Annotated in this window: 52 protein-coding genes and 5 tRNA genes (2 of these 57 running past the window's edge); 41 read left to right on the top strand and 16 right to left on the bottom strand. The window is 33.4% G+C overall.

All coding sequences use genetic code 11. The annotated features are described in order from the left end of the window. From P5P89_RS02580 to P5P89_RS02490, 19 genes are all read left to right on the top strand, one after another. Positions 1–805 carry the 3' portion of an RNA ligase gene (locus P5P89_RS02580; protein WP_278010611.1) on the top strand. The gene continues 212 nt to the left of window position 1, outside the view, so 805 of the gene's 1017 nt are visible here — the last part of the coding sequence; the start codon falls outside the window, past its left edge; it ends in the stop codon at positions 803–805. Between the two features lie 70 nt (positions 806–875). After that, complete coding sequence (locus tag P5P89_RS02575; RefSeq protein ID WP_278010610.1) at positions 876–2153, top strand: class I SAM-dependent methyltransferase; 1278 nt, start codon at positions 876–878, stop codon at positions 2151–2153. 4 nt (positions 2154–2157) lie between these two features. Further along, the gene (locus P5P89_RS02570) at positions 2158–3342 is read left to right on the top strand and encodes a DNA ligase-like domain-containing protein (protein WP_278010609.1); all 1185 of its coding nucleotides are present in this window, start codon (positions 2158–2160) and stop codon (positions 3340–3342) included. A 13-nt stretch (positions 3343–3355) separates the two neighbouring features. After that, positions 3356–4255 carry a phosphatase domain-containing protein gene (locus P5P89_RS02565; RefSeq protein WP_278010608.1) on the top strand — a complete coding sequence of 300 codons (900 nt, stop codon included), beginning with the start codon at positions 3356–3358 and terminating at the stop codon, positions 4253–4255. 414 nt (positions 4256–4669) lie between these two features. After that, positions 4670–5470 (top strand): TatD family hydrolase, encoded by an 801-nt coding sequence (locus tag P5P89_RS02560; RefSeq protein ID WP_278010607.1) that lies wholly within the window; start codon positions 4670–4672, stop codon positions 5468–5470. A 247-nt stretch (positions 5471–5717) separates the two neighbouring features. Next, positions 5718–6125: a hypothetical protein gene (locus P5P89_RS02555; RefSeq protein ID WP_278010606.1), complete on the top strand. Its 408-nt coding sequence runs from the start codon at positions 5718–5720 to the stop codon at positions 6123–6125. Positions 6126–6268: 143 nt separating this feature from the next. Beyond that, a complete protein-coding gene (locus P5P89_RS02550) occupies positions 6269–7864 on the top strand; it encodes an AAA family ATPase (RefSeq protein ID WP_278010605.1) in 1596 nt (531 codons plus the stop codon). Beyond that, positions 7851–8225 carry a hypothetical protein gene (locus P5P89_RS02545; RefSeq protein ID WP_278010604.1) on the top strand — a complete coding sequence of 125 codons (375 nt, stop codon included), beginning with the start codon at positions 7851–7853 and terminating at the stop codon, positions 8223–8225. Before P5P89_RS02550 ends, P5P89_RS02545 begins: the two co-directional genes overlap by 14 nt. 353 nt (positions 8226–8578) lie before the next feature. Next, the gene (locus P5P89_RS02540) at positions 8579–9037 is read left to right on the top strand and encodes a hypothetical protein (protein WP_278010603.1); all 459 of its coding nucleotides are present in this window, start codon (positions 8579–8581) and stop codon (positions 9035–9037) included. Positions 9038–9380: 343 nt separating this feature from the next. Then, positions 9381–9530, top strand: coding sequence for a hypothetical protein (locus tag P5P89_RS02535; RefSeq protein WP_278010602.1), 150 nt, complete (start codon positions 9381–9383; stop codon positions 9528–9530). A gap of 554 nt (positions 9531–10084) precedes the next feature. Next, positions 10085–10405 carry a hypothetical protein gene (locus P5P89_RS02530; RefSeq protein ID WP_278010601.1) on the top strand — a complete coding sequence of 107 codons (321 nt, stop codon included), beginning with the start codon at positions 10085–10087 and terminating at the stop codon, positions 10403–10405. Positions 10406–10521: 116 nt separating this feature from the next. After that, entirely contained in the window at positions 10522–15594 is a 5073-nt protein-coding gene (locus tag P5P89_RS02525) for a DUF4132 domain-containing protein (protein ID WP_278010600.1), read from the top strand. Between the two features lie 827 nt (positions 15595–16421). Further along, positions 16422–16494, top strand: a tRNA-Asn gene (locus P5P89_RS02520). Positions 16495–16518: 24 nt separating this feature from the next. After that, positions 16519–16591: transfer RNA gene (locus P5P89_RS02515), tRNA-Asp, on the top strand. 47 nt (positions 16592–16638) lie between these two features. Next, a tRNA-His gene (locus P5P89_RS02510) sits at positions 16639–16711 on the top strand. A gap of 5 nt (positions 16712–16716) precedes the next feature. Further along, positions 16717–16788 (top strand) — tRNA-Pro (locus tag P5P89_RS02505). Between the two features lie 124 nt (positions 16789–16912). Next, positions 16913–16985, top strand: a tRNA-Leu gene (locus P5P89_RS02500). Between the two features lie 769 nt (positions 16986–17754). After that, on the top strand, positions 17755–18852 hold the full coding sequence (locus tag P5P89_RS02495) for a slipin family protein (protein ID WP_278010599.1): 1098 nt from the start codon (positions 17755–17757) through the stop codon (positions 18850–18852). 61 nt (positions 18853–18913) lie between these two features. After that, positions 18914–19459: a 3'-5' exonuclease gene (locus tag P5P89_RS02490; protein WP_278010598.1), complete on the top strand. Its 546-nt coding sequence runs from the start codon at positions 18914–18916 to the stop codon at positions 19457–19459. 64 nt (positions 19460–19523) lie between these two features. Here the strand turns inward: P5P89_RS02490 and P5P89_RS02485 are convergent, their stop codons facing one another. Continuing rightward, the gene (locus P5P89_RS02485; RefSeq protein ID WP_278010597.1) at positions 19524–21302 is read right to left on the bottom strand and encodes an AMP-dependent synthetase/ligase; all 1779 of its coding nucleotides are present in this window, start codon (positions 21300–21302) and stop codon (positions 19524–19526) included. A 149-nt stretch (positions 21303–21451) separates the two neighbouring features. Then, on the bottom strand, positions 21452–21895 hold the full coding sequence (locus P5P89_RS02480) for a hypothetical protein (RefSeq protein ID WP_278010596.1): 444 nt from the start codon (positions 21893–21895) through the stop codon (positions 21452–21454). Between the two features lie 243 nt (positions 21896–22138). Here P5P89_RS02480 and P5P89_RS02475 point away from each other — a divergent pair, with 243 nt between their 5' ends. From P5P89_RS02475 to P5P89_RS02450, 6 genes are all read left to right on the top strand, one after another. Further along, the gene (locus P5P89_RS02475; RefSeq protein WP_278010595.1) at positions 22139–22867 is read left to right on the top strand and encodes a toxin-antitoxin system YwqK family antitoxin; all 729 of its coding nucleotides are present in this window, start codon (positions 22139–22141) and stop codon (positions 22865–22867) included. Between the two features lie 207 nt (positions 22868–23074). After that, positions 23075–24262: a tRNA 2-thiouridine(34) synthase MnmA gene (gene mnmA, locus P5P89_RS02470; protein WP_278010594.1), complete on the top strand. Its 1188-nt coding sequence runs from the start codon at positions 23075–23077 to the stop codon at positions 24260–24262. Positions 24263–24303: 41 nt separating this feature from the next. Then, the gene (locus P5P89_RS02465; protein ID WP_278010593.1) at positions 24304–25908 is read left to right on the top strand and encodes a S8 family serine peptidase; all 1605 of its coding nucleotides are present in this window, start codon (positions 24304–24306) and stop codon (positions 25906–25908) included. 6 nt (positions 25909–25914) lie between these two features. Further along, positions 25915–26859, top strand: coding sequence for an NAD(P)H-dependent flavin oxidoreductase (locus P5P89_RS02460; protein WP_278010592.1), 945 nt, complete (start codon positions 25915–25917; stop codon positions 26857–26859). A gap of 16 nt (positions 26860–26875) precedes the next feature. Further along, positions 26876–27286 (top strand): hypothetical protein, encoded by a 411-nt coding sequence (locus P5P89_RS02455; RefSeq protein WP_278010591.1) that lies wholly within the window; start codon positions 26876–26878, stop codon positions 27284–27286. Between the two features lie 38 nt (positions 27287–27324). Continuing rightward, a complete protein-coding gene (locus P5P89_RS02450; RefSeq protein WP_278010590.1) occupies positions 27325–28248 on the top strand; it encodes an ATP synthase subunit B family protein in 924 nt (307 codons plus the stop codon). A gap of 49 nt (positions 28249–28297) precedes the next feature. Here P5P89_RS02450 and P5P89_RS02445 read toward each other — a convergent pair whose 3' ends face one another. After that, on the bottom strand, positions 28298–28735 hold the full coding sequence (locus tag P5P89_RS02445; protein WP_278010589.1) for a DUF4268 domain-containing protein: 438 nt from the start codon (positions 28733–28735) through the stop codon (positions 28298–28300). Positions 28736–28826: 91 nt separating this feature from the next. On the opposite strand from P5P89_RS02445, the gene P5P89_RS02440 reads away from it, so the two are divergent. Both P5P89_RS02440 and P5P89_RS02435 read left to right on the top strand, forming a co-directional pair. After that, positions 28827–29477, top strand: a complete 651-nt coding sequence (locus P5P89_RS02440) for an NUDIX hydrolase (RefSeq protein WP_278010588.1) — start codon at positions 28827–28829, stop codon at positions 29475–29477. Between the two features lie 126 nt (positions 29478–29603). Beyond that, a complete protein-coding gene (locus P5P89_RS02435) occupies positions 29604–30434 on the top strand; it encodes a lysophospholipid acyltransferase family protein (protein WP_278010587.1) in 831 nt (276 codons plus the stop codon). A 33-nt stretch (positions 30435–30467) separates the two neighbouring features. Here the strand turns inward: P5P89_RS02435 and P5P89_RS02430 are convergent, their stop codons facing one another. The 3 genes from P5P89_RS02430 to P5P89_RS02420 are packed head-to-tail and all read right to left on the bottom strand — an operon-like array spanning position 30468 to position 32708. After that, positions 30468–31100 (bottom strand): hypothetical protein, encoded by a 633-nt coding sequence (locus P5P89_RS02430; protein WP_278010586.1) that lies wholly within the window; start codon positions 31098–31100, stop codon positions 30468–30470. Positions 31101–31109: 9 nt separating this feature from the next. Beyond that, a complete protein-coding gene (locus tag P5P89_RS02425; protein ID WP_223682629.1) occupies positions 31110–31604 on the bottom strand; it encodes an RNA polymerase sigma factor in 495 nt (164 codons plus the stop codon). 42 nt (positions 31605–31646) lie between these two features. After that, positions 31647–32708 carry a DUF3810 domain-containing protein gene (locus P5P89_RS02420; RefSeq protein ID WP_278010585.1) on the bottom strand — a complete coding sequence of 354 codons (1062 nt, stop codon included), beginning with the start codon at positions 32706–32708 and terminating at the stop codon, positions 31647–31649. Between the two features lie 109 nt (positions 32709–32817). Here P5P89_RS02420 and P5P89_RS02415 point away from each other — a divergent pair, with 109 nt between their 5' ends. Then, positions 32818–34278, top strand: coding sequence for an aminoacyl-histidine dipeptidase (locus P5P89_RS02415; RefSeq protein ID WP_278010584.1), 1461 nt, complete (start codon positions 32818–32820; stop codon positions 34276–34278). Positions 34279–34403: 125 nt separating this feature from the next. Here the strand turns inward: P5P89_RS02415 and P5P89_RS02410 are convergent, their stop codons facing one another. The 4 genes from P5P89_RS02410 to P5P89_RS02395 form a co-directional block, all read right to left on the bottom strand. Then, positions 34404–35177: a carboxypeptidase-like regulatory domain-containing protein gene (locus tag P5P89_RS02410; RefSeq protein WP_278010583.1), complete on the bottom strand. Its 774-nt coding sequence runs from the start codon at positions 35175–35177 to the stop codon at positions 34404–34406. Positions 35178–35349: 172 nt separating this feature from the next. Beyond that, positions 35350–37248, bottom strand: coding sequence for a DEAD/DEAH box helicase (locus P5P89_RS02405; protein ID WP_278010582.1), 1899 nt, complete (start codon positions 37246–37248; stop codon positions 35350–35352). 194 nt (positions 37249–37442) lie between these two features. Beyond that, on the bottom strand, positions 37443–38021 hold the full coding sequence (locus tag P5P89_RS02400) for a non-canonical purine NTP diphosphatase (protein ID WP_278010581.1): 579 nt from the start codon (positions 38019–38021) through the stop codon (positions 37443–37445). Beyond that, complete coding sequence (locus P5P89_RS02395) at positions 38018–38275, bottom strand: ribosomal maturation YjgA family protein (RefSeq protein ID WP_278010580.1); 258 nt, start codon at positions 38273–38275, stop codon at positions 38018–38020. Before P5P89_RS02395 ends, P5P89_RS02400 begins: the two co-directional genes overlap by 4 nt. A gap of 266 nt (positions 38276–38541) precedes the next feature. Between P5P89_RS02395 and P5P89_RS02390 the strand changes: the two genes are divergently transcribed. The 3 genes from P5P89_RS02390 to P5P89_RS02380 all read left to right on the top strand — a co-directional run bounded on the left by P5P89_RS02390 (position 38542) and on the right by P5P89_RS02380 (position 40078). Further along, complete coding sequence (locus P5P89_RS02390) at positions 38542–38991, top strand: NanQ anomerase/TabA/YiaL family protein (protein WP_278010579.1); 450 nt, start codon at positions 38542–38544, stop codon at positions 38989–38991. 5 nt (positions 38992–38996) lie between these two features. Continuing rightward, a complete protein-coding gene (locus P5P89_RS02385; RefSeq protein ID WP_278010578.1) occupies positions 38997–39413 on the top strand; it encodes a hypothetical protein in 417 nt (138 codons plus the stop codon). Positions 39414–39643: 230 nt separating this feature from the next. Continuing rightward, positions 39644–40078 (top strand): hypothetical protein, encoded by a 435-nt coding sequence (locus P5P89_RS02380; RefSeq protein ID WP_278010577.1) that lies wholly within the window; start codon positions 39644–39646, stop codon positions 40076–40078. 66 nt (positions 40079–40144) lie between these two features. Here P5P89_RS02380 and P5P89_RS02375 read toward each other — a convergent pair whose 3' ends face one another. Together P5P89_RS02375 and P5P89_RS02370 are read right to left on the bottom strand one after the other, a co-directional pair. After that, on the bottom strand, positions 40145–41659 hold the full coding sequence (locus P5P89_RS02375; RefSeq protein WP_278010576.1) for an FMN-binding glutamate synthase family protein: 1515 nt from the start codon (positions 41657–41659) through the stop codon (positions 40145–40147). A gap of 35 nt (positions 41660–41694) precedes the next feature. Beyond that, entirely contained in the window at positions 41695–42477 is a 783-nt protein-coding gene (locus P5P89_RS02370) for an NYN domain-containing protein (RefSeq protein WP_278010575.1), read from the bottom strand. 203 nt (positions 42478–42680) lie between these two features. Here P5P89_RS02370 and P5P89_RS02365 point away from each other — a divergent pair, with 203 nt between their 5' ends. The 9 genes from P5P89_RS02365 (at position 42681) to P5P89_RS02325 (ending at position 52129) form a co-directional block, all read left to right on the top strand. Continuing rightward, positions 42681–43130, top strand: coding sequence for an RrF2 family transcriptional regulator (locus tag P5P89_RS02365; RefSeq protein WP_163394196.1), 450 nt, complete (start codon positions 42681–42683; stop codon positions 43128–43130). Between the two features lie 80 nt (positions 43131–43210). Continuing rightward, positions 43211–43672 carry an azurin gene (gene azu, locus P5P89_RS02360; RefSeq protein WP_278010574.1) on the top strand — a complete coding sequence of 154 codons (462 nt, stop codon included), beginning with the start codon at positions 43211–43213 and terminating at the stop codon, positions 43670–43672. Positions 43673–43803: 131 nt separating this feature from the next. Then, positions 43804–45996, top strand: coding sequence for a nitric-oxide reductase large subunit (locus P5P89_RS02355; RefSeq protein WP_278010573.1), 2193 nt, complete (start codon positions 43804–43806; stop codon positions 45994–45996). Positions 45997–46011: 15 nt separating this feature from the next. Then, on the top strand, positions 46012–46743 hold the full coding sequence (ric, locus tag P5P89_RS02350) for an iron-sulfur cluster repair di-iron protein (protein WP_278010572.1): 732 nt from the start codon (positions 46012–46014) through the stop codon (positions 46741–46743). A gap of 174 nt (positions 46744–46917) precedes the next feature. Further along, a complete protein-coding gene (locus P5P89_RS02345) occupies positions 46918–48132 on the top strand; it encodes a hypothetical protein (RefSeq protein WP_278010571.1) in 1215 nt (404 codons plus the stop codon). Positions 48133–48288: 156 nt separating this feature from the next. Beyond that, a complete protein-coding gene (capB, locus tag P5P89_RS02340; protein ID WP_278010570.1) occupies positions 48289–49548 on the top strand; it encodes a cysteate-C-fatty acyltransferase in 1260 nt (419 codons plus the stop codon). Between the two features lie 117 nt (positions 49549–49665). Further along, positions 49666–50142 (top strand): hypothetical protein, encoded by a 477-nt coding sequence (locus P5P89_RS02335; RefSeq protein WP_278010569.1) that lies wholly within the window; start codon positions 49666–49668, stop codon positions 50140–50142. Positions 50143–50337: 195 nt separating this feature from the next. After that, positions 50338–50802, top strand: coding sequence for a GNAT family N-acetyltransferase (locus P5P89_RS02330; RefSeq protein ID WP_278010568.1), 465 nt, complete (start codon positions 50338–50340; stop codon positions 50800–50802). 67 nt (positions 50803–50869) lie between these two features. Further along, on the top strand, positions 50870–52129 hold the full coding sequence (locus P5P89_RS02325) for an MFS transporter (protein WP_278010567.1): 1260 nt from the start codon (positions 50870–50872) through the stop codon (positions 52127–52129). 168 nt (positions 52130–52297) lie between these two features. Here the strand turns inward: P5P89_RS02325 and P5P89_RS02320 are convergent, their stop codons facing one another. Next, positions 52298–52672: a hypothetical protein gene (locus P5P89_RS02320; RefSeq protein WP_223683395.1), complete on the bottom strand. Its 375-nt coding sequence runs from the start codon at positions 52670–52672 to the stop codon at positions 52298–52300. Positions 52673–52719: 47 nt separating this feature from the next. Continuing rightward, positions 52720–53616: a Ppx/GppA phosphatase family protein gene (locus P5P89_RS02315; protein WP_278011976.1), complete on the bottom strand. Its 897-nt coding sequence runs from the start codon at positions 53614–53616 to the stop codon at positions 52720–52722. Positions 53617–54322: 706 nt separating this feature from the next. Here P5P89_RS02315 and P5P89_RS02310 point away from each other — a divergent pair. Then, complete coding sequence (locus tag P5P89_RS02310) at positions 54323–54955, top strand: response regulator transcription factor (protein ID WP_278010566.1); 633 nt, start codon at positions 54323–54325, stop codon at positions 54953–54955. A 38-nt stretch (positions 54956–54993) separates the two neighbouring features. Here P5P89_RS02310 and P5P89_RS02305 read toward each other — a convergent pair whose 3' ends face one another. Then, positions 54994–55425 (bottom strand): hypothetical protein, encoded by a 432-nt coding sequence (locus P5P89_RS02305; RefSeq protein WP_278010565.1) that lies wholly within the window; start codon positions 55423–55425, stop codon positions 54994–54996. Positions 55426–55626: 201 nt separating this feature from the next. Continuing rightward, positions 55627–57671, bottom strand: the 3' portion of a protein-coding gene (gene purL / locus P5P89_RS02300; protein WP_278010564.1) for a phosphoribosylformylglycinamidine synthase. 1609 nt of this gene lie beyond the right edge of the window; the window shows 2045 of its 3654 coding nt (coding positions 1610–3654); its start codon lies beyond the right edge, outside the window — the gene reads right to left on this strand; the stop codon is at positions 55627–55629.

The following is a 57671-nucleotide window of genomic DNA, read 5'->3' as shown; positions in this document are numbered from 1 at the left end:
AATGGAAAATCAAATGCTTCCCAATACAACTTTTGAAGTGTTTGATAAAATGGATGGTTCGCTTGGAATTTTGTACTGGATAAATGACATCCCATTTATAGCGAGCCGGGGTTCTTTTGCCAGCGATCAGTCGGATAAAGCGAATGAAATGCTTCATGGAAAATATAAAGCTACATGGTCATTACTGGATAAAACCAAAACGTATTTGTTTGAAATTATCTATCCTGAAAACCGTATTGTTTTAGATTACGGAGCATCAGAAGAACTGGTTTTGCTGGCTGTTATCAATACGCAGTCCGGAGCAGAATTTCCGCTGGAAGATATTGGTTTTCCAATGGTTGAAAAATACAATGGGATAAAAGATATTCTGACTTTAAAAGAAATGAATACCTCCAATAAAGAAGGCTTTATCATTAAATACGCAGATAATTTTCGGGTAAAAATTAAATTCGAAGAATACCTTCGTTTACACCGAATCGTTACTCAGGTTTCTAATCTGAATATCTGGGAATATTTAAAAACCAATCAGTCATTCGAAGAAATTTTAGAGCGTGTTCCTGATGAATTTTTTAGCTGGGTGAAGCTGACTAAAACAAATCTGGAAAATGAGTATAAAGCAATCGAAGCGCAATGTAAAGCAGATTTTAAAGTGTTAGAATCCCGTAAGGAAACCGCTTTGTATTTTCAAACGTGTAAATATCCAGGTGTTTTGTTTTGGATGCTGGACGGAAAAGAGTATTCAGAGACAATCTGGAAAATGATTCGGCCAAAATTTGAAAAACCGTTTAATAGAAAAGAAGAATAAAATTTAATTAAAACTGCGCAAAATAATTGCGCAGTGACAAAGCTATATTTGTCAAACAAAAATAAAGGTCATGATTATAAAACTTAAATCGGAAAATAAATACTTTTTGGACATTCTTTACAAGAACCCGAACACCGATCAGGGGCTTTATCTGAAAGAATTGAAAAACGGGATTTTAATTGGAAATGTAATTGCCGAAAACGAATATCACTGTGTCTTTTTAGACGGCAAAAACAGTTATCTGCCGGAAGAAGGAAATCAAATCGATTTTCAAAGTTACTGCAGTCCGTTGCTGGCATTAAACATCATGACGGAGTTTTTTAATCATTTATACAAAGAAAACAAAGTTTTAAGCGAAACGATGATTTCCTGGTTAGATAAAAATTACGATGAAGTAGATACCGGAAAATGTACAATCGAAGTTCCGACATTCTTTATAGATTCCGGCTGGTATAAAAACGAAAAATATCTTTTGTCCAAATATATTGAAGGCATTACGATCAAACATAAGATTGGCAATAATTATGAATTAACGATTGAAGGAGCAACGATAAGGGAAGCTGTTCAGAAATTTTCACTGGTAGCTTTATTTACACATTTCACCAACAGGTATGCAGTGTACACCTTTATTGATGATTTTTTCATTCAGAAGCATATTACGATGTTTACCAATCTTACCGGAATTCCGTATTTCGTATTTTATCTTTTTATAAAAAGAATCATGCGTTCTCCGGTGCAGTTTGAGAAATTTAAACCGCAGTTAGAAGCATATTTTGATAATGAAGTGCAGTTTGTTTTTACAGATACACATCAATCGAGAAAAGAATTCATTTGCAGTAAAATTGATTTTGATGAAGCTGTTATGGATTTCGGCTGTGGCGAATTGCAATATTTCAAATTATTAAATAAAAGAGGATTTACGCAGGAATATTACGCTTACGATGAGGTCGATTTTAAACATGTCGCAGATAAAATTCAGGCTATTGAAAGAGCAGATCATTTGGTTTGGATTGAAAAATTAGATGAGCTTAAAGATTTTGAAGGCCAGATTATTTTAAGCGAAGTGATTGAGCACAATTCGTTAGAAGAAGCAAAATCATTGTTGATCTGGATTCGGGATAATACCAATTTTACGCGATTATTTGTAACAACACCGGATAAAGATTTCAACGTAAATTATGAATTGACAGAAGAGTTCAGACACGATGATCATGATTTCGAATTATCGAATGAAGAATTTGTAAAGTTAATTGAGGAGATTTTTCCAAATCCTAAAACATTTTATGGAGTAGGAGATTGTGTAAAAGGAATTTACCCGACAAGTGCGGTAATCATTCAAAAAAAGTAAAGAGATGTTAGATTTTAAAGTAAGAAATAGGATAGAGTGGTTCTGCACAAATAAGATCAATGATTTTTCGCCAACCATTTCTCCGGCTCCAAAAAGCAAAGACAAAAACGAAATCGAAAGCATCGAAGAAGCGGTCAATTATTATTTGAAAAATGGTGTGACTGATTTCGTGGTTCAGAAAAAATATATGGGTTCCTACTGCACGATTTATCTAAAGAGAAATCTCGATGAAACATATTTTGTTTCCAGAAATGGTTTCAAATTAGATCACATCAATGTTGAGCAGGCCATAAACAGTCTGAAAGAGTTACATGCCAAAATGCTGATTGTTTTTCCTGATTTTGAAACGCTTTTGATTGCTTCAGAATTGTTACCGTGGAAAGTTTTGGGAGCAGGATTAATTGAAAAAGAATTCACAGGTTATTATGATGCTCTACAAACGCATAATTTGTATTTGAAAACTTCGGGATTGCTTGAAAAACTGGTTGCGGTAAAAAAAGAGGAATCGTTTACAGCTTATGTTTCGGATAAAAAGCAATTGACCAGAAAAGAATTTGGAAGTAAATATAAGTCTCATATTGTTCGACAGTATGAAGCTTTGGATGCGGTAAAAATCCCGGATTTAGAGAAACAGCAGGAATCTTTAACTGTATTCAAAAATCAGATTGATACATTTGGAACTGAAGGCGAAATACATTTTAAGCCTTTCACAATTTTAAAAGAAGTCAAAATTTCAGGTGAAGAAGTATTGCCTAACAGTAATTTAACGTATGAACTGGTAAATTATGATGCATTTCTGCATTTAGAAATTACGGATTCTAATAAAGAAGAAAAGCTAAAAGAAATTTATTCTTTTTTCGAAAAGCTGACAGAAGCCAACGAAGAAGGCATTATGATTAAACCAGTTGAGAATTACATTAAAAACCTGCCGCCTTGTTTTAAAGTTAGAAACAATAATTATTTGACGATGATTTACGGTGTTAATTTTCATCAGGATTTTGACCATTATTTAGACAAGAGAAATATAAAAAAGAAGTTGGAGCAGTCTATAAACGGTTGGGAAATCAATCAAAAAATGCTTCAGATTCCGTACAAAGATTTAGAAGAAGAAAACTATTTGATGCGTTTATTGCTTTTGAAAAGAATCAATAATGAAGAAATTGAAAAAACATTAGATCCAAGATTATAATACGATTATAGAAATGAAAAAGATACCAACATTAACGATATTAGTCGGCTGCCCGGCATCAGGAAAAAGTACGTTTGCCGAATGGAAAGTGAGAACCGAAGCCAAAACCATGCGAATTAGTCGTGACGAAATCAGGTTTTCGCAGTTTCAGGAAGTAATGGAACCAGCTGCAGAAAGTATGATTTCCAAAATCATCAATGTTCAGATTAAAACCCTGCTTTCAAGCGGATGGAATGTAATTTTGGATACTTGCAACGTTAAAGCCGAATACCTGAAACAACCGGTAACCGAATTCTCAGAAATGGCAAATATCGAATTCAAAGTCTTTGATTTACCGTTTGAAGAACTTTTGGACCGAAACAACAAAAGAGACCGAAAAGTTCCGAAAAAGGTAATCGAAAAAATGTATTACGAACTGAAGAAAACCAAAGAAAAGTTCGATTTCAAACCAATCAAAAAAGTTGATAAAAATCTGGAATACTGTGAGCAGAATCCGGAACTGCCAAAAGCAATTATTTGCGATCTTGACGGAACGCTGGCATTAATGAACGGAAGAAACCCGTTTGACGCCAGTAAATGCGACGAAGATGAAATCAATAATCCGGTGGCCAATGTGTTGAGAAACTACAAGAAACTGGGATACGAAATATTGTTGGTTTCCGGAAGAGAAGACCGATACAAAGAACCAACGTTGCGATTTCTTCAAAAACACGAAATCGAATACGCTGAACTAATCATGCGTAAAACCAAAGACAGCCGAAAAGATTCGATCATCAAAACCGAAATCTATAACGAATTTATAAAAGATAAATACTTCGTAGAATTTGTTTTAGACGATAGAAACCAGGTAGTAGATACTTGGCGAAATGATTTGAAATTGCCGTGTTTTCAGGTGTATTACGGAGATTTTTAGGGTTTTGGGTTGAGGTCTTACCGCAAAGATTACCCTCATTTTTGTCATTTCGAGGAACGAGAAATCTTCGCAAGTAACTCCGCAACGAAAGTTCAAGCTTTGTCGAGCATCTTACGGAGATTTCTCCTCTGTCGAAATGACAAACGTTACGAAAAAAAAACTTTGCGACTCCGCGAATTTGCGAGATTTTTTTACCACAAAGGCATAAAATATTTCACGCAGATTTTGCAGATTCCAGCAGATTTAAAATGATTTTTAAAAATAATCTGCGAGCATCTGCTTAAATCTTTTTTAAATCTGCGTGAAACTAAAAATCAGCGCTTTAATGGCAAAAAACAAAAAATAATTTAAGGCAAAGAGAGGAAAAAAACTTAGCATCTTATTCTCTCAGAACCTTAGCAACTTTTAAAAAAAATGAAAACATACATAGACATAGGGATCAACCTAACCAACAAACAATTCCAAAACGACATAGACGATGTCGTACAAGACGCAGTCGATGCCGACGTATCGCAAATGATACTCACGGGCACAAGCGTACGAAATAGTGAAGAATCCGCAAAGATTGCCAGGCAGTATCCGGGCGTGTTGTATGCGACTGCTGGAATTCACCCGCATGATGCGAAAAGTTTTGATACGCAGAGCATTTCGAAACTAAAGAATGTATTACAGCAGAAACACGTAGTTTCAGTAGGCGAATGCGGACTCGATTTTGATCGGGATTTTTCGCCCCGAAACAAACAGGAAGAATGTTACAAAGCCCAGCTAGAATTAGCGATTGAAGTTCAGAAACCGTTGTTTTTGCACGAAAGAGCTGCTTTTACAAGATTTATGGACATCACAAAAGACTATTTGCCGAAACTGCCAAAAGGTGTTGTGCATTGTTTTACAGGAAGTCTGCAAGAAGCCAAAACCTATCTCGACAACGGATTTTATCTGGGTTTTACAGGAGCGATTTCAGATGCAAAGCGTTTCAGCCATTTAAAAGAAGTCATTCAGTACGTACCGCTCGACCGAATGATGATTGAAACCGATGCACCGTTTATGCTTCCTAAAAATGTCCCGAACAGCCTCTTGAAGAAATACCACGAACGCCGTTGCGAACCTGCTTTTCTGCCGTATGTTGCCGGAACAGTGGCACAATTTAAAGGAATTCCTTTGGATAAAGAGGCGGAGGAAACGACGAGGAATTCTAAAAGATTTTTTGGGATTTAAATCTTAATTAAAGATTATTTGTTGGCTTTTAAATCAGGTGTTTGTACTTGGTTTGAGAGCTTTTTGTTTGTATATATTTGAAAGCAAAATCTATTGATATTATGGGAAACCGTAAAATATTTTGTGAAGTTTTATGCATTTTTGATGACTGATTTTTATCGTAAACTTTATAATTAGCAATAGCAGTAATTTAAGATGCGGGAAAAAGTTAGGTTTAGTTTTTATAAAAGGAATTAAAAAAAGATATATGTATTTTAAGCTGTTAGCAATTAGGCCTCTAATTAATTGTAATGAAAATTTTTTGAAGAATTTAAAACCAAATCAAGTCTATCAATTCTATAATGAATACAAATTTCACTTTGAATCTGATGATGAAAATAAAAACGTTACTTCGATTGAAAAGTTGGATCAAACTGTTCCAAAAGATTTTTTTGATAAAAAAATTAATATTTCTGCAATTGTTGGGAAAAATGGGAGTGGGAAAAGCGCTCTAATTGAATTATTTATCGCTTCAATTAATCAATTTTCATTAAAACTTAAAAATGAAGATAAGATTGAGACTACCGCATATCTTAAAAATGTGGTTCAAAGCAAAGAGGAAAAAAAATTGAATGTGAAATATTTTATGAAATTGATAATACATTTTTTAAATTAATTATAAACAATGAAAATGTTTTATTTAATGAAATAAGTATATCAAATAACAACTTAGATCTTGATGATTTTTTTTATACGGAGGTAATTAATTATTCAATATATGCATATAATTCTTGGGAGATCGGTGATTGGATAGATAGTTTGTTCCATAAAAACGATTCATATCAAATCCCCTTAGTTATTAATCCTAAAAGAGAAAATAAAAATAGTGGTTATGCAGGAATAATAGATATTAACAATGAGAAATATCTATTGCAACAAAGACTTTTGTCTATTATTTTAAGACCTGTAATTAAAAATAATGACTTTAGAAAAATAGGAGATAATTTAATAGCTGATAAAATAAACATTTCAGAAAGAGAATCTAGAGATTTTTTCTTTTATTCAAATAATGAAGATTTATTAGGTACAAAAGTAGAAAAAGAAGCCGATAAAATAGAGTTTTTTAGTACAACAATCAATAATACTAAATTTAGTATTTCATTTGATAATAATGATTCTAACTCTAACATTCCTTTCGGTATGTATGTGAATTTTAGAGAAATCTTAAGTGAAATTAAGCACAGATTTGGAATTAGGGATTTAAATGTTCGAAATCAATATAAATTTGATTCATACTTAATTTATAAGGTAATAAGTATGTGTGAAAAATACATAATTTACAATAAATATATTATTGTAGAAGATACTATTCCTTTGGATAATAAAAAAGGAATGAAGGGAGAATATATTTTATATTCTATAAATATTAAAGAATTTCTAACGGATATTATTAAGAATCCTAGCCATATTTCGTATAAACTCCAACAAACGGTAAATTATCTCAAATTTTATGATAAAATATGGTCAAAATTGGATTTTGGACAACAAATACCATTAAATGAAATAGCAGATAAAATTAATCAAGTTTCTATAAGTGAAAAAATAGATTTAATTGAATTATTGCCACCACCAATTTTTAATACAAAAATATTGTTAAGTAATCAGATAGATGCTAAGTTAATAGAATTGGATAATTTAAGTTCTGGAGAGCAACAATTAATTCATTCAGTAAGTTCAATAATATATCATTTACACAATATTAATTCAGTAAAAAAGAATGAAAAAATAATTAAATATGATTTTGTTAATTTAATTTTAGATGAAATAGAACTCTATTTTCACCCTGAATTTCAAAGAAAATTTGTTAATTATATTATTGAGAGTATTAAAAATGCAGATTTAGAATGCATTAAAGGAATCAATATTCTTTTTGTAACGCATTCACCTTTTATTCTTTCAGATATTCCTAAACAAAATGTATTATTTCTTGAAGTTAATAAAGATAAAATGTCATTGCCAATGACATATCAAGAGAATAATACTTTTGCAGCTAATATCCATGAAATGCTTACAAATGGTTTCTTTTTAAATAGTACTAAAGGACAATTCGCAATATCAAAGATTAATGAGTTTTTAGATTTTTATAAAAAGTCAATTAACTTAGATAAAGATCAAAATGAAAAAGAATATATTCGAGTTGAAGCTTTTTTTAATATTTGGAAAAGAGAATATTCAAAAAAAATAATTGAATTGATTGGAGAAGAATATATTAAACGAATATTAAAAAGTCAACTAGATGAATTAGATAAAAAATTTAATCCTCAATATTTAGAAGTTAAGCAAAGTGAATTGAAAAAACAGTTAGAAGAAGTTGAAAAATTAATTGCGAAAAAAACTAAAGATGAGGAAAATTAAATACCCGTATAATAATGTACTAGAGAAGAAAGTGTTCGATAAAAAGTATTATAATTTAATTAAGGACAAACTTGATATTGATATAAAAAAACTAAACTACTTACTTAAAAGAGTTGACAGCAATTATAATATTCAAGTTTTGTTAACAAGTGATTTTACAAAGCTAATTAGAATTAATGAGAGTATAGAAAAATCAAAATATAAAGCGAAAATTGAAAATTTCTTTGTTAAGAAAAATTTACTAAAATTAAAATATCTTTATGATGATCTTCAACCTCACATTTCTAATTTTGTTATGGAGGAGATGAACTTAAAATCTTGTCATTATTGCAATATTGATTTTGTAAATACATTTGAATAACACTACAAGTTTAATTCAATTGATCATTTTATTTTAGAAGCTCCTGAGGAAATATTAACTAAGTATGGTAATATTTCGTCTTCAACAGCAAAAGATATTATAAATAAAAGAATTTTAAATAAGGCTGTTAGCCTAACAGATATAGTTAGTAAAAGAATTTACACGCAAATATTTAATTATGTAAATAGTAAGTCAATAAAAGGCTGTGCTAAAGTTGATTTGAATGATGTTGTTATAAAGAAAAATCATTTTACATTAGATCATGTTTTGCCAAAAAATAAGTTTTCTTTTTTTCATTAAGTATATATAACTTGGTTCCTTCTTGCTCTTCTTGTAATTCTAAGTTTAAGCATATGAAGGAATTTACTGTTGATGATGGCTTGACAAAAATTTGTCCAACTTCTAATGAGTTTGAATTAGATGAACTATTTAAGTTTAAAATGAACTTCGATATTAATGATCCTGATTTTGAGAATAAGATAAAAAGTATTAAGCAGATTAGTGATGTAGAAGTGAAAATAAAGAATAGTAAGTCTTTATTGGGAGTAGATGAATTTATCAAAATTTTCAGAATAGAATCACGATACGAATATCATAAATATATTTCGCTAGATTTGATTGAAAATCGTAAGATGTATTCTGATTCTCAAATAGATGAAATTGAAAAAATTTTTTGGGATAATAAAATATTAATTGATAAAGAGACATTCAAAAAGCAAATTTTCGGTTCTGTAATTTTTGAAAAAGAAAATACAAATGAGCCTTTTGAAAAATATAAAAAAGACATTGCGAAGCAATTAGGAATAATATAATAAAAAAGGACACTGTCCTAAAAAGTGTGTAAGTTTAAAAATAATGGGGTTTGACTTTTTAATTAAAGTTGAACCCTTTTTTCAAATATAGTTAAGAACTGATTGAGTATTAATCCCCAATTATGTATTGGCATTGTCCATTTTTTGGACGGGTCATAAAGCATGGATAAAGCATGGATAGTGCATGAAAACAAAATCAAAAATGTAGAGTCGATAGTCGTGATTTTTTGTTTTTTTCTAAAATCTAAAAATAATGCTTTTCGAAGTCATTTGAGGGTAATAAACCATTTGGCAGAAGTAATAAATTAAATCTTTGATATTTTCATTATAAATTTCACAAAATATGAACTGCAAATTAACTTTTAAAGAAAGAGCCGAGATAGGTATGAAAATACTAGCCAAACAGAAAGGAGTTACTTTAGAGCAAGCAAGAGCACAAGCAAAATGGCTTAGTGAAAATAGTACTTCTAAAGTAAAGAAGAAAAGAATCTAAATCATCCCAATAAAAACCCAAACCCCGCAAATAACAATTGGCGGGGTATTTTTTTGAAATAGGTTTTTAATTTTATAAGAAATAAATTTCTGTACATAATATAAACATATTCTACAGAATCTTGTCATTTCGAGGAACGAGAAATCTTCGCGAGTAACTCCGCAGCGCATATTGCCAATCTTTGTAGAGCTACTTGCGAAGATTTCTCCTTACGTCGAAATGACAAACTCTATGAAAACAAACTTTGAAAATAGCTAAACTATGTGAATTTAAAATAGTGAAACGCCTTTAAACGTAAGGAAAGACTATGTTCTATGTGTTGAAAATAATTATGCAGAAGAGTTTACTTCTAATATTTTTTTAACATTAAAAAGACATTATTTTAAGGAAAAATTACTCTAAAATTCTTACTTTACCATTTCAAAATAAAAGCCGGTATTAATGAATATAAGCATCTCAGTTAAACAATTAGGAAAAAAACATCCGCTCCTGCAGGAAAAAGTATAGCGCTGGCGATAGAAAATCCTGTAATTACCACGCAAAAGCTCATAGAATTGATTGTAGATCATCAGGTACAATTATTCCATTCATCTTCATTTGAGTTTGAAGACGAAGACAAAATCCATCTTCCAAAAGAAAATTACCTTCCCATCTTAACCGATACTGGAAAAGTTGGTTTTGGCGCAATTTACAACCACAACAAAGTAAATCTTGTCAAAGCGCAGGAAAATGCCCTTCAGGCTTTTGAAGACGGAATGTACGCCATCTTTTACGGCGATGATCAGCTGGAAACCTTACATCAGGAAATCAACCTCGAAGAAAATAAAGCGATTACATTTATCAGGCTTACGTTTTTGGCAGGGAGTTATTGGTAGGAAGGAATATAGAGAATAGAATATAGATAATAATCTGTAATAAGCGTCACGTATAAAATCTATTTTCTTTATTCTATTTTCTCAAAAAAAAAATCTAAAATTTAAAATATCAAAACATGACAATAGAAGATCTTTTAAAAAGTAAAAAAATAGAAAACCCGCTTAAGAGGTTCAAAAAAGAATTAGAAGAAATTACGAATACAGGTTTTATTTCGCAGCTGCTGTCTAAAAGCAAACTGAAAAAAGAGGTTGCCGAATTTGGCCTTCTTTTACTGAAACTTAACGACAGCTATACCGGAGTTTATATTGCATTGGGTTCTAAGCATTGTACGGAGTTTGAAAAATACGTAAAAGCAGACATGTGGGAAGACAAAAATTACTACGATTTGCTGGTTTATTTTTTCGGAGAAGAAAGTGCGGTTTATGTAAAAGAAGCATGGAACAGGCTTCCGCAGAAAATGTATCAGGACGGGTATGCCAGACGTTCTTTCAGAGCGCCCAACAATAACTTATTTTTATTGGTGAATCAGGTTAACTTTTTGCGTTCGCTGCTTGGCGGGCCTAGTATTTACAATTACCAAAACAGCAGTTATTATGATTTAAGTATCGAAGACCAGATCCGGTACGATACTGAATTGCATAATCCGGTGAATCAGTTTATGCTTTGGTCTTCGGCATTGGAGCAGGGTAAAGAAGGGCTTTTTCAGCTGTTTGAGGATATCATTTTCAACAAAGACCCAAGGGGAAAAGTATCACGAAATATCATCAAAGCACTTTTAAATACAGAGAAAAAAGTATGCTGGGAACTGGTCGAAAAATTACTGTTGGCAGCACAAAGACAGGAAGGTCTGCGCCAGACAGTTCTCGAAGCGCTTGACGAAACCAGTATTGGCGCATTGCAATATATGATCAACGTGATTTTAGAAAACAAACTAACGCGTTTTTCATCAGTCGTGCGTGCCATTGATACCTGGACCGGTTTGGGCTGGGAATCTGAAAAAGAAACTACGGTTCGAAATATCCTGCAGCTCGCAGCCGGATATTTTGCTAATCCGGAGTCGATTGCAAAAGGCATTCAGAGCAAAAACAACAATGAAGTGTATATGGCACTTTGGGCTCAGGGTGTTTTTGATGTTGAGAAAACGGTTCCGTTTCTGCATGAATTATTAGAAAACGGTTCGGTGGAGAAAAAATGTCTCGCCCTCAAATTTGCCGGAGAAACGGCAGATCCGTATATCGAAATGCCGATGTATTTTAAAGCTTTAGACCATGATAATCTTCAGGTTCTGGCTTTTGCATTGCCCCGAATGAATGCTTTGTTAAACGCCAATTCGAAATCTAAATATTATGTAGCAAATACAGATTATCCGCAATTTTTTGAGAAAGCCTATACTTTAGCGGAAGCGATAACAGAAAAAGAAAAAGTTTTTGAAAGCAAAGTATTTTCATGGCTTACAGTGAAGTTTGAAAAAGATTCGCTTTACGCTGCGGCGATTTATTTAATAGGCGACAACAATGACCGACTGGAACTTGTATTAAATAAGTTTGAAAGTTTGTCACTGAATTTAAGAGAGCATCTGACACGTGAAATTTTAGGCAATTTCTATAGCTATTCCTATTACGCTTTGAAAAACGATAACGGAAAAGATAAAGTTCCAACTGATTTTCAAAGAGATTTTGCACTTCGCATCTTAAAAGACAGGGGAGAATCTTTGGTAGCTTCGGCCATTAATGTGTTGAACAGGGTAGCCATTTCAGAAACAGAATTAGAGATTTTTCAGGAACTGTTTAAGCGTAAAAACTCGACTTTAAAGAAAAACTTAATTGCTATTATTTTAAAACAGGAAGATGCTGCAATCGAAACTTTCATAAACCAGACTTTAGAAAAAGGTGATCTGGAACAACGTATGTCGGTTTTGGATTTGATGCTGCAGTTACAAAAAAGCAATAAACTGACCGATAAAGTAAATCATTGGGTAAAAGAGTATTCGGCGCGACCGAAAATTACAGAGAAAGAAACCAAATTCTTAGAGCAGTTAGAACCGGAGAAAAAGAAAGATATTTTAAGCGCAGAAAACGGATACGGATTTTATACGCCAAATGAAATTTCGCCTTATGCACTGCCAAAACCGGAAGCTGATTCTTTATATGTAAAAGCAGTAAAAGCAGAACAATATGGTTTCTCAAAACCGATGGAGCATATTAAAAAGGAAATTGTAAAGCTTTACAAGCTGTACGAAGAAAACCGAAATTACGAATACGAAATCGAAAATTACGATAATAGTAAATCTACGGTTTTACTTGGAAATGCTTTTAACAGGCTCAGATACCTTAAGGATGAAAAAAATCCGGAAATTGCAGCGACCAATTATCCGTTGTACGAAGTCTGGTCGGGATGGTTTGAAAATTCAGGATTGGCAGAAAGAGATTTGTTTTTAATGACGCTTATCAGCAATTGTGACAGAAAGATTTTTCGTGATTTTCTGGAGAAACATGTTTTTTATTATAAAGAATTACTGCCGCACCAAAATAAAAGAGGGTACGATTGGGACAATGCAATTCTGCAGATTCTGAATGCCCTACAGCTTAAATATTCGTTTAAAGAAGAGACCGATTTCTTAATCGATGCCTGCAGTACTTTGTATGCCGATTTGCCAAAATCGATTCTGGAATTTGAATACAAACCCGGAAAAGACGAGTATTATTATAATAATGATAACGGAAACGGCTGGCAGAATCAGATTTTTTTTGATATTTATCTGAATAAAATAAATGTCGAAAACTTAACCAAAGAACAAAACATAAAAGTCTGGAACCTGTACCGATGGAGACAATTAAACGGACTGGAACGTAATATTCCGTACAACAAACCTCCAATGTATTTGTACTGCGCTGCTTTTGAGCAAAATGCAATTACTGAAGGAGAACTTTATGAAGGAATTCTGGAAAGTGACAGGATTTCTACATTAACCAGTGAAAACAAAAAGCATTACAGGCATATTAGAAGTGAAGAATTATTGATGAAGTTTCCGTTTTTGATTCCGATGATTGATAAAATCCGCGAAACATTTTTGGATGTTGAGGTTAAAAGAGGCGATTCGAATACTTCGGTTACGCATTTGGTGCAGAGTTTCCAAAAGATTTACGGCATCAATCGCCTGGTCGAAATGTTGATCGCACTTGGCAAAGCAAGTTTATACAAAGGATATATTTATTCGTGGAGTTACACCGATTTGACCAAACAAAAGCTATTTAGTTATTTATTAAAAAGATGTTTCCCGCTGGAATCAGATACGCAGGAACTTTTTAATGAATCAATCAAAAAAGCCAAAATCTCAGAAGAAAGACTTATTCAGGCTGCCATTTATGCTCCGCAATGGCAGAAATTTATCAGCAATTATCTGGACTGGAACGGACTTGACGAAGGAATCTGGTGGCTGCACGCGCATACTAAGACCGCTGCTTATGGCGATGTAAATGCAGAATTAGAAAGTGAAGTGGCGAGATTTTCAGCAATTGATCTTCAGGATTTTAAAGACGGTGCGGTAGATAAAGACTGGTTTACATCGGCTTACAAAAAATTAGGAAAAGCAAAATGGGAAATGCTTTATGAAGCCGCAAAATATGTAACTGACGGTAACGGACACCGCAGGGCAAGATTGTACGCAAGTACAATTACCGGGGATTTGAAAATCAGGGAAGTTACCGCAAAAGTAAAAGACAAAAGAGATCAGGATTACCTAAGGGTTTACGGATTGGTACCGTTGAGTAAAACAAGTCCTGAAAAAGACATATTATCGCGCTACGAATATTTGCAGCAGTTTAAAAAAGAAAGCAGGGAGTTTGGCTCGATGAAACAAACTAGCGAAGCACTTGCAATACGGGTGGCACTGGAAAATCTGGCAAGAAATGCCGGTTATCCGGATCCGGTGCGTTTGACCTGGGCAATGGAAACCAAACAGGTTCAGAATATTTTATCAAAAGAAACGCAGGTTACGATAGACGATACAAGAGTAAGTCTGGTAATTTCAAGAGAAGGAAAAGCAGATTTATCGGTTTTGAATTTAAAAACGGATAAAGAAGTAAAAGCAATTCCGGCGAAAATCAAAAAAGAAAAAGCTATTCTTGAATTATTAGACTATAGAAAAACAATGCGGGAACAATGGACAAGATCACGAAAAGGTTTGGAAGAAAGTATGATTCGTGGAGACGAATTTTTATTCGCAGAAATGCAGAACCTTTTTGAACATCCGATTATTTCGAAACATCTGGAGAAGTTAGTTTTTATTTCGAACGATAATCAAATCGGTTTTTATGTTGATGGCAACCTGATTTCGGCTTTGGGTGAAGTTTTGCATTTAAATGAAAAACAGACTTTCAGGATTGCACATTGTTTTGATTTGCATAAAAATAATGTTTGGGTAGATTTTCAGTCGTATTGTTTTGATAATAAACTGCAGCAGCCTTTTAAACAAGTCTTTAGGGAATTATACATTCCGACTGCAGATGAACTAAGTGAAAAAGCCATCTCAAGACGTTATGCCGGACATCAGGTACATCCGAAACAAACGTTGGCTTTACTGAAAAACAGAGGCTGGAAAGTAGATTATGAAGAAGGATTGCAGAAAGTTTTTCATAAAGAAGGCTATCAGGTAAAAATATATGCAATGGCAGATTGGTTTTCGCCAGCAGATGTAGAAAGTCCGACTTTAGAAACTATCGAATTCCATTCTTTAAAAGATTATAAAAATATTGCTTTTGAAGATATTAATCCGAGGATTTTCTCAGAGGTGATGCGCGATATTGATTTGGTGGTAAGTGTTGCCCATGTTGGAGGCGTTGATCCTGAAGCAAGTCATTCGTCAATAGAAATGAGAGCGGTGCTGCTTAGAGAGACTTTACGTTTGTTTAAAATTAAGAATGTGGAAATCAAAGAAAAGCATGCGCTGATAAAAGGAGAACTGGCCAGCTATAGTGTTCATTTAGGAAGTGCCGTTGTACATCAAATACCCGGGAAATACTTATCGATTCTTCCGGTTCAATCACAGCACAGAGGACGTTTGTTTCTTCCGTTTGCCGACGAAGATCCGAAATCTGCTGAGGTAATGTCTAAAGTTTTGCTCCTGGCGAAAGATAATGAAATACAGGATCCGACAATTTTGACGCAAATTGATAAAACGTATGCTTAAATTCAGGGACCAAAAAACGTTTCAGATGTAGGATTTTTAAAATTTCACAAAGAATTGTTAAATTAAGATGCAAAAGACTACATTTGTACTCGAAATATAACAATTAATCAAACATAGTATCATGTCAATTCAACCAAACTACGATCATTTAGAAGGATTTCTTCCTGCTAAGACTTTGGACGTGATAGTATTTTTTATGGAATTGAAGTGTAAATTATAGTTTAACTCAGCATAAATACAAAAAAGCGTCCTCGAAATGGACGCTTTTTTTTGTTTTACGGTATTTAGATTTCGACAAATAGAATCAAAAAGTACTTAGATTTCACTTAGTATGACACAAAAAGGATTAAAAATAAACGCTTAACTAAAAATAAACTAAAAAATAAAAGACGAAATGTTTAATGCATAACCTAAATATTGAAATATAATTTTGAAAAGTAATCTGATGAGAGACAGTCATTTGATACAAAACAGAATCTGCCAAAGAAAGCGGACAGGAATTTCTATGTTTTAAAATTTTAGTTAACTAATTGGTAGTCAGTAGAATAATTTAAAAAAAAGATTTGGATAATTGATTTTTTCGACTTTATCTTTGCCGAAGAAAAATCGCAATAAAAATTGCTGACTTTAAAAATGATTTTAAATAATACAACATATAAAATGAATTTAGAACATAACATATATAACAAACAACTGGCAAACCCGGGAATGGATCTTGGATGTTTTACAGCACAGGTGCATGAATATAGGCAATAGGATACGTATATCTTATTAAATCTCATGAAGCACCTTTAACCGGGTGCTTTTTTTATGTTCAAAAATAAAATGATTTTGTCGCTCAATTGGCAGAGCAATTGGATATTACCCAATAGGCTGTAGGTTCGATCCCTTCCAAAATCAAAGAAATGTTCTCTAGAAAGAACTGGCTCATTGGGGTTACTGGCTAACCTTCCCGACTGTCTCTCGGGAGAAACGGGTTCGACTCCCGTATGGGCCGCTTATTTTAAAACTTCTGAGGGACTTAGGTCCTAAGAAACTTAAAATGGTGTTTTTAGTTTATTTGGTAAAACGTCGGTCTGTGGATCCGAAGAACAGGGTTCGATTCCCGAAGACACCCTAAAACTGGGAAGATAACGGTGGTTGTTTACCCGCCTTGGACGCGGGAGGTCGCAGGTTCGAATCCTGCTTCCCAGACAAAATGGAAATACGCTAAAGCTGGAGAGTTAGGTCGGTCTGTAACACCGCTGTCTTTTGACTGAGTAGGTTCGAATCCTACTATTTCCACAATTTCAGTTTTAAATACTGAGGATTAATAAATGCAGGAATGGCGAAATGGTAAACGCGGCAGATTTAGAATCTGTTTTTTGAGAGTTCGAGTCTATCTTCCTGTACATTTTTTTTGAGTATTTAATTTTCTACGCAAAATAATTGCGGAGTTGTGTAGCAATCTTTGTTCAGGAAATAAATAAGTTCTTTATAAAGTGAAAAACAGCAAAATTTTGCTTGAAAATATCAAACAAGTCCGGTTGCGTGTTTCTGTATAACACCATTGTAGGGAACTTTTCGCGAAAGCGTATCATGTTTTTCTATGCAGCTTGATTTGGAGGTTTTGAAGGTTTTCCAAAAAATCATCAGACAAACTCTATGTGTCATGGGTTCGACTCCCATTCGCAGGAATGCGATAGCTCAGTCAGGTAGAGCAATAGAAATTTGCAGGTTCGAATCCTGCATCAACTATGGGTTGATTGGACGAAGTGGTAAGTCAACAGACTGAAAATCTGTGTTTCAGAGAACATCACTCTTAAAAAGATGACCAGAAAAGACTGATTTGTCTTTGTCAGTGAACTGAAGATTTTAAGATCTGAAAATTCACACTCACGATGAAACCAGTGCGGATAGAAATGTATTATGAAATGCTCGTTTTCTTTTCGGCTTGATTGTTAGAAGATTTTTAGAATTTGCTTCTGCAGGAAATAGCCGTAAACAATTTGAGAAATCTTAAACAAACTATTCGTCCGTTTTTCCAGGAGGAGAAAGGCAAGGAAGTTTTTTTTATTAAAGTTAAAAGTTAGAAGTAAAAAGTTAGAAGTAAAATAAGGATTTCATCGGTTTCAGAACCTGAAACATGAAACAAAGAAAACCTGAAATAAAATAAAAACTATGATTAATAGAATTAAAATCGAGTCATACCAAGTAGGATTGGTGTTTGAAAACAGAAAATTAACAAAAGTATTAAGGGAAGGAAAGCACTGGATTATTGGTGATAAAAATGTAACGATTCACGAAATGAATTTTCCATTTCAGGCATCTTTTGAATTGAATGTTTTATTGGAAAACGAAGTGTTATCTGCCATGTTAGAAATCGTTGAGGTAGCTGATAATGAAATTGTACTGCAATTTGTAAACGGAAATTTCAAAGAAGTTTTAACTGCCGGACGATATGCGTTCTGGAGAGGAATTGTAAAATATGAATTCAGAAAAGTAGATTTATCTAAAATTTATATTACTGAAAATATCGCTGTAAATCTTTTGGAAACTGTAAAATTAAGACCATTCGTGAGAAAATTTATGGTGGCAAGCAATGATAAAGCTTTGCTATTCGTAAACGGAACTTTTACAACCGAGCTAAAATCAGGAACACATTATTTTTGGAATAATGCTATTACAATTGATGTAAAAACAATTGATATGAGACAGCAACAAGTAGAGATTTCAGGTCAGGAATTGTTGACCAAAGATAAAGCAGGTTTGAGAATCAATTTCTTTGTAAGATATCAGGTTGTGGATATTTTGAAAGCTTTGATTGAAAACAAAGATTTTGAAAAACAGTTGTATGTTTTAATGCAATTGGCTTTAAGAGCTTTTGTTGGCGGATTAACGCTTGACGAATTATTGAGCAAAAAAGATACTATTGCCCATGATATTGTGACAGATGTCAATTCTAAAGTAAATGAACTTGGTTTGTTTATTTCTGATGCCGGTATAAGGGATGTTATTCTTCCGGGAGATATGAAAGAAATCATGAATCAGGTTTTGATTGCCGAGAAAAAAGCGCAGGCAAACACGATTATGAGAAGAGAAGAGACAGCTTCGACAAGAAGTTTACTGAACACCGCAAAATTGATGGAGGAAAACGAAATGTTATGGAAATTGAAAGAGATGGAGTATGTAGAAAAAATCGCTGATAAAATTGGGGAAATCACGATTTCAGGAAGCGGAAACGTCATCGGTCAGTTGAAAGAGATTTTCGTTAAATGAGAAAATTGCCAGTTTAAAAGACTGGTGGTTTTTTTTAAATAATTATTAAAATTTAAGCAAAATGAAAACTACAGATAAAATTATTATTATCGATTTAGAAGCCACATGCTGGCAGGGCGAGGTCCCGAAAGGGCAGCAAAATGAAATTATTGAGATTGGATTAGCAGTCTTAGATGCGCAAACAGGTGAAATTACCAAAAACAAAGGTATTTTAATAAAACCGCAGCGTTCAACAGTGAGTCCGTTTTGTACAGAACTTACAACTATTACTCAGGATTTACTTGACAAAAACGGAGTAAGTTTTGAAGAAGCGATTAATCAATTGACAGATGAATACCAACCCGATTTATACACTTGGGCAAGTTACGGTCAGTACGATCTGAATATGCTTAAAAAACAATGTAGATTGTTTGGAATTTCTTATCCAATGGGCGAGGAGCATATTAATGTCAAAACCTGTTTTGCTGAAAAATTCGGTTTGCAAAAACCAACCGGAATGAACGGTGCTTTGCATCTGTTGAATATTCCGCTTGAAGGAACACATCACCGCGGAATTGACGATGCCAAAAACATTGCTAAAGTTATGCACTGGTGTCTGCATAATTAATTTGTTAAATTAAAAAACGGCTGTCTTTTAGGGCAGCCGTTTTAGGTTATTATATTTTGATTAATTATTGGTTTCCGTAGATTTTTGCGTATAAATCCTTATAAATTTCTTTAATAATTTTACGTTTTAATTTTAAGGTAGGAGTAAGCTGTCCGCCATCGATTGACCATATGTCCGGGGTAAGCTCAAAACGTTTGATTTGTTCCCAGTGTCCGAATTTCTTGTTGATATTTTCAATTTCTTCGTCAATTCGTTTAATTACATCGGGATTAGAAGCAATTTCAGCAGTAGAATTTCCTAAATTGATTTTATGGATTTTCGCCCATTCTTTTACAAATTCAAAATTCGGCTGAATAAAAGCTGCCGGCATTTTTTCGCCTTCACCAATCACCATAATCTGTTCGATAAAACGGGATTGTTTCATCGCATTTTCAATCATCTGAGGTGCAATGTATTTCCCTCCTGATGTTTTGAACATTTCTTTTTTACGGTCGGTGATTTTTAAGAAACCTTCACTGTCAATTTCTCCAATATCGCCCGTGTGGAAATAACCATCTTGTAAAGCTTCAGCAGTCTTTTCAGGATCGTTGTAATAACCTAGCATTACGTTTGGCCCTTTACAAAGAATTTCTCCGTCTTCAGCAATTTTCACTTCAAGATTACGGATAGGTTTTCCAACAGTTCCAATTTTGAAACCTTTATTTCTCTGGTCGTTTACGGCAATTACAGGAGATGTTTCTGTTAAACCGTAGCCTTCCATAACCGGAATTTCGGCAGCAGCAAAAACTCTGGATAAACGCGTTTGTAAAGCGGCACTTCCCGAAACCATTAAATCCAGTCTGCCGCCCAAACCTTCCTTCCATTTACTGAAAATCAGTTTTCGGGCAATTTTTAACTGAAATTCATACCAAAATCCATTGGCGCCGTATGGTTCATATTTTAAGCCTAAATCAATCGCCCAGAAAAAGAGTTTTTTCTTGATACCGGTCAGTTCAGTTCCTTTGGCATAAATTTTATCGTAAACTTTCTCCAAAAGCCTTGGTACGGCTGTAATAACCGTAGGGCGTACTTCTTTTAAATTATCACTTATTTTTTCAATGGATTCCCCAAAGTAAACAGAAACACCATAATATTGATAGATATACAAAATCATTCTTTCAAAAATATGGCAGATTGGGAGAAAACTTAAAGCGGTACTTTTTCCGGCATCAAACGGAATTCTTGGAGCACTGTCCAATACATTCGATACAATATTTTTATGCGAAAGCATAACGCCTTTAGGTCTTCCGGTAGTTCCGGAAGTATAAATTATAGTAGCTAAATCGTCTTCTTTGATACTGTCTTTTCTGGCTTCAACTTCTGTCTGGTTGCTTTCGTCATCACCCAGAGTCAGTAATTCCGACCAGTGTTTGCAGCCTGAAATTTCGTTAAAAGAATAAACTTCCTTTAAGGTCGGTACATTTGCTTTTATAGCATTTACCTTCTGAAGTACTTCTTCATCAGAAACAAAACAATAGATACTGCCGCTGTGGTTTAAAATATATTCATAATCTTCTTCAGCAATTGTAGGGTAGATTGGAACGTTTTGCGCTGCGGTCTGGAGAATCCCAATGTCCATGATATTCCACTCCGTACGGTTGTTAGAAGTTATTAAGGCAATTTTATCATCTTTTTGAACACCCAGGCGCAATAGTGCTCTTGAAACAGCATTGGCTTTAGTAATATATTCACTGCTGGATGTTTTTTCCCAAACCCCATTTTTTTTGGTAGCGAATGCAACCTGAAGATTGTAAGTTTCTTGTTGATAATAAGGGAAATCAAAAAGGCGTGTGATTGTAACCATTAGATGAGATATTGAAGTTTATTGCAAATTAAATAAAAATTAGGTATAATTTTTTATTTCATGAAATAAAAAGCTGAAATTTTCAGAAGTGTTGATAAAATCAGATAAAACGTTTTTATTTTTGCTTTACTTCATATAAAAAAGGTTAATTATTCCTCCTCATTTTTTACTTGGGTTTCTCCATAATATTTTACACGATCTCCCATAAGATACATTTTTTTCTTGCCAGGAATAATTAAAAACTGTGTATAAAGCCATTCACCTGTTCCTGTTATTTTATACCAAAATGTATAAGAAGAACTGTCGTAGCCTTCTTTGAAGATAGGAATACCTTCATCAGAACATTCTATTCCCCAGGTTATTTTCTTTTTAGATAAATTGGCCAATTGAATAATACCAGTACCATCAGCATTGATTTCAATAACGGGTTGTTTTTTTCCTTCAATCAAATAAGTTCCTGCGACAGTCTGACCTATATCAGTAGTCATATAATGTGGGTGGAATTTATAGATGATAGATTCCACTTTTGCTTGTGCATGTAATTGTGAGGCACCTATAAAAAGTGTAAGTAAGAATAATTTTAAGGATTTCATCAGGCTCCGGATTTAATTTGCGTTATATTTTTTTGCTATATTATTTTTTGCGAATATAGGTTAATTTGCAAAAGTTATTCAATTATTATAAAAGCTTTTTTTAAATTTTATTTACTGACATGAAAAAGATTCAAATCTCAGCTCTTAAAGACTTTTTAGTAATAGATAAAGGAGTTTCTGTTTAATGGTTATACCTTTGCAATACTAAAAATCAATCTTTGTTGTTATATAGAAAAAGAAAATATGAGAAATTTTTGGATTTTGTTTTTGATAAGTGCCGCAGGTTTTGCGCAGGATTTTAATAAACTCGATGCCAACGGAAAAAAAGATGGTGTCTGGAAAGGGACTTATGAAATTTCGAAACGACCTCGTTATGAAGGAACTTTTAGCCACGGAAAAGAAGTTGGGATTTTTAAATTTTTTGATGATACTAAAAAAGGAGATGTAATTGCAACCCGTGACTTTAGTGCAAATGACGGAAGTGCTTATACAATTTTCTATGATCAGAAAAAAAACAAGGTAAGTGAAGGAAAAGTGATTGACAAAAAATATGAAGGGGAATGGAAATATTACCATAAAGCTTCAAAAGTAATCATGACGCTTGAAAACTATAAGAACGGTAAACTGGAAGGAAAAAGAACCGTTTATTATCCAAATGAAAAAGTGGCAGAAGAAATGACGTATAAAAATGGTCTGAAAGAAGGCGTATATAAAAAATTTGGCCAAAACGGAATCATTTTAGAACAAACAACATATGCAAATGACCAGTATAATGGTGACGCTGTTTTTTATGACTTAGATGGAGTTGTGGCTTCAGAAGGTAAATTCCTGAATGGAAAAAAAGCAGGAATTTGGAAATTTTATGTAAAAGGAAAGCTTACGAAGGAACTCAATATGAGTGATCCGAAGAATATCAATAAAATTTCTGAAAAAATAGTAACTAATAAAAATCCGGCTGAAAAGAAACAATAGTAAAAGTATTGCGGGATAATTTTACTTCCGTGATATAAACAAAATTTAATCTACCGAACAAGAAAAAACAAAATCAAAAGCTTATTGGAAAAAATGAATTACAATAAGCTTTGTCAATTTCAGTATGTTATAAAGTAATCAAAACTACCCTAATTATCTATAATTTGATTTATCTTTGCACCCTTGTAAAAATATAAAAGATTTAGAATGAAACGTGTAGTTGTTGGACTTTCCGGTGGAGTAGATTCAAGTGTTGCAGCTTATTTACTGCAGCAGCAGGGGTATGAAGTTATTGGTCTTTTTATGAAAAACTGGCACGATGACTCTGTTACTATTTCAAATGAATGTCCGTGGTTAGAAGATAGTAATGATGCTCTGTTAGTAGCTGAAAAACTTGGAATACCGTTTCAGACTGTCGATTTAAGCGAAGAATACAAAGAAAAGATCGTTGATTATATGTTCAATGAATACGAAAAAGGGAGAACTCCAAATCCTGATGTGCTTTGTAACCGTGAAATCAAATTTGATGTTTTCATGAAAATTGCCTTAAGTCTTGGTGCAGATTATGTAGCAACGGGACATTATTGTCAAAAAAGTGAAATCGAAGTTGATGGAAAGACTGTTTATCAATTAATCGCCGGAGCTGATAATAATAAAGATCAGTCGTATTTTTTATGTCAGTTATCTCAGGAGCAATTATCTAAAGCATTATTTCCAATTGGTGCTTTGACTAAACCTGAGGTTCGCGAAATTGCAGCTGAAATGGAGTTGGTCACAGCTGAAAAGAAAGATTCTCAGGGACTTTGCTTTATTGGAAAAGTGCGTTTGCCAGAATTTTTGCAGCAAAAATTGCAGCCTAAAGAAGGGGAAATTGTTCAGATTGATAAAAATGATCCTATTTACAACGTCGAAAAACCAGCAGGATTATCTTTGAAAGAAGAATTAAAAATCGAAGCTCAAAAATTGGATTATCGTCCTGAAATGGGAAAATTTATGGGTAAACATCAGGGTGCTCATTATTTTACGGTTGGACAGCGAAAAGGTTTAAACGTTGGCGGAACTACTGATCCGTTATTTGTTATTGCAACAGATGTTGAAACCAATACAATATACACCGGTCTGACAAGTAATCATCCCGGTTTGTTCAAAAGAGCATTATTTATAGAAAAATCAGAAGTCCACTGGATTCGTAGCGATAAGACTTTAAAAGTGGGCGAAACCATGGAAGTAATGGCGAGAATCCGTTATCGCCAGCCGCTGCAAAAAGCTACTCTATACCAATTTGAAGACGGAATGTATGTTCGTTTTGAAGAACCGCAATCAGCAATTACTGAAGGCCAATTTGTAGCATGGTATTTAGAAAATGAATTAGTTGGTTCGGGAGTAATTTCATAGCTTTATACTTTTAAAGGTTCAAGCCTTAAAAAGTAAATTTTATGAAGATACATTACGCTGTTTTATTCTTATTGATTTCGACCACGATGTTTTCGCAGGAAGATGCGTGGGTTTATTTTAATGCTAAACCCAACGCTCAGACTTATTTTGATACTCCCACATTAATGCTTTCTCAGCGTTCTCTTGATAGAAGATCCAGCCAAAACATAGGATTGAATTTTACTGATGTTCCTTTGGAAGTTACTTACGTTAATCAGGTAAAATCGAGTGCGGGAATTACTGTTATGGCACAGTCTAAGTGGCTAAACGCACTTCATATCAGAGGGAGCCAGGTAAATATTAATGCATTGAAGACATTGCAATTTGTTGATAAAGTTGTTTTTGCGAATAAGGCATTAAATATAACTTCTAAAAAGGTTAGTGAAAATCAAATTGCAGAAACGAAAAATAAACTTAAAACAACCATTAATTATAATTACGGAACCTCTGCAAACCAGATTCAGATGCTGAACGGACATGTTCTGCACCAGCAAAATTACACGGGATCGGGAAAAATAATCGCTGTTTTAGACGGTGGTTTTCCAGGAGTAAATACGGCGCAGCCTTTTCAAAAATTAAGAGATAACAACCAAATTTTGGGTGGTTATGATTATGTTTCCAGGAACGCCAATTTTTATACGGGTGACAGCCATGGGACTTTAGTTCTTTCGACTATGGGAGGATATAAAGAAAACCAACTGATAGGTACTGCTCCCGATGCTTCTTATTATTTGTTTATTACAGAAGATGATGCTTCAGAATGTCCGGTTGAGGAATCGCTTTGGGTCGAGGCTGCAGAAGAAGCAGACAGGCTAGGTGTTGATATCATTACAACTTCGTTAGGATATTTTGGTGATTTTACAAGACCGGAATATAATCATACCTACAGCGATATGAACGGAACAACAAATTTTATATCCCGGGGTGCTGAAATTGCCTTTAGTAAAGGAATTATTGTTGTTGCTTCAGCTGGAAACGAAGGAAATCAGACCGAAAAACATATTGGAGGGCCTGCAGATGCTGTTTCTGTTATTACAGTTGGTGCAGTTACAGCTTCTAAAGTAAGATCCGGATTTAGTTCTATAGGGCCAAGTTATGACGGAAGAATAAAACCAGATGTTATGGCACAAGGTAAAGATGCTGTGGTTGCCGATGTTTCGGGGAATATTGGTGTTTCTGACGGCACTTCTTTTTCATGCCCAATTATGGCCGGAATGATTGCTTGCTTATGGCAGGCGTATCCTGAAAAAACAAATAAGGAGATTAGAAACATGGTTATTCAGTCTTCAGATAAATATTCAGCACCTGATAATAATTACGGTTACGGAATTCCAAATTTCAGTGCTGCATTAGCAGTTGATAGCTTTGTAAATAAAGATTTTGCTGTTTATCCGAATCCCGCTAAAACTACTATAACATTCACTTTTTCTAATCAAATAAATGATGCATCGGTTATTGTCTATTCTGTTTTAGGCCAAAAAGTAATTGACAAAAATATAACGCATCAAAATCCAAATCTTTCAGTAGAATCATTAAAAAGCGGCCTCTATTTTTATACTTTTGATGCGGATGGTTTGCATAAAACCGGAAAGATTATAAAACAATAACTTTCAATGAATAAAATCACGCAGCTTTTTAATATAAAATACCCAATCATTCAGGGAGGGATGATTTGGAACAGCGGTTATAAATTAGCTGCAGCAGTAAGTAATGCCGGTGGTTTAGGGCTTATTGGGGCAGGTTCAATGTATCCTGAAGTTTTACGGGAACACATCCAGAAATGCAAAAAAGCTACTGATAAACCGTTTGGTGTCAACATTCCGATGTTATATCCAAATATTGAAGAAATTCTGAATATTGTAGTTGATGAAGAGGTCAAAATTGTATTTACTTCGGCAGGAAATCCTAAAACCTGGACTTCATTTTTAAAATCAAAAGGAATTACCGTTGTGCATGTTGTCAGTAGCAGTATTTTTGCTTTAAAAGCACAAGAAGCCGGCGTTGATGCTATTGTAGCAGAAGGTTTTGAAGCCGGAGGTCATAACGGTCGTGATGAAACCACAACGCTGACTTTGATTCCGATGGTAAAAGAAAAAATTCAGATTCCGGTTATTGCAGCGGGTGGAATCGCTACCGGAAGAGGAATGCTGGCAGTGATGATTTTAGGGGCAGACGGAGTTCAGATAGGAAGCCGTTTTGCTGCCTCAACAGAATCATCTTCACACCTTAATTTCAAGCAAAAAATAGTGGGGGTAAAAGAAGGTGATACACAATTAACGCTGAAAGAATTAGCGCCTGTTCGTTTGATTAAAAATAAATTTTACGAAGATATTCAGGAGTTATATAAAAAGTGTCCCTCAAAAGAAGACCTAGTAGAGCTTTTAGGAAGGGCAAGAGCAAAAAAAGGAATGTTTGAAGGCGATCTTGAAGAAGGGGAACTTGAAATAGGACAAATAGCAGGATTAATCCATGAAATTTTACCAGCAGAAAAAATAATTCATGAAATAATAGCCGATTTTAAAGCTGCTTATCAGGAAAAAAGTAAATTTGAGTTTTAATAGCTCCTCTAACATTATGAATATTTTACGCAATTATATCATACTTCTTTTTCTTGCATTAGGAATCCAGCAAACTTACAGTCAGTCTTATCGTTTTAGAACATCGGGTTTCAGTGTTTTAGAAAAAAATGATAAAGGTAAATGGGGCGAATGGTCAAATCTTGATTTGGTTAACCTTTCTGTGATACTCGATACAGAAAAACATAGAATTGTGGTGTATTCACAGGAAATACAGCTTTTTAATATCATTGAATACATCGAGAGGGAAGAAAATGATACCGATATTGTCTATTCATTTGTATGCAAAGACAATAGTGGTATTGACTGTAAAATTTCAATTATTACCCGAAAAAAGCAGGACTACCGTAAACAGCTCTATATTAATTATGATAAGCACATTATTGTGTATAATATTTTTAATGTATAAGTAAAAATAGTGCATATTTGTTAATTATAATCATATCTATGAAATTTAAAAATACTTTTCCCTTTTTTTTGTTCTTTTTTATTGTTATAAAATCTTTTTCACAAAATCTATACGTCCCTAATGGTATAAGTGGAGTTTCTAATTCTATTAATAATAATGTTGGGATTGGAGTGTCAGATCCTAAAACAAAATTTGAAATCAATGGAGATATAACTTTGGATTTTAAAACGATTTATCTAGATCGTTCTGCCAATAGAGAGTTTTATAAAATTAGTAATCCAGCTTGGAATGATGGACTTCAGTATCATCATTACACATCTCATAAATTTTTTACTCTATCTGGAGAAGTTTTAAGAATTCAACAAAATGGAAATATAGGAATAGGAGTTTCAGACCCGCAGACTAAACTTGAAGTGAATGGTGATATAACTTTAGGTTTTAAAAAAATCTATTTTGATCGCTCAGAAAATAAAGAGCACTATAAGATTAGTAATCCTGCATGGGATGATGGGCTTCAATTTCACCATTTTACATCTCATAAGTTTTTTGTGGGTGGTGTAGAACGCTTAAGGATGACTAATACAGGTCTTTTAGATGTATATGGTTCTATTAGGGCTGAAGAAGTAAAAGTATGTTTAAATAAAGGCTGTGATTTTGTTTTTGAAAATGATTACCCATTGTTACCCCTTAATAAATTAGATGAATATATTAAAGCTAATAAACATCTTCCAGAGATTGCTCCTGCTGCTAAAATGGAAAGTGAAGGGATAAATCTTAGTGAGATGAATGCTAAATTATTATTAAAGGTTGAGGAACTTACTTTGTATGTTATTGAGCAAAATAAGAAATTAGAAGAGTACAATGAAAAAATAAAAAGCATTGATAATCAAAGTAAAGAAATAGAAAAGCTTAAGGAAATGATAAAATTGCAAAATCAAAAGTTAGAAACTGCTTTAAAGTAGGTTTACTTTAAAAACAGTTTTGTTTTTTATAAATAAGTAGTCCTTCAATTTATTGTTCAATATCCTTAATAAACTCATCATACTCTAAATAAAACATTTCCAAGGCATTCATTTTTTCGAAAAAGAAATCAAAAATAGTCTCCCAGTTATTTCGATTGCTGAACCCAACCCCGGTTTTTTCAACCCAAATACGGCTGATGGTTTTTCCGCTTTCTAATGTGAAGTTTTTTTCGAAAACTAAATCTTTGATGAATTCTTCTTCTAAGATGTTTTTTAATGCTTCTAATTTTTCAAAATAAGCCATTCGTTTTTCATCGCTTCGGTGTTCGATATCAATTAAGACCTGCGCTTTTTTATTATCTATATAAAATTTAAAAGAAAAGTCTTTGATCTTAGTATCATAAAGCACCCACTTTCTGGGATATTTCTCGGCAAATGCTACCCAGAATTCTCTTTTTAGTTTTTGTGATTCTTCTCTGCTGTACATTTTCAGGGGTTTGGTTTTAGAAAACTTGTGCAACCGCGTTTTCTGGACTATATTTATATTTTATTTGAAAGTACAAAAATAAACTTTGATTATGGATTTTCAGGATTTTTTACAACATGTTCCTAATTTAATTCCGGTTGCACTTCCGGCAGAAAACGCACATGTAAAAATGGCTCCCCCAGAAAGGATTCAGCTAATTAAAAGCCTTGATTTGTCAACTAAAAGTCCGAGGACTGCTGCGGTTATGATGCTGCTGTATCCTAAAAGTAATAAAACACATTTGGTTTTAATTGTACGTAATGCTTATAATGGAGTACATTCTTCTCAAATTGCTTTTCCAGGAGGCAAGTATGAAATTTCAGATGCTGATTTTCGGGAAACAGCTTTGAGGGAAACACAGGAAGAAATAGGAGTTTCATCTGAAAAAATAGAAATTGTTAAGGAGTTTACGCCAATGTATATTCCGCCAAGTAATTTTTTGGTGCATCCCTTTTTAGGTATTTCTGTGCGGGAATTGTCATTTTACCCAGATGTCAGGGAAGTTGCTGATATTATTGAACTTCCGCTATCTGTTTTTTTAAATGATGAAATTATAATCGAAGCCACGTTATCAACTTCTTACGCAGAGAATATTTCGGTTCCGGCTTTTAATATTCAGAATCATGTGGTTTGGGGCGCAACTGCGATGATGTTAAGTGAATTGAGAGAAGTTTTGAAAATTACTTTTGAAGAAAAGATTTAAAAACGTAAATTTAATGATTTGATATTCATTACAATAACTGTTTTTTGGAAGAATTTTTTATAAAATTTTCCAAAAAAATAAATTTTGTATGTTTGCGGCCTAACAAAAACAACATAATTCACTGCTATGGGATTGTTTAAGCGAAATCCTTTCGGACATATATTATTCGTCAAAAAATGGTTGATCCGTATTTTGGGCACCATGACACATAGGCGATATAGAGGTTTTAATGAATTACAGATCGAAGGATCTGAAATTATTAAAACGTTACCGGATACCAACGTTTTGTTTATCTCCAATCATCAGACTTATTTTGCTGATGTGGTAGCAATGTTTCATGTTTTTAACGCCAGTTTAAGCGGCCGTCAGGATACCATTAAAAACATAGGTTACTTATGGCAGCCTAAAATGAATATTTATTATGTTGCCGCTAAAGAAACAATGCAGGCTGGTTTGCTGCCAAGAATTCTGGCTTATGTTGGGGCGATAACTGTAGAAAGAACCTGGCGGGCAAAAGGGGTTGACGTGACAGAAAAACGAGATGTTAATCCAAACGATACTGAAAATATCAAAATCGCACTTAATGACGGGTGGGTAATTACGTTTCCACAAGGTACTACAAAATCGTTTAAACCTGTCCGAAAAGGAACTGCTCATATCATCAAACAACACAAACCAATAGTTATTCCAATTGTTATTGACGGTTTCCGTCGTTCATTTGACAAGAAAGGATTGCGAATGAAAAAGAAAAATATCCTTCAATCATTCATTATCAAAGAGCCTCTTGAGATTGATTATGAAAATGATACTATTGAGGAAATTGTTGAAAAAGTTGAATATGCAATAGAACAGCATCCATCATTTTTAAAAGTTATCCCTGCAGAAGAATTAAAAGCCCAGGAAGAACTTAATGAAATGAGAAGATGGAGTTATAAAGGATCTGAAGGTGAAAATTAAATTTGAAGTAAATATTTTAACTTAAAACTTTTTCTAAAAATCAATTTTCTTCAATTCCTTGTAATTTGCATACAAACGGCGTAACAAAGTTCCGTACACCAATCTGTAAATACACCAGAAAAATCCAACAAATAGTAATGTTATCAATACCATTGTAATTACAGATACCAACATTGCTTTTCCATTTAGTGCCAGTTTTTCACGTATTAAGGCCATATCTGGATTGTAAACATATCCAATAAAAAAGCTTAAAATCGATGATATTACGACTATTCCTAAATTATACCATACGTAATATTGAACTGTTTTTCTAGTTTTTAAAATACTTTGCATTAATATTTTAGTAGAAACTGTGATTGTAATGGTTTTATAATTTTTGTAGAAAAAATAGATAAAAGCCAGGATTACAGCGTAATTAACATACATCATAATCTCCATAAAAAGTACAATTTCGGGATGATTTATTTTTTGAAGGATATCATCAATATTAGAAAAATAATTGGATACAGTCCAAAACATTACTTCCAAAATGCTAATAATCAAAATCCACTTTACAGTTGAAGATGACTTTTTATGAATCATATTATAAATTTCTATTTCTGAAATTTGTTCAAAAGAATCCGCGTTCTTTTTCCAGTCTTTTTTTAATAAATCCAGTTCTTTCATGGTGGTATTTTAAGGATTTAATATTTTTTTAAGTTTCCCTTTAATTCGGTTCATTTTCACTCGTGCATTCACTTCACTGATTCCTAAAGTTTCGGCTATTTCCTGATAATCTTTGTCTTCCAGATACATAAAAACCAATGCCTTTTCAATATCATTGAGCTGATATACTGCTTTGTACATTAGTTTAATCTGTTCTTCTTCTTCATAATTGTAATCAACATCTTTAACAAAATGCTGGTGGTTTTCATATTCTACTGTAGATACGGTTCGCTTTGTTTTTCGGTATAAGGTAATGGCGGTATTTAAGGCAACGCGATAAGCCCAGGTCGAGAATTTGCTGTCGCCCCTAAATTTAGGATATGCTTTCCAGAGCTGAATGGTAATTTCCTGAAACAGATCTTTGTGGGCATCTTCGCCGGCAGTATATAATCTACAAATCTTGTGGATTATATTCTGGTTTGCTTGCAATTGCACAACAAAAGAATGTTCTAGGTTTTCGCTCATATGGTTGTTAGTAGTGATGTTGTCAATTTTGTTACAGCATAATTATAATTTTCTGTTTTTATAATGATTCACCATTAAGTCAATGAATTTGCTATAACTCTCCATTCCTTCTTTTTGATTATTTGTTTTCAGGAAATTATCATACAAAAAATGAAAACCTTTATCAATAAAAGTGTCATATTTTTTCCAGAAATCACGGCTTTCCTGATAATTTTTTAAAATTCCGGTGTGGGTTTGTTTTTTTAACTGTTCGAAAATTTTTTCGTTTTTGAATTGCCAGATACCAAGGCAATAGCGAAGTGCAAAACTGTAGCCAGAATATTGATAATATAAATTATCATTCTTAACTGATGCCAGAACACCAATAAAATTACATTCGCTTTCGCTCGCAAACCCCATCTGATGTGCCATTTCATGCGCACTGGTCAAAGGAAAGTTGTACATGGGCAACAAATCATTTACCTGGGCTTCATTGGTAAACGGATTCAGATAACCGCCAAAGCCCATGTAAGTTAAAGGCACGCTGAATAGAGATTTTTTTACACTTAGAATTTCGTATTTAAAATAAGGATATTCTTCAGCCAGATTATCATATCCGTTTAGATTCATCTTAAAAACTTCTTTCTGGGAGTACGGAAAAATCACTTTTGTGTTTTTATTTTTGGTAATCTGTAGCTGAATTTCATTCGTTTTGACGATTAATCTTTTTGTAAAAGCCAACAATTCAGCATCTGTATATTCTTTTTTAATTTCCATTTTTTGAAAAAGCGGTTCGCGGTAATAGTTGAACGCCCAAAGAAGATGAAAGAAAAAGTAAAAAACAGAAACTTTACCTAAGATTTTAAGAAGATAATCTTTCCAGTCTGCTTTCCATGTTTTTCTGATTTTCCAAAACCACCTGATCATGGAAATAATCAAAATCGCATAAATACAGTCGCCAACTGAAAACGGAATTTTCCCTAAAAGTGTTCTGAAGAAGTGAGAAATTCTGATATAAAAATTGTTGCTGTAAGCACCTTCAACAAAATCCGGATAGAAAGGAAGGATTTTTAAAAAGAGAATCTGAATTAAAAGAAATAAAGGTAAAATGTATTTTGATTTCACAGTGTATATTTTGGATACGTAAATATAAATACAATATTAATTAGTATCGAAAAAGAATTTAAACTTTGTAACTTTGGGACTCTTAATTGTTAAACATCAAACAAAATATATGAGTCAGGAAATAAGAAATCTGGAGCCAAAAGCACTTTGGAATAAATTTGCAGATTTAAATGCCGTTCCGCGTCCTTCAAAAAAGGAAGAACGTGTAATTGAGTTTATAAAAAACTTTGGCAACAGCTTAGGTTTGGAGACTTTTGAAGATGAAATCAGAAATGTAATCATCAGAAAACCGGCAACTCCGGGAATGGAAAATCGTAAACCAATCGTAATGCAGGGGCATCTTGATATGGTGCATCAAAAAAATGCTGACACAGTTTTTGATTTTGAAACCCAGGGAATTGATATGTATGTAGATGGTGACTGGGTACGTGCGCGAGGAACTACACTTGGGGCTGACAATGGGCTTGGAGTAGCAACAATTATGGCAATTCTCGAAAGCAAAGATATTCCGCATCCTGCAATTGAAGCTTTATTTACGATTGATGAAGAAACCGGAATGACAGGAGCTTTAAACTTAAAAGGCGGAATTTTGCAAGGCCAGATTTTGTTGAATCTGGATACTGAAGAAGATGATGAAATTGATATTGGATGTGCCGGAGGAATTGATGTAACGGCAACAAGAACGTATCATGATGAGCAAGTTCCGGAAGGTTCTGTAGGTTACACTATTACGGTAAAAGGATTAAATGGTGGCCATTCAGGAATGGATATTCATAAAGGATTAGGTAATGCCAATAAAATTATGAACCGTTTGTTGTTTGATGCTTTTGAAAACTTCGGACTTCAGATTGCTGAAATTAACGGTGGAAGTTTACGAAATGCAATTCCGAGAGAAAGTGTTGCAAAAGTGATTATTTCGGAAATGTTTGATGAAGCCTACATTTTTGATATGCAGGAAATTATCAACGATATTAAAACGGAATATAAAACTACTGAACCGAATTTGTCTATAGAAATCGTAAAAAGTGATCTGCCTGAAAAAGTAATGGATTTAGGTGTTCAGGAAGGAATTATCAGGGCGATTTATGCAGCTCATAATGGTGTTTACAGGATGAGCGCAGACATGTCTGATTTAGTAGAAACTTCAAATAATATTGCCCGTGTTATTATCAAGGACGGAGAGATTTTGGTAGGATGTTTAACCCGTTCTTCTGTTGAATCATCCAAATTTGATCTGGCAAATTCTTTGCGTTCTGCTTTTGAATTAGTGGGTTGTGAAGTAGAACTTTCAGGTTCTTATCCGGGTTGGACACCAAATGTAAATTCGGAAATATTAGAAGTTTTAAAAGATATTTACGAAAAACAAAATGGTGAAAAACCTAAAGTTGTTGCCTGTCACGCTGGTTTAGAATGCGGTATTCTGGGGACAAATTATCCTGATATGGACATGATTTCTTTTGGGCCGACAATTCATGGGGCGCATTCGCCAGATGAAAGAGCGAGTATTTATTCTGCTCAGAAATACTGGAAATTTGTTTTGGAAATTCTTTCGAATATACCTTTGAAGTAGTATTCAGTAATACTCATTGTTATAAAAAAGAAAGCGATTCAAATTTGAATCGCTTTCTTTTTTATTTTAACTGATTACTAAAAGCTGATCACTAAAAAAAAACTGACCACTGACCACTTTTTAGATTAGTTTCTTTTCAAAACTTTATATTGCTCATAGCAAGCACTTATAGCATCCATAATCTGTAAATCATTTGCTTCCTGGATAAAAGCTTCTGAGTAGCTGCAGCGCTCTAAAATTTGAGGAATTTCATCTTTGCTTATCCCTAAAAGAACAGCTACTGTTTCACGATCATATTTTGATTCCAGTAAATTTCGTACAGTATCATCTTTTCTCATTTCTTTCAGTTTCTTGAGTTCTCTTCCATTTTTTCCAAAGAAATTATAAAGCATATCGGCGGGGTTGAAAATAGAACCTAAAACTTTTCCAAAAGCATTTGGAGAATATTCACCAGCTTCATAACCTTGTGTGAGTCCTGAAATACTGTAGCGGTAGTTTTCTTTTGTTGGAATTAATTTTGAATCCACTTCCAGGTAACCGGTTAAGTGGAATGGTGCAATAACAACTTCTTCCAGGGCAATTGCTTTTTCTGTAAGTTGAATTCTCGTAACCTTATTTTTTACCCAGTCATTTGTTACTCTGATTCTTAGGGATTGAAAACCTAAAATAGAAAAATGGAGTGTGTCATTAACCTGTACATCTATTTCAAAATATCCTTTGGCATCAGACATAGCACCACGGACTTTGTTGGTGTTGATGACATTTACATTAGGAATAGGTTCTTTACTGTTATCGTTATAGATGTAACCAGAAACCCTTTGAGGAACAGTAGGTGTCGTTTCCTGTGAAAAACCAATAGCTGACAATAATGTAAAAAAGAAAACTGCGAAATATTTCATATCCTGATTTAAAGCACTAAAAGTAGTAAATCAGGATTAAATATTTTGCAGTATCAGAATATAATTATCAGAAAATTAACAAAGACAGGAGGAAGATTCTTAGATGTAAAAAAATCCCAAATTCCAATTTTGTCTGGAATTTGGGATTTTATATTTATAAGATAATTAAAAATTAATCTCTTCTCGGTCTTCTTGGTCTTGGCGAATCACCAAAGCTTTCAGAACGTCTTGGTGCTCTGTCTGAATTTCCTTCGTTTCTTCTGAAACCTCCTTCTCTCGGAGCAGAGTTTCTTTCGCTTCTAAAACCTCCTCCAGAACCTTCACGTCTTGGAGCTGAGTTTCTGTCGCTTCTGAATCCACCACCAGAACCTTCACGTCTTGGGGCAAAGTTTCCTTCTCTTCTTGGTCCTGAACTTCTTCCACCACCACGGTTGTTGTGGTCACGTCTTCCGCCACCGTCATTTTTAGAAATCTCAACATTAATACGACGTCCTTCTAACTGAACGTTATTTAATACTTCCATTACTTTGTCAGTATGTTCAGGATCTGTGTTGAAGAAAGAGAAACCTTCTTTCACATCTACTTTGAAAACGTCATCACGACCTAAGTCTAACGTTTCTTTCAGGTAATCTTTTAAGGTCATCCAGTCAAAATTGTCTCTTGAACCGATGTTTACAAAATAACGAACAGCTCCGTTATTATTGAATTCTCTTGGCTCAGAATCATTTCTTTCACGTCTTTCGCCAGATTGAGATGATAAATCCCTGTTTTTCTTGTAATAAGCGATAAAACGGTTAAATTCAACCGAAACCATTTTTTTAATCAGTTCTTCTTTAGATAAATCTTCAAGAACATTGTTGATTGCTGGTAAGTAGTTGTCAATTTCGTGATCAACCTCAGTATCTTTAATCTTAGTTGCTAAGTGCAACAATTGAATTTCGCAGATTTCGATTCCGGAAGGAATTTGCTTTTCTTCGAATTTTTGTTTGATGATTCTTTCGATAGATGAAATTTTGCGCAACTCACTTTTTGTAACAATTACAATAGAAGTTCCTAGTTTCCCAGCTCTACCTGTACGTCCTGAACGGTGGTTGTATGTTTCAATTTCATCAGGTAATTGATAGTTTACAACGTGTGTTACATTATCAACATCAATTCCACGTGCAGCAACGTCAGTCGCAACAAGCATCTGAATTTGTCTTCCGCGGAAAGATTTCATTACCCCGTCACGCTGTGCCTGAGACAAATCTCCGTGTAACGCAGCAGCACTATACCCATCCTCAATTAATTTTTCGGCAATAGCCTGAGTGTCTCTTTTAGTACGACAGAAAACTACAGAGAAAATATCCGGATTAGCATCAGCTAAACGTTTCAAAGCCTCGTAACGGTCACGTGCGTTAACTAAATAAAATTCGTGTGAGACCGTTGCAGATCCTGAATTTTTAGTTCCAACTGTAATTTCTAATGGTTCGCTCATAAATTGTTTTGCAATTCTGGCAACCTCTTGTGGCATAGTTGCAGAGAACAACCATGTGCTTTTTTGATCTGGAGTATCAGATAAAATAGATACGATGTCTTCATAGAATCCCATGTTTAACATCTCATCAGCCTCATCAAGAACACAGTAATCTATGTTTTTAATGTTTACCAAACCTCTGTTAATCATGTCCTGCATTCTTCCCGGAGTTGCTACAATAATTTGTGCTCCTCTTTTAATGTCTCTAGCTTGCTCTGTAATACTAGCCCCGCCGTAAACTGCTACCACATTAATACCTTTTTCGTATTTTGAGTAGTTTTTAAGTTCGTTGGTAATCTGTAAACAAAGTTCTCTTGTTGGCGATAAAACTAATGCCTGTGTATTTCTGTTGTCAGCATCAATTTTTTGGATTAGCGGAAAACCGAAAGCTGCCGTTTTCCCTGTCCCTGTCTGAGCCAACGCAACCATATCTGTATCTTTTTCCAATAATAGGGGAATCGCTTTCTCCTGTACTTCTGACGGATTCTCAAATCCTAGATCTAAAATCGCCTTCAGTAACGATTCATTCAATCCTAATTGTTCAAATTTATTCATATGTATTTTTAAAATAGGGTGCAAAATTACTGTTAATATTTCAGATAAACTAATCCATTTTCAAGAATTATGTATTTGTTATGATTTGATAATCAAAAAGTTATCTTTCTTGTAAAATCGATTTGGTAATTAAATGAAGAATTTTACGTCTGAAAATATAAATTTTACCTATTTAAATGTTGTATTTTAAACAATTATTTTCTTGAATTCAGAAAATCAATTAGTTGCTGAGTTGCTTTTGCACGATGACTGGTTTTATTTTTTATTTCAGAAGCCAGTTCAGCAAATGTTTCTGTATAATTCTCTGGCTGAAAAACCGGATCATATCCAAAACCGTTGTTTCCTGTTTTATCTAAAGTAATGCTTCCTTTTGCTATTCCGGTAAACAAGTGCTGTGAGCCATTTAAATTTAATGCAATAACGGTCTTGAATTGCGCGCTTCTGTCTGATTTATCTTTTAAAGCTTCCAGGAGTTTGTTCATATTGTCATTCGAATCTTTATGTTCTCCTGCATATCTTGCTGAATAAACGCCGGGTTCTCCATTTAATGCATGAACTTCTAAACCGGTATCGTCTGCAAAGCAATCATAGCCATATTTTTGAGTTACATAATTGGCTTTTAGAACAGCATTTCCTTCAATGGTATCTGCGGTTTCAGGAATTTCTTCGTGACATCCAATTTCTTCCAGACCTAATATTTGTATAGATCCGTTTAGGATATTTTGAATTTCTTTAATTTTATTTTTGTTGTTTGATGCAAAAACAAGTTTCATACGTGTAGTTTTTTTAAAATAATTTTTTCAGTAATAAAGGCGAAAACAACACCAAAAGTATAAGCTGCAAGATCTGTCCATAAAAATCCCTGACCAAGTACATATCTTCCAAAAAGTGTTTTTCGAAGGGCAATAATCCATTCTGCCTGATAAAGCTGGAAGAATTCAATACTGTAGCAGGTTATCAATGAAATAATGACAATTTGAATCGGTTTATGATTGATCAGAAAGATTCTTGACAAAATATAAATCATAACCGCGTAAAGAAAATCTCCGAAATATAGAGGGATGAAATTAATTTTTCGAGAAATAATTCCAAGAAAAACAACAATAAACAAAGAGATGAAATAAGGGATTCGGGGATTTTTCAAGAGAAATGTTTGATTGTTTTAAAGGAAATTTACCATAAACAAAGTTACAAAGAAGTTGTAATTGATTTACTAAAACAGATAATTTGTAAAGATTGAAATAAATTAAATCCTATTTTTACATGAAAAACTCAATTAAATTATAATAGAATATGATTATAGATTTGTTAGAAAATGCAGCAAAATACGAAATTTTGCATCCTTCCTTCAAAAAAGCTTTTGATTATCTGCGCGAAAATGATTTAGAAAATCTTTCCGCCGATTTTAAACATGAAATTGAAGGAGTTAAATTTTTTGGATTTCAGGGAAAAGGAAAAACAGTTAAAGAAAGCTTAAATACTTTTGAATGTCATGATAAAAATATTGATATTCAGTTTTGTATAAGTGAAACTGAAACTTTTGCATGGAAACCAAGAGCCAATTGTAAAACTCCAAACGGAGGTTATAATGATGAGAAAGATGTTCGTTTTTTTAGTGATGCTCCTGATATGTTTTTCAAGTTAAATAAAAATCAATTTGTAATTCTTTTCCCGGAAGATGTTCATGCACCAATGATAACTGACGGATTGCTGAATAAAATTGTAATAAAAGTTGAAATTTAACATCTATGAGGTATAAAGATATGATTCTTAAAACATCTAAAATTGTATTTACTGTCCTTGCTTTACTAGTGGTAATCAGCTGTAAAAACACAAAACAAAAATTGCAGGAGTATGTTGTTGCTTATAATAAAGAGGCTGTACATTTTAAAGCAGATGATGTCACACTTACTACAGCCAGAGGTTATATCAATGATAATAAAATTGAATTAAGATTCGAGACAGATTTACAACAGAACGAAACGAATAAAAAAAACGCTGAAGCGAGTTTTCCTCTTTTGTTAAAACAAATGATTAAGAAAAATCAAATTCCTAAAGAGTTAATTGATGAAGGAGTTTTATTTCATGTTTATTTTTTAGCTGATGATAATACAGTTTTTGTCCACGAAATTCTAAATAAGGAGGGGCTAAGTAAATTTTTGTAAAATTATTTTTTAGGAAGAAAATCAAAGTTTTTTCAAAGAGCCTCATTAAGTCTATTAATGAGGCTCTTTTTATTTATTTTCTGTAAAGGTTTGTTAATCTTATTCTTATAGATTTGATTGGTTTTTAAAAATGTATTTTTCGTTAATTTATATAAATGTTGTTTTTGTGTTAATATTTTATTATGTTTGAGTTAAGACTAACAAAATTAACCTAAAAAACCTAAAAAATTATGATTAAAATTACCCAAATCGCATTTTGTTTTGCAGTCGTATTAATGTTGGTAAGCTGCAAAAACACAAAACAAAAAATACAGGAACATGTAACTGCCTACAATACCTCAAGTTCAATAAAAGGTTCTAATATTACAAGTACAAGTGCTAAAGCATTTTTAAATGATAATAAAATTGAGATTAGAATTGAAACTAATCTGGAGGAAACAGATGAGAATAAACAGACGTATAGCGAGTCATTTCCTGATTTGTTAAAAGGAATGATACAAAACGATCAGATTTCAAAAGAGTTAGTGGATGAAGGTGTCAAGTTTGATGTTTACTTTTTGGCTTATAATAATTCCATAATTGCACAAAAATTAATAGGTCAGGAAGAATTAGCTGCGTTAACGGGTTCAGGTGACTCAGCTGTGAAAGTGACTGCGAAGCTTTAATTTAATATTTGGAGTACAACTCAAATGAAACGAAGCCTCTTTGAACAAACAAAGAGGCTTTTGTATTTAATTCCGTCCAGTAACATTTTTTAAGTTATCCGGGAAATATAATTCTGAGAGATTGGTAAATTCATCGCCTCTCATGAAGATATTGATATCAACATCAGCAAAGGATGTTTTTCCGGCTGCAGCCAAAAGTTCGTTTGCCGCGTGAAGTGTATTTTTATGGAAATGATAAACGCGTTCTGATTTATCTGTAACGACCAAACCTTTCATGAGCATTTTATTCTGAGTTGCGACCCCTGTTGGGCATTCATTATTATGACAGCGCAAAGCCTGAATACATCCCAGTGAAAACATAAAGCCTCTCGCACTGTTGCACATATCTGCACCCAAAGCAACAGCATGCAGGATAGAATAGCCAGAAATGATTTTCCCACTCCCAATAATACGTATTTTGTCACGAATATTTAATGCTCTCAAAGTTTGGTTTACAAATATTAAAGCCGGTTCAAAAGGCATCCCGACACCATCTGCAAATTCCAGTGGGGCAGCTCCTGTTCCACCTTCGGCACCGTCAACGGTAATAAAATCAGGATAAATATCTTCAGCAATCATTTCGTGACAAATAGCTTCAAACTCAGCTGTGTTTCCAATACATAATTTAAATCCGATTGGCTTTCCATTAGACAAGTCACGTAATTGTTTAATGAAATGAATCAAGCCTTTTGCATCAGAAAATGCTGTATGTCCGGGAGGAGAAAGGATCATGGTGTGAGGGACGACACCTCTTATTTTTGCAATTTGTTCAGTGTTTTTGGCAGCAGGCAGTACACCGCCATGGCCTGGTTTTGCACCTTGCGAAAGCTTAATTTCAATCATTTTTACATTTGGAAGATTTGCTTTTTCTGAAAATTTTTCAGGGCTGAAATTCCCTTCCGCATCACGGCATCCAAAATATCCGGTTCCAATCTGCCAGGTAATATCGCCGCCTCCCGCAAGATGATATTCAGTCAATCCGCCTTCTCCTGTATTTTGATAAAAATTACCTTTTTTGGCTCCTATATTTATGGCGCGGACAGCATTTTCACTCAGTGAGCCAAAACTCATTGCGGAAACATTAAATAAAGAAGCAGAATATGGCTGTTTACAATCTTTTCCGCCAACCAGTACACGAGGAAGTTCTTCGTTAACTTTAGCCGGAAATATAGAATGTTTAATTCCTTCGTAACTATCTGTATTTAAATTTTGCTGCGTTCCAAAAGGAGTGCTTGAATCGATGTTTTTTGCTCTTTGATATACCATTGAGCGCTGATTTCTGGAGAATGGTTTTCCATCAGTCGATCTTTCGATAAAATACTGCTGAATTTCAGGAGCAATCATTTCGAATAAATATCTGAAATAGCCTAAAACCGGGAAGTTTCGTAAAATAGCATGTTTCTTTTGTAAAGTGTTATAAACTCCAATAATCAATAAAACGGGGATAGTAAAAACGAGTAAATAGCCTCGTCCGGTATAATAATAAATTGTGGCAACAATTAGAAACAATAAAACTCCGTAAATAAAGAATTTTTTTCTCATGCTTATAAAACTTTAAAAAAATATAATAATTTGAATTAATTAAATCGTAATCTCACATAAACGTGCTTGATTCCTTTTTTGTCAGACTCTCTTTCGTCTATTTCGAGAATATCTGTTAATGATTTCAGCATAGGTGTAAGTTTCGAAAAACCGTAATTTCGGGGATCGAATTCAGGTTTTTTCTTCACAATCAGGTTTCCGACATCACCTAAAAATGCCCAGCCATCATCATCTTCAATATCTTCGATTGTGGCTTCAATTAAATCAATTGTACCATCGTCTATTTTGTTTAATGCTTTTGAGGATGGTTTTTCAACAGGTTTTTTTGAATCAGCTGTTGTGTTTGTTTTTGGTTTTTTCTTTTGAATAGCACCATCCAGAACCTCAATATAAATAAAACGGTCACAGGCCACAATAAAGGAGTTTGGGGTTTTCTTTTCTCCAATACCAATTACTTTCATGCCGGATTCCCTTAACCGAATGGCTAAGCGCGTAAAATCACTATCGCTCGATACAATGCAAAAACCGTCTAATTTGCCTGAATACAGCAAATCCATTGCATCAATAATAAGGGCTGAATCTGAAGAATTTTTTCCTACTGTATAACTGTATTGCTGAATAGGGGTGATAGCATGTTCCAGTAATACACCTTTCCATCCGTTAGAATTTGGTTTAGTCCAGTCGGCATAGATTCTTTTTGTAGTAGGAGTTCCTAATTTTGCAATTTCTTCCATCATACCTTTTACATTGCTGTAGGGAACGTTGTCTGCATCAATAAGAACGGCCAGTTTTAATTCTTTTGAGTTGCTCAGAGCCATTGTTTGGATATTATAACATTAATTACTTTCAAAGTTAAAATTAAAATTGGTTTTTATTAGAATTTGTAGCTGAATAAGTGTCTTCAGGGGCAATAATTATTTTGGTTATAAATAAATTCTTCTTCATTAAAACTAATTAAGGATAAGTTTGTCTTTAATTAAAAACCTCTTTATCTTTGTAAAGAAATTTAATCATCAAAAGTATGTTTTCAAAAGCATGTGAATACGGAATCAGGGCATCTATTTTTATTGCAACCAATTCTTCCAAAGGGATTAGGGTTGGAATAAAAGATGTTGCCAAAGAAATTGACTCTCCGGAACCTTTTACGGCAAAAATTATGCAAATCCTGACTAAAAACGGAATCATTCATTCGGCAAAAGGTGTAGGGGGCGGTTTTGAAGTTTCGGATGAAGCTGTAAAATCAATTAAGCTAATTCAGATTGTAGATGCCATTGACGGTGATAAAATTTACAGGGGATGCGGCATTGGTTTAAAAGAATGTTCCGAAGATCATCCGTGTCCTGTGCATCATGAGTTTAAAAAAATAAGGGGACTCCTTTTAGAAATGCTTGCTAAAACGACTTTAGAGCAGCTTGCTTCAGGGGTAAAATCGGGTGATTTCTTTTTAAAAACACTGAATATTAATGATTAACATTTAATAAATATTTTAATAATGAATACTAAAACCAAACTTTCATTACTAATCCTAATGGGATTTTTAACCATAACTTCTTGTGGAAAAAAGAAACTGTTCCGGCAGAAGAATCAACAGAACTAACAGAACCATCAACAGAAGGTGTACAACCTGTAGCAGCTGAAGAAAATGTTTTGCTTATTGAAGGAAATGACCAAATGCAGTTTAGTACAAACGAATTGAAAGCTGTTGCAGGAAAACCAATTAAGTTGACTTTGAAACACGTTGGTAAAATTCCCAAAGAAGCAATGGGACACAATTTGGTGATTTTACAAGAAGGAACAGACCAAGCTGCTTTCGCTTTAAAAGCTAATGATGCAAAAGCAACGGATTATATTCCAGAATCTGAAAAAGCTTCAATTATCGCTCATACTAAATTAATTGGAGGCGGGGAAGAAAATACAATTGAATTTACAATTGATAAAAAAGGATCTTACCCATTTATTTGCTCTTTCCCAGGTCACGTAGCCTTGATGAAAGGCGTATTAATTGTTGAGTAAATAACAAAGACTCCAGATACTTTAAATAGATTTTGGAGTTTTTTTAAAACCAATAAAAGATAAAAAAGTCTTTTATTAAATCAAAAAAAGATGAAAAGAGAAAAAAATTATGGATCGTTTTTGCATTGGTAATGAGTATATCATTTACAGTGCTTGGTTATTATGGTTACGAAATTTATCAGCAGGCGCCGCCGGTTTCAAAAGAAATCGTAACCGATTCCGGAAAAGTTGTTTTTAGCGAAAGCGAAATTAAAGACGGACAAAACATCTGGCAAAGTATAGGTGGGCAGGAAGTAGGATCTGTCTGGGGTCACGGAGCTTATGTGGCTCCGGACTGGACAGCTGACTGGCTGCATAGGGAAGCTTCGTTTATATTGGATATTTATGCCCAAAAAGATTTCAATAAAAAATATGAGGAATTGGATGCTGAAAAACAATCCGCTTTAAAGATTCGTCTTCAGAAAGATGTACGAACCAATCGTTACAATGCAGATACAGGTATTCTTACGATTTCTGAAAACCGTTTGGCAGCAATTGAAAGCTTAAGCGAATATTATAAAGGTCTTTTTACAAATGACCCGAAATTTGATAAACTGAGAGGCGACTATGCGATTCCGAAAAACGCTATTACAGACGTTGAAAGAATGCATAAAATGAATGCCTTTTTCTTCTGGGCAACTTGGGCAACCGTTACGAATCGTCCTGATGGAGATATTTCGTATACACACAACTGGCCGTCAGATGAATTGGTTGGGAATACTGCCACTACAGAGCTTTTAGCTTGGTCTGGAGTAAGTATTATTTTATTGATTTTAAGTGTTGGAATCTTAGTTTTCTATCATGCTAAATCTGGTGAAGAGGAGGAATTTCCATTGCCCAAAGAAGATCCATTGATCAAGCAAGGAAAAACAAAATCTATGGGATTGGTAACCAAATATTTCTGGATTGTGAGTCTGCTGATGGTTTTACAAATGGTATTCGGAATTATTACCGCGCATTATGGAGTGGAAGGAAATGGCTTATACGGAATCCCAATTGATAAAATCCTGCCTTATGCTGTAACACGCACATGGCACACCCAATTGGCCATTTTCTGGATTGCAACGGCTTGGCTGGCAACAGGACTATATATTGCTCCAGCAGTTTCGGGTAAAGATCCTAAATTCCAATGTTTTGGTATCAACTTTCTGTTTATTGCGCTTTTGATTATTGTTTTAGGCTCAATGGCTGGACAATGGTTTGGTGTTATGCAAAAACTGAATTTGGTTCAGAATTTCTGGTTCGGACATCAAGGTTACGAATATGTTGATTTGGGACGTTTCTGGCAAATTTTTCTTTTAATTGGATTGTTTTTATGGTTGGCTTTAATGATTCGTCCATTACTTCCGGTTTTAAAGAAAAAAACAGAAGAGAAAAACCTAATCATTTTGTTCTTAGTTTCTTGTACAGCAATCGCAATGTTCTACGGAGCAGGATTGATGTGGGGAAGACAAACCAATTTAGCGATTGCAGAATATTGGAGATGGTGGGTTGTTCACCTTTGGGTTGAAGGCTTTTTTGAAGTATTTGCAACAGTTGTAATTGCGTTTCTGTTTGTTCGTTTAGGATTATTAAAAACAAAAACAGCCACTTTAAATGTATTGTTTGCAACGATTATTTTTATGTCTGGAGGAATTCTAGGAACATTCCATCACTTATATTTCTCAGGAACTCCGACCGCAATTATGGCTTTGGGAGCAACATTTAGCGCTTTAGAAGTGGTTCCGTTGACTTTAATCGGATTTGAAGCGTATCAAAACTATAAAATCTCAAAATCAACGCAATGGATTGCCGATTATAAATGGCCAATTTATTTTATGATTTCTGTGGCCTTTTGGAATTTCCTTGGAGCCGGAATCTTCGGATTCATTATTAATCCGCCAATTGCATTATATTACGTGCAAGGTTTAAATACAACACCTTTACACGGACACACAGCTCTATTTGGAGTTTACGGAATGTTAGGAATTGGTTTGGTATTATTTGTTCTAAGAAGTTTATACCGAAATGTAAGCTGGAATAACAAACTACTAAAAATCACTTTCTGGTCTTTAAATATTGGTTTGTTTCTAATGGCAATTCTGAGTTTATTACCAATCGGAGTTTGGCAGGCAATTGAAAGTATCAATCACGGAATGTGGTACGCTCGTTCATCAGAATTAATGCAACAGCCAACAATGATTACCTTAAAATGGCTTCGTGTAATCGGAGATTCAATCTTCGGAATCGGATTTATTACAATGGCCTGGTTTGTATTTGAACTGACATTAAAAAACAAAAAATAATATAAATTGATTAACATGGAAAATTTAAAAAACAAAACAATAGGATCATTTGTAGCTGAGGATTTTAGAACAGCCGCAGTTTTTTCAAAATATAAAATTGATTTTTGCTGTAAAGGAAACCGAACAGTAACTGAAGTCTGCGAAAAACAAAATATTGATGCTGATACTTTATTGGAAAACGTTTATGAAGTTTTAAAATCAGGAAGCAGCGAAAGTACCGATTTTAATTCATGGCCTTTGGATTTACTGGCAGATTATATTGAGAAAACCCATCACCGTTATGTTGAAGAAAAGACAAATGTACTGCTTCCTTTTTTAGATAAATTATGCAAAGTCCACGGTGCTAATCACCCGGAATTATTCAGAATTAATGAACTTTTTATTGGCTGTGCAGGCGAATTGTCTCAGCACATGAAAAAAGAAGAATTGGTTTTATTTCCATTTATAAAACGAATGGTGAAAACCAAAGAATCTGACGGTGTTTTATCTCAACCTTCTTTCGGAACCATTTCAAATCCGATTGAAATGATGATGCACGAACACGATAATGAAGGAGAGCGTTTTAGAGAAATTGCTGCTTTAACAGATAATTATACTTCGCCGGCTGATGCCTGTACGACTTACAGAGTCACTTTTGCAATGCTGAAGGAATTCGAAGAAGATTTACACAAACACATTCATTTGGAAAACAATATCTTATTTCCAAAAGCAGTTCTTCTTGAAAAAGAATTTGTAGAAGTTGAATAAAGGTTAATTTTAATAGTGGAAAAAGCACCGATATAATATCTAGATAGGATCATTATCGGTGTTTTTTGTACGATTCAAATTTTAAAACCATATAAGTTATATAAGTTCATTTCGGTAAAACTTATAATTTCTTATATGACTTATATGGTTTAATTTTTCTATATCTTTAAATATATGAATTCTCAAAAAAGCTGGATACTTTGCTGTTTTTTTAATTTTCTGATTGTTTGTGTTTTCGGATTGTTAATGCGTTTTATGTATCTTTTTCCTTTAGATTTTCTAAACTATAGTTCTCTGCTTCATGCGCATTCGCATGTTGCCATGTTGGGCTGGGTTTATATGATTGTTTATGTTTTGGTGGTTCATTTTTTTATTCCAAAAGAAAAAAGCCTGAAACCAATTTACAGCCGTTTATTTTGGTTGACCGAGTTTTCAGTTATCGGAATGATGCTTTCCTTTCCAATTCAGGGATATGCTTTGTTTTCGATTGTTTTTTCAATAATGCATATTTTATTAAGCTATGTTTTTTGCCGTTTGGTTTGGAAAGACAGTTTGAGAGATAAATCTCCATCGCAAAGACTTTTATTGGTTTCGATTTTGTTTATGATTTTATCTACTTTTGGTGTTTGGTGCCTCGGACCAGCCGTAAGCACTTTAGGAAAACAAAGTGCTTTCTATCAAATTGCGATTCAGTTTTTTCTTCATTTTCAGTTTAATGGATGGTTTTTACTGGCAATTTTGGCTTTGTTTTTAAAACAATTTCAGAATAAAATTGATGAGGTAAAGTTTAAGAAATTTTACGTTTTGATGCTTACAGCTACATTACTAACGCTGGTATTTCCGGTTCGATGGTTTATACAAAGTGATCTTTCGATTTATATTAATGGTTTGGGAGTTTTAATTCAGTTTACTGCTTTTATTTACTTCTATAAAATGCTCAAACCTCAAATCAATCATTTCAAAAATACTTTAGATAAAACAACAAAAAGTGTTTACGGTTTGGCTTTATATTCTTTGTCTCTGAAAGTCGGAATCCAATTGCTGACTATTTTTCCAAATTTAGCTCAAGTATCCCATCAAATCAGGAATTTTGTAATTGGATTTATTCACCTAACAACTTTAGGAATTATAACCGGATTTTTGTTTGGAATTTTGTTTCAGAATAAAATGCTTTCTCCCAATTCTCCCATATTAAAAACAGGAGTGAAGTGCTTTATTTCAGGATATATTTTGACAGAAGTTTTGTTGTTTCTTCAGGGCTTGTTTTTCTTTTTTGGAGAAGGAAATATTTTAGGTTATTATCACAGTATTCTAATTTTTAGCATTCTTTTGGTACTGGGGCTGGCTTTAATTATGGTATCTATAACAACTAAAAGAAGTGTAATTTGATATTTATTTTTTTATGAATTATTTCAGGTTTAGTCTTGTTAAATAGATTATACTGAGTATTTTTCAATAAAAATAAATGACTCTCTGAATTTTAGAATAATAATGATTATTTTTGCTCGCTGATTTAAGTTAAAATTATTACGACATTATTATATTATGGTAAAAGATTTATTCGAAAGAATTCAGGACAATAAAGGACCTCTAGGAAAATGGGCTTCTCAGGCAGAAGGATATTATGTTTTTCCAAAATTAGAAGGTGAATTAGGTCCAAGAATGAAATTTCACGGAAAAGATATTCTAAACTGGAGTTTAAATGATTATTTAGGTTTAGCAAATCATCCGGAAGTTCGTCAGGCAGATACAGATGCAGCAATTCAGTTTGGTGCTGCTTACCCGATGGGAGCCCGTATGATGTCTGGACACACTACGTATCACGAACAATTAGAAAATGAACTGGCTGAATTTGTAATGAAAGAATCAGCTTATTTATTGAATTTTGGTTATCAGGGAATGGTTTCAATCATTGATGCTTTGGTTACTAAAAATGACATTATTGTTTATGATGTAGATTCGCATGCGTGTATCATTGATGGTGTTCGTTTACACATGGGTAAACGTTTTACCTACAAACACAATGATCTTGAAAGTATGGAGAAAAACCTGCAGCGTGCTACAAAAATGGCTGAGGAAACAGGTGGAGGTATTTTATTTATTACTGAAGGTGTTTTCGGAATGCGTGGTCAGCAGGGGAAATTAAAAGAAATCGTTGCTTTTAAAGAAAAATACAATTTCCGTTTATTAGTAGATGATGCTCATGGTTTTGGTACTTTAGGAAAAACTGGTGCCGGTGCAGGAGAGGAGCAGGGAGTTCAGGATGGTATTGATGTTTACTTTTCTACTTTTGCAAAATCTATGGCTAATATTGGTGCTTTCGTAGCAGCTGACAAAACAGTTATCGATTATCTTAAATACAACTTACGTTCTCAAATGTTTGCAAAAGCATTGCCAATGATCCAGACACTTGGTTCTTTGAAACGTTTGGAATTATTGCGTAAATCTTCTGCTATTAAAGATAAACTTTGGGAAAACGTAAATGCATTGCAAAGTGGACTTAAAGAAAAAGGATTCAATATCGGTGATACAAACACTTGTATTACACCAGTATATTTAGAAGGAAGTATTCCTGAAGCGATGGTGATGGTAAACGATTTAAGAGAAAACTATGGTATTTTCCTTTCTATCGTTGTGTATCCTGTTATTCCAAAAGGGATTATTTTGTTAAGAATGATTCCTACGGCTTCTCACACTTTGGCTGATATCGAAGAGACACTTACAGCGTTCGAAGCCATTCGCGAAAAATTAGTCAATGGTACATACAAGGAGATTGCAGAACGCACTACAGTGGATGTTTCTTAATTTAAATACATTCAATTCCTAATATGGAAATTATATAAAAAAAATCCACTCCTGATAAGAGTGGATTTTTTTATATTGAATTAATTTTATAGGAATAAACAGTAAAAATAAAAAATCATGAAAAAAGTATCAGTATTAGTAATCATTATGTTTAGTGTTTTGTCCTGTAAAAAAGAAACAACACAGCCGCAACCTCAAATTACCCCAAGCGCTCCTAAAGAAGCAGAAATTGTAGAGCCTGCAGGAGATCAGTGTTATACCTGGAATTCGAATGGAAGTGTAATCGAAATGAGCTTTAACGTAAACTCACATCAGGAAGTAAACGGAAAACTAAGCTATAATTTAGCAGGAAAAGACAGAAATGAAGGCACTATAATCGGAAACATGGTTGGCGACACCCTGATTGCTGATTATACATTTAATTCAGAAGGTGTTTCTTCTGTAAGACAGGTTGTATTTCTGCAAAAAGACGGAACTTTTATCGAAGGATATGGAGAAACTGTCACAGCTAATGATAAGGTGAGTTTTAAAGATAAAAAGAAATTAAAATTTGATACAAAAAATACATTGACTAAAGTAGACTGTACTGAGTAACTAGTTATAAAACATATAATAAAACAAAACGTCCGATTTTTTTTCGGACGTTTTGTTTTATAGCTATTCTCATGTAGTTTTAATTCTACACCAGCATTAATATTATTCGACTCTAAAGCATCCGTTTTTTCTCGTATAAAAATTAAATTTGCTTCTGTTAAGTTAATGTAAATTAAGCATTGGTGGAAATTTGATATGAATAAATTAAATGATGTATATGAGATTACCTCTGATGATTTTGACTCGGTAAAAGACATTATTTATGAATCTAAACTAATTGATGAGAAACTTCTTAATTTAGAAAATGCCGTATTGTTTATTAAAGATAAATTAAGCCGGAATAAAGCAAAAATATTTGTCAAAAAACAGCAGGATATAGTAGTTGCTTTTGCTGTATTGCATTATAAAATAAACCCATTGTCTATTCTTGAATACAATTGGCATATCTCCTATCTCTATGTTAAAACAGATTTTAGAAGAAAATCAATTGGCAGAGAAATTATGACAAAATGTTTTGACCATGCCAGAGCAAATAATGTTAAACATATTTCATTAAATACAGATACTGAAAATTTTGCAGCGCACCAGCTTTACGAAAGTTTTGGTTTCATCAGAAAAAGTTTCATTTCGAATTATTATTACTATGAAATTAAACTGTAGCATCATCATCCTATTAAATAAAGAGCATTGAATTAAAATTTAGAATAAAAATATAAGCGCTAAACATATGGTAATAAAATTATTTAAGAGTTATATTAAAAATTTCACTCAATTTTCTGTCGAAGTAAAAGTTCTGGCAGTGGCTACATTTGTTAACAGACTGGGCGCAATGGTTGTTCCATTTCTTTCTAAATACATGCTGGAAGAATTGCACTTTAGTTATAGTCAGATCGGCTGGGTTATGGTTTTTTTTGGTACTGGTTCTTTTATTGGAACGTGGATCAGTGGGAAACTCTCCGATAAAATAGGTTTTTATAAAGTGATGGTTTTCAGTCTTTTTACAAGTGGTTTACTGTTTATTTTGCTTCAGTTTCTGACTACTTTTTATAGTTTTTGTTTTGGGGTTTTACTACTCACAACGATTTCAGATATGTACAGGCCGGCAATGCTGGTTTCATTAGATACTTACGCAGACAAAAAAGAACGTACAAAAGCAATATCCTTAATTCGTTCCTCAGTTAATTTAGGTTTTATGTTTGGCCCTTTGATCGGTGGAATTATTATTACAATTTCAAGTTATAGCTTTTTATTTTACATTGACGGGCTGACCTGTATTTTGAGTATTTTATTATTTGTGTTTTTTGTGAAAGAGAAAAAACTGCTCTATAGGCTCAATGCTTTTAAATATTTAAAAGAAGAAAATTCCTTACTCGAAGACAAGCCATTTTTAATACATCTGGTAGTTACGCTAATAACAGGCATATTGTTTTTTCAGATGTTTACTACCTTATCCCTTTATTATAAGGAAGTCTTTAACTTTACAAGTGTCGAAAGCGGGTTATTTCTGGCTTTAAACGGAGTGATAATATTACTTTTTGAACTCTCAATTGTTTCTTTTGTAGAATCGCGAAACATCAATAAACTTCTAATGGTTTCTTACGGCATTCTTGCTATGAGCATTAGTTATTTATTTTTATTGATTGAACACAATGTTACAGCCTTAATTTTGATGATGATTTTTATGACAATTGGTATCATGCTGACTTTTCCGTTCGCCAATTCATTTGTTAAAAAAAGGTCTCTTAAAAAACAGGAAGGTAAATTCATGGCTGCTTTTACAATGAGTTATAGTATTGCCCATATATTAAGTACCAAATCGGGCATGGCAATTATTGAATTGTACGGCTATAAAGCAAACTGGATGTTTTTGTCCTGCCTTGGATTTGCAGGCTTTATTTTGGCATATCAGCTGATCTTTATTGTAAAAAAAGAAAAAGAACAGATTAAGGCTAAAATTATTCAATCGTTATTTTCTGAGTCAAATTAGATTAGCAAATAATATTGTATATTTTTAAAACGATATAAATAAAAAAGAGCTTATTGAAATAATTCTCAATAAGCTCCTTTTTTTATCACGATATAAATTGCTCAATACATTTATGAGAACCTACATTCAAGTGCATCAGATTTAATATTCACGCAAGATTTGCAAGAATTATAATTTACCTGAAATCTCTTTTTTGTATTTATTCAGTAAAGCTCTGGTTAATCCTAAATTTGCTTTAGTAGAATCTACTGCTAAATAGATAAAATATTCATTGTTTTCTGAAATGTCAATGATGTGAATCTGTTCTGTAAGCGAAATCATGATTTCATCGATTGATTGGGATAATCCAAGTGCATTTATGGCATTCAGTTTTGCTTTAACTACCTCAAGATTGAAGGCAGAAGCAAGTTCAGGATCAAAACTGGATACTGCGGAATTGCTGTAATAAGAAATACCACTTTTAATTTCGGTTATCGCAATTGCGATATAACCAGGAACGTTTTTCTTAATTTCATCCCCAAACTGTTGTAAAAAATCTGACATTATAAATTGTTTTTAATTGTTTTTATTGAATTTTTTATTTCTAAATGTTAAAAAACACTCTTAATCTTTTTTGAACGGTCAACTACGTACGATACTAACCATGCAATTTGCCCTTCTTTGGCAAAATATATTTTTTTTGACTTCAGATTAGGAATGCTCTCCAGGCTGGCTATCAAAATAGTATTGGCAGCAATTAAATGCCTCTGACTGTAGGTGTTTATAACTTTATCTGCATTTTTATTGGTTTTAGCTAAGTTTTCGTATACAGTAAAATTATTTTTTAAAATAGCATCATAATCAATAATATCCTGCAATTGCAGCGGTACAAAATGATCGTCTTCATTATTTTTGTTATAAAAAAGAGTGGTAAAAGCCCAAAGGGCACCTCCGGATAAATAAATTTTCCTCTTATTTAGTGAAGTTGGTTTAGAGTTAAGTACATTCTTTATTTTTTCTCTTAAAATGGGAGCGTATTCAAATGCTTTCTCCTTGTAAACAGACATACTATTAATCTCACTAGGGATTACAATGGTTTTATTTATAGCTTCTGTTAAAGTAATCGTACCATATTCCAGTTTTAGAGGGAAAAACTCAAATTTATTTTCCAGCACATTTACGTATCCTCCTTTGGTATTGCCTCCTCCAATATCAAGGATTAATGCGTCACCGTATTCTGTTGGAGGTATAGAACCTTTTAGGAGCATTTTACCCTCAGTATCAGCATCAATAAAATCAAGATCCTTATTAGTCAGGGATTTTATTTTATTAATTAAATCTGCCGTATTATTCGCCATTGCTACTCCGGAAGAGCCAACAATAAAAATATTTTCATCAGCAACATTATATTTTTTTTTAATGGTCAGTAAATTTCCGTAGACAATGTTTACCGCATTATTAATATCATCCTGGGCAAGGCTGCCATCGATAGAAATATTTTTAGCAATACCAACATTTTCTGTCCAAAAAGCAAGTATGCTGTAATCCCCTTTTTTAATATTATTTACATCAATTACAGAGAATTTTATTCCTTTACTTCCAATTTCTATTCCTGCATAAATGTCTTTTTGGGCAAAAGATTTTAAAGAGAAAAAAAGAATCGTGATTATTATATAATGGATTGATTTTTTTGCATTGTATTTTTTTGTTGAATACTTTATTACTGAGTTATTTTTAAATGCAGGATATCAATTAGTGAAGTTTTTCAGGAGTACAAATTTCATTATTAACCGGAGAGAAATTTGTAGTCAATCAATTCATTTTATGTAGAATTAATTCTACAATCTTTCGCTTTCTTAATTTGTAGTTTTGATAGGTAATTGATGGTGTGATTTAGGATTCTATTTTATAATTATAAAACCTCTCATCTACAGAAAATTTTTGGGTTTTTTAAGATAAAATATATAACGATTTTGAAAACTTAAAACCCGAAAATACCGTATATGTTATAAAATTTAATTACTGAAAGATGTTTAGATACAAATTTGGTTACTGATAAATCACGTTTATTAATGATTGACTAAAATTAGAGTAACAAGAGTAACATGAGATAGATAATTATAATAAAAATTTGCCGGATAAATCAATTAAAATTTTGAGATTGTAAATATGAATTAAGAAAAATTTGCATTTCAAAATTATTTTATAGCCCCAATGAAAAATAAATTTAAAGTTTTACTAGTTGACGATCATAGCGTAGTGCGGCATGGTCTTTCTTTGTTATTGAAAAGCATTTGCGAAGAGGTTGAAATCGCTCATGCTGATAGTTTTGAAGATCTTCTAAGTAAATTAAAAGAAAACCAGGATTTAATTTTTTTAGACATCAGTATTCCAGGAGGCAATAGTACAAAAATGGTTCAGGAGATTAGGTTAAATTATCCGGACTTGTTGATTATGATGTTTTCTGCTTATGATGAATCGCATTACGCTCTGCGTTATATTCATGCAGGAGCCAATGGATTCTTAAATAAATACAGTAAAGATGAAGAAATTATCCAGGCTGTAGAATCCGTACTTGAAACAGGCAAATATATAAGCAACGTTGTAAAAAATAAAATTATCGAAAACGCTTTATATAATCTCCCAGTAAACCCCTTAGAAAAACTGTCAGAGAGAGAAATCGAAGTTGCAGAACTTCTTGTCAGCGGTGATGGAAATATCGAAATATCAAATAAGTTAAATATCCAAATGACAACTGTCAGCACTTTCAAAAGCAGGATTTTTGAAAAACTCGGAATTAATAATGTGGTTAAGTTGATTGATATTTTGAAGATTTACAATAATTAAAAATGAATCATTACAATGATTTAGAGCAGGTCAAATGTTTATTGTACATTGTAATCCTCGTAAATTTTTGTTCTTTCCCCCATCAAAAACATTTTTTTCTTAAGAAAATGAATAGAAAACTGGCTGTACATCCATTCGTCGCTGTCTTCTGTCCTGTACCAAAATGTATATGAGGCACTGTTGTATCCGTCTTTACGTATAGCGGTGCCTTCCCAGTTGCATTCTATCCCCCAATTTATTTTTTTCTTCGTCATATTGTCATATTGTATCACGCCGGTTCCATCTTCATTTAAAACCGTGCTTGGCTCTTTTTTGTCCGGCGGCAGGAATGTACCTGTGATATGATAAGGAAGTGTAGTGGTAATATAATGCTCTTTTGACTTATATACGATTTGATCAACCTGAACTTGTGAATATGATTTTACAGTAACAAAAAATAAGATAAAAAGGAATGTTTTTAGGAATTTCATTTTACGCAGGTTTTTTGGGTTTTTGGAATTTCTTTGATATGGGGATTTCTTTGGCTAATATACTTTAATTTTTGCAAGAAAATAACTGTTCATTTTTGAATTTAACGTTAAAAAAATAATTATTCGAAAACAAAATAAGCAATAAAAAAAGCCTCAGCAATATTTATTTGCTGAGGCTTTATATAATAATGAAAAATAAATTTAGTTTTTCTCAATCCATTTTCTGGCGTTAACAAACGCTTCATGCCAAGGCGAAACCTCGTCGTTTCTGTCTTTTGGATAATGCGCCCAGTTCCATTGGAAAGTAGAACGCTCAATATGAGGCATCATAACCAAATGTCTTCCTGTTTTATCACACATCATAGCAGTGTTGTAATCAGAACCGTTAGGGTTTGCAGGATAACCTTCGTAAGCATATTTAGAAACAATGTTGTATTGATCTTCTGCATAAGGTAATTTGAATTTACCTTCTCCGTGAGAAACCCAAACTCCTAAAGTGCTTCCAGCCAAAGTCGATAACATAACTGAGTTATTTTCTTGAACTTTTACAGAAGTAAAGATACTTTCGTGTTTCTGGCTTTCGTTATGGTGCATTTTTCCGTGAACTTCATGCTCTGGATTAATAACCTCCAATTCCATAAACAATTGGCATCCGTTACAGATTCCAACAGATAAAGTATCTTCTCTTTTGAAGAATTTATCTAAAGCTGTTTTTGCTTTTTCGTTGTATAAGAAAGCTCCCGCCCAACCTTTCGCAGAACCTAAAACATCTGAATTAGAGAATCCTCCAACAGCACCAATAAACTGAATATCTTCAAGCGTTTCACGACCAGAAATTAGATCGGTCATGTGAACGTCTTTTACATCAAAACCTGCCAAGTACATAGCATTTGCCATTTCACGCTCAGAATTACTTCCTTTTTCACGAATAATAGCCGCTTTTGGTCTTGATTTAGAATTGTCGATTTCTGGTTTCTTTCCTGTAAAATGTGCAGGGAAAGTATAATTTAAAACTTGATTTTTATAGTTTTCAAAACGTGCTTGAGCTCTTCCGTTTTTAGATTGTTTTTGATCTAATAAATAAGAAGTTTCGAACCAAATATCTCTGTAAGTTGGGATATTTAAAGTCCATAGTCCTAAGTCCAAAGTCTCAGTAGTTGTTGCTTCTCCAATTTTGAAGAACTCAATATTATTCACTTTCAATTTAGCTTCAACTGCTTCGTTTGAGTTTGCCTGGAATACGATTCCGATGTTTTCTGCGAAAAGGATTTTCAATAAGTCTTTTTCCGCGAAAGCGCTGAAATCAATTTTTGCTCCAAGATTTACATCAGCAAAACACATTTCTAATAAAGTAGTGATTAAACCACCGCTTCCGATATCGTGTCCAGCTAAAATTTGGTTTTCACCAATTAATTCCTGGATAGTGTTAAATGCATTTTTGAAGAAAGCCGAATCTTTAATGGTTGAAGTTTCGTTTCCGATTGTATTTCTAATTTGTGCAAAAGACGAACCTCCTAATTTGAAATCATCTTGAGACAAATTGATATAATAGATTGAATCTCCGTCTTTTTGTAAAACAGGCTCTACTACTTTTTTAATATCTGTACAGTTTCCAGCAGCAGAAATAATAACCGTTCCCGGTGCAATCACTTCATCATTTGGATATTTTTGTTTCATCGAAAGTGAATCTTTTCCTGTCGGAATATTGATTCCCAATTCGATTGCAAAATCTGAACAAGCTTGAACAGCTTCGTATAAACGCGCATCTTCACCTTCATTTTTACAAGCCCACATCCAGTTTGCAGAAAGAGAGACACCTTTGATACCGTTGATAATTGGAGCCCAAACTAAGTTTGATAAAGATTCTGCAATTGCATTTCTAGAACCAGCAGCAGGATCAATCAAGGCTGCGATAGGAGCGTGCCCGATAGAAGTTGCAATTCCTTCTTTACCTAAATAATCCAGAGCCATAACGCCGACATTATTCAAAGGTAATTGTAGCGGCCCTGCATTTTGCTGTTTTGCTACTTTTCCTCCAACGCAACGGTCCACTTTGTTTGTTAACCAGTCTTTTGAAGCAACCGCTTCTAAACGTAAAACGTCTTTTAAGTAAGATTCGAAATCATTTTCAGAATAAGAAACATCAGCATATTTTCTGTCAACCGTTTTGTCTGTCATGATTGTTTTTGGAGAACTTCCAAAGAAATCTTCCAAAGCATAATCCATTGGTTTAGAACCGTTAGATT

Source organism: Flavobacterium gyeonganense (genome assembly GCF_029625295.1).
Classification (GTDB): domain Bacteria; phylum Bacteroidota; class Bacteroidia; order Flavobacteriales; family Flavobacteriaceae; genus Flavobacterium; species Flavobacterium gyeonganense.
Note: the sequence above shows the minus strand (reverse complement) of the source record. Positions and strands in the feature narration are given on the sequence as shown.

What these genes read in the sequence shown, in the direction of transcription:
- P5P89_RS02385 (WP_278010578.1), top strand. Translation starts at nt 38,997, where the DNA reads ATGAGGTATAAAGATATGATTCTTAAAACATCTAAAATTGTATTTACT.
- P5P89_RS02375 (WP_278010576.1), bottom strand. Translation starts at nt 41,659, where the DNA reads ATGAGAAAAAAATTCTTTATTTACGGAGTTTTATTGTTTCTAATTGTT.
- P5P89_RS02320 (WP_223683395.1), bottom strand. Translation starts at nt 52,672, where the DNA reads ATGTCAGATTTTTTACAACAGTTTGGGGATGAAATTAAGAAAAACGTT.
- P5P89_RS02440 (WP_278010588.1), top strand. Translation starts at nt 28,827, where the DNA reads ATGGATTTTCAGGATTTTTTACAACATGTTCCTAATTTAATTCCGGTT.
- P5P89_RS02435 (WP_278010587.1), top strand. Translation starts at nt 29,604, where the DNA reads ATGGGATTGTTTAAGCGAAATCCTTTCGGACATATATTATTCGTCAAA.
- P5P89_RS02335 (WP_278010569.1), top strand. Translation starts at nt 49,666, where the DNA reads ATGAAAAAAGTATCAGTATTAGTAATCATTATGTTTAGTGTTTTGTCC.
- P5P89_RS02395 (WP_278010580.1), bottom strand. Translation starts at nt 38,275, where the DNA reads ATGATTTATATTTTGTCAAGAATCTTTCTGATCAATCATAAACCGATT.
- P5P89_RS02405 (WP_278010582.1), bottom strand. Translation starts at nt 37,248, where the DNA reads ATGAATAAATTTGAACAATTAGGATTGAATGAATCGTTACTGAAGGCG.
- P5P89_RS02355 (WP_278010573.1), top strand. Translation starts at nt 43,804, where the DNA reads ATGAGTATATCATTTACAGTGCTTGGTTATTATGGTTACGAAATTTAT.
- P5P89_RS02460 (WP_278010592.1), top strand. Translation starts at nt 25,915, where the DNA reads ATGAATAAAATCACGCAGCTTTTTAATATAAAATACCCAATCATTCAG.
- P5P89_RS02555 (WP_278010606.1), top strand. Translation starts at nt 5,718, where the DNA reads ATGTATTTTAAGCTGTTAGCAATTAGGCCTCTAATTAATTGTAATGAA.
- P5P89_RS02390 (WP_278010579.1), top strand. Translation starts at nt 38,542, where the DNA reads ATGATTATAGATTTGTTAGAAAATGCAGCAAAATACGAAATTTTGCAT.
- capB (WP_278010570.1), top strand. Translation starts at nt 48,289, where the DNA reads ATGGTAAAAGATTTATTCGAAAGAATTCAGGACAATAAAGGACCTCTA.
- P5P89_RS02445 (WP_278010589.1), bottom strand. Translation starts at nt 28,735, where the DNA reads ATGTACAGCAGAGAAGAATCACAAAAACTAAAAAGAGAATTCTGGGTA.
- P5P89_RS02495 (WP_278010599.1), top strand. Translation starts at nt 17,755, where the DNA reads ATGATTAATAGAATTAAAATCGAGTCATACCAAGTAGGATTGGTGTTT.
- P5P89_RS02490 (WP_278010598.1), top strand. Translation starts at nt 18,914, where the DNA reads ATGAAAACTACAGATAAAATTATTATTATCGATTTAGAAGCCACATGC.
- P5P89_RS02415 (WP_278010584.1), top strand. Translation starts at nt 32,818, where the DNA reads ATGAGTCAGGAAATAAGAAATCTGGAGCCAAAAGCACTTTGGAATAAA.
- P5P89_RS02465 (WP_278010593.1), top strand. Translation starts at nt 24,304, where the DNA reads ATGAAGATACATTACGCTGTTTTATTCTTATTGATTTCGACCACGATG.
- P5P89_RS02535 (WP_278010602.1), top strand. Translation starts at nt 9,381, where the DNA reads ATGAACTGCAAATTAACTTTTAAAGAAAGAGCCGAGATAGGTATGAAA.
- P5P89_RS02475 (WP_278010595.1), top strand. Translation starts at nt 22,139, where the DNA reads ATGAGAAATTTTTGGATTTTGTTTTTGATAAGTGCCGCAGGTTTTGCG.
- P5P89_RS02430 (WP_278010586.1), bottom strand. Translation starts at nt 31,100, where the DNA reads ATGAAAGAACTGGATTTATTAAAAAAAGACTGGAAAAAGAACGCGGAT.
- P5P89_RS02370 (WP_278010575.1), bottom strand. Translation starts at nt 42,477, where the DNA reads ATGGCTCTGAGCAACTCAAAAGAATTAAAACTGGCCGTTCTTATTGAT.
- P5P89_RS02400 (WP_278010581.1), bottom strand. Translation starts at nt 38,021, where the DNA reads ATGAAACTTGTTTTTGCATCAAACAACAAAAATAAAATTAAAGAAATT.
- P5P89_RS02525 (WP_278010600.1), top strand. Translation starts at nt 10,522, where the DNA reads ATGACAATAGAAGATCTTTTAAAAAGTAAAAAAATAGAAAACCCGCTT.
- P5P89_RS02325 (WP_278010567.1), top strand. Translation starts at nt 50,870, where the DNA reads ATGGTAATAAAATTATTTAAGAGTTATATTAAAAATTTCACTCAATTT.
- mnmA (WP_278010594.1), top strand. Translation starts at nt 23,075, where the DNA reads ATGAAACGTGTAGTTGTTGGACTTTCCGGTGGAGTAGATTCAAGTGTT.
- P5P89_RS02330 (WP_278010568.1), top strand. Translation starts at nt 50,338, where the DNA reads ATGAATAAATTAAATGATGTATATGAGATTACCTCTGATGATTTTGAC.
- P5P89_RS02560 (WP_278010607.1), top strand. Translation starts at nt 4,670, where the DNA reads ATGAAAACATACATAGACATAGGGATCAACCTAACCAACAAACAATTC.
- P5P89_RS02345 (WP_278010571.1), top strand. Translation starts at nt 46,918, where the DNA reads ATGAATTCTCAAAAAAGCTGGATACTTTGCTGTTTTTTTAATTTTCTG.
- P5P89_RS02425 (WP_223682629.1), bottom strand. Translation starts at nt 31,604, where the DNA reads ATGAGCGAAAACCTAGAACATTCTTTTGTTGTGCAATTGCAAGCAAAC.
- ric (WP_278010572.1), top strand. Translation starts at nt 46,012, where the DNA reads ATGGAAAATTTAAAAAACAAAACAATAGGATCATTTGTAGCTGAGGAT.
- P5P89_RS02410 (WP_278010583.1), bottom strand. Translation starts at nt 35,177, where the DNA reads ATGAAATATTTCGCAGTTTTCTTTTTTACATTATTGTCAGCTATTGGT.
- P5P89_RS02485 (WP_278010597.1), bottom strand. Translation starts at nt 21,302, where the DNA reads ATGGTTACAATCACACGCCTTTTTGATTTCCCTTATTATCAACAAGAA.
- P5P89_RS02575 (WP_278010610.1), top strand. Translation starts at nt 876, where the DNA reads ATGATTATAAAACTTAAATCGGAAAATAAATACTTTTTGGACATTCTT.
- P5P89_RS02380 (WP_278010577.1), top strand. Translation starts at nt 39,644, where the DNA reads ATGATTAAAATTACCCAAATCGCATTTTGTTTTGCAGTCGTATTAATG.
- P5P89_RS02455 (WP_278010591.1), top strand. Translation starts at nt 26,876, where the DNA reads ATGAATATTTTACGCAATTATATCATACTTCTTTTTCTTGCATTAGGA.
- P5P89_RS02365 (WP_163394196.1), top strand. Translation starts at nt 42,681, where the DNA reads ATGTTTTCAAAAGCATGTGAATACGGAATCAGGGCATCTATTTTTATT.
- P5P89_RS02565 (WP_278010608.1), top strand. Translation starts at nt 3,356, where the DNA reads ATGAAAAAGATACCAACATTAACGATATTAGTCGGCTGCCCGGCATCA.
- P5P89_RS02305 (WP_278010565.1), bottom strand. Translation starts at nt 55,425, where the DNA reads ATGAAATTCCTAAAAACATTCCTTTTTATCTTATTTTTTGTTACTGTA.
- P5P89_RS02310 (WP_278010566.1), top strand. Translation starts at nt 54,323, where the DNA reads ATGAAAAATAAATTTAAAGTTTTACTAGTTGACGATCATAGCGTAGTG.
- P5P89_RS02480 (WP_278010596.1), bottom strand. Translation starts at nt 21,895, where the DNA reads ATGAAATCCTTAAAATTATTCTTACTTACACTTTTTATAGGTGCCTCA.
- P5P89_RS02570 (WP_278010609.1), top strand. Translation starts at nt 2,158, where the DNA reads ATGTTAGATTTTAAAGTAAGAAATAGGATAGAGTGGTTCTGCACAAAT.
- P5P89_RS02540 (WP_278010603.1), top strand. Translation starts at nt 8,579, where the DNA reads ATGAAGGAATTTACTGTTGATGATGGCTTGACAAAAATTTGTCCAACT.
- P5P89_RS02545 (WP_278010604.1), top strand. Translation starts at nt 7,851, where the DNA reads ATGAGGAAAATTAAATACCCGTATAATAATGTACTAGAGAAGAAAGTG.
- P5P89_RS02450 (WP_278010590.1), top strand. Translation starts at nt 27,325, where the DNA reads ATGAAATTTAAAAATACTTTTCCCTTTTTTTTGTTCTTTTTTATTGTT.